We start from the raw sequence: 57,671 nt of genomic DNA, 5'->3' as shown, positions 1-57,671 counted from the left end.
TCATTGCGTAGTCCTTAAAGCTGTTGGCATGTTAAAACCAACAGAAGTATATGAAAACCTTAAAATATCATGTTCGAAGTGAACAATAAGTGAATAACCAAAACCGTAAGTCATCTTCTCCCTCATTTGCTGCGTTTCTTTGTGCGGCTTGCTTTATTGTGGGCTTTATTATGATTTTCTATATCGAGCCCGGTATTCACCTTAATCCCCATCAACGGTTGGCATTTATTTTATCGAACGGCCGTTTTTTCCAAGCCTGGTATTTAGTTATTTTTGTGGCATTTGGTACCAGCTTACTCGTATTGGTAAATGGCATTAATAAAATAATTGCTCGCTACCAAACCTTAACCTATTACCTAAGTATGATGTTCGGTTTTATATGGGCGTGCTACACCATTGCCTGTGGCTGCATTGCTATCTTCTCAATTGAATATTTGCTTTCGCTACCAAGCGAACAGCAAACGTCAATCTGGTTTGCTTTGTATAGTATACAAATGGGACTGGGTGACGGTGTGGAGTGGGTCGGCGGATTGTGGTTGCTCACATTAAGCTTGCACGGCATTAAGCACAACCTACCAACCCAATCACTACATCGATTTGGGGTATTTGTTGGTCTATTGGGCTGCCTAACACTGATACCCGCTCTATCTACTATTGGCGCTGCCTTTGGCATAGCAAGCATTATCTGGTTTGTATGGGCAGGCGCACTTTTTTACAGGGCTCGCCATAGCCTTAACACTTTGGGTACACCGTTACCGCGTACGTCGTAGCAGTGCTTTTGATGTCAACACGCCACGCCATTACCTGTGCAATGCGGTGCACTAAATACTGACCATGCCCTAAACCTTGATAATTGGACGACGGCGAGTTGTCGATAGCATTTTCAAACACGATTGCCTGAGAAAAGTGCTCAAGGGTATCATGCTCTGTTTCGTCAACGCGATCACTCATCGAAACTTTTGGCGTGATTGAGTATATGCGCATTGCGACGTTAGCTGCGCTTTTGCCGCCATGGTAAAAGCCGTTATTAATCAGGTTTTGAAACAATAATGTGATGAGGTGGCCATTTCCCACGCCACTAATTTTGGTACTGACTTCCACATCAACTTCAAACTGATTATCTGGGTTTGCGCCGTAAAGCGACAACAATGTTCGCTCAATAAACGGCAACAGAGGTTGTGATTCGAAAACAAGATTTTCTTTGCGCGCCAACGCTAACAATACTTCAACTGTGTTTTGCAGGGTATGCGCTGACATCACAAGTAATTGTTTGTCGTCGTCAGACATAGGGGTTTGATTGCCTTTTTCATCTTGGTTTAGCACCAATGTATTTTGAATAAGGGCTATTGGGGTTCTCAGTTCATGGCTTACGTCACTGGCAAAATCGTGCTCTCGTCGCCACGCTTGTTGCAAGGCGCGATAGGTCTGTTCAAACGTTCTAGCAAGCTCACCAATTTCATCTTGTCGTGAAGACTCATCAATATCGCAGGGGCTTTGTACTTCTTGTGACGCAACCTTCTCGGTTAACGAGATAATAGGGGCTGAGAGCTTACTTGCAACAAACCATGTGCTCAGTATTGTAAGCAAAATAACGCCGACCGCAGCACTAAATAAGAACACACCAAACACCGATGAAAAATTTGCCAGCGCGAGCGTGTTTTGCGTATTTAATGCTATGTACCTATCTGTTGAGATCACGTACGCGAAGCCCCTTACACCCTGAAACTCAAATTGAAATAAAGCGCTATCAAAAAGGCTTCGATTGAGCTCACCCATAGACGTAAGTGTCGCCTCACTTAATAAAACAATGTCATTACTCAGAAAGTCCGCTGGTGATGCAGGCGCAATAGATTGATCGTTAAAGCGATCTTTTTCTCGTTCAAGGATATAGTTCGACACCCAACTTTCCGTTACTTCAACAAACAAGCTTGTCATTCTGAAATAGAATAAGTTAATGACAACCACCAGTGCACCAAAGCCAAAAAATAGCTGGGCGCGAATGCCTTTAAGCATTGCCAAGCCCCTCTAGCTTATAACCAATATTGCCTATAGTAGCGAGAGTCAACGCTGAGCTTGATTGCGCAAGTACCTTGCGCAAATTGTAAATGTGGGACTTCAGTGGATTACTCTCCGGTAATTCGTCATTGTATAACGTGCTTATCAAATCACTGCGTGCCACAGGATTGGGATAAGCTTTTGTCAATTCGTAAAGCAGTTGAAAGCCAACTTTAGTAAGTTTGATTACTTTGTCGTTGAAGGTGGCTGTGTACGCTTTGGTATCAAGTCGTAAGGGGCCTTTTTCAAGTACCGTATTGGTGTGTAATGCAGGTCGGCGAGCCAGCGCTTGGCAACGGAAAGCCAACTCACGAAGGTCGCAGGGTTTTGTCAAATAATCATCTGTCCCAGACATAAACCCCTTGGCTTTATCTTCAAAAGCATCCCGTGCAGTAAGCATTAAAATGGGGGTGATACGCCGCTGTGCAGCCTTTATTTGCTGGCAAACCGTAAGTCCATCGCAGTCGGGTAAATTAAGATCTAGCACAATCACGTCGTAGCTGTTTTCGGTTGCAAGGGATACGCCCAACTTGCCTTTGTCTGCAAAGTCGATATGCCAGTTAAGTCCTTCAAGAAAACGGCAAACTTGTTTTGCTAACGCCAAATTATCTTCAATGAGCAATATTGATAATGACTTCTCAGACATCCCTTCCTCCCATTACGTTATCGCGATTAATCAAACTGGTTTGATTATGTACCAAGCAGAGTGAACAAACAGTGAATTATCGACACTTAGCGCTACACGTTACGAAAATGCACGCACGCTATTTCGACCATCCGCTTTGGCTTGATACAGCGCAATATCGGCTTGCTTGTAAAGCTCGTCATAACAGGCGCTTTGCGTATTACCTACCGCAACGCCGATGCTCACCGTAACACGAGCCTTCGCTTTGAACACACTTTCTTCTGCTTTGTGTCTAATCCTCTCAGCAATTGTCATTGCCGCGCTTTGGGCGGTATTAGGTAGCAAGATAACAAACTCTTCGCCTCCAATGCGTGCTAGAACATCGTCTTTGCGGCACAACGCTTTTAGCATAATCGCCAGCCGCACTAATACGTCGTCGCCCACATCGTGACCGTAGTTATCGTTCAGGGTTTTGAAGTGGTCAATATCCAATAATAAAAACGCCATTTCCATTGAGGTTTGACGCAGTACGGCTAACTTTCTATCGAGAAAACGTCGGTTGCCCACTTGAGTAAGAGGATCAGTTTCAGAAGCCACCAGCAAGGTCTCATTGGTTTGCTCAAGTCTAAGTAACTTCTGCTGCCTTAGTCTGAGCGCTAAGAAAAGCACCAAGCAGAAGAGTGATATGACAATGGACGTAAACAAGAAGAAGGTTGAGTGCTTGGCTTCTCGCTCGCGTTGCAGCAAGTCTTCTTGCAGTTGTATTAGTTCTCGCTCGGTCTTTAACTGGGTTTCTAGCTTTTTAATAATGCCGGCTTGCGTTACTGGCTGAATGGCATTTCTGCGCGCTATGTACTCGGCCTGCGTGTTCGCTGCATCTTCATAGTTTCCCAGTTTAAGCTCAAGCAGCGCTAAGCTTTCATAAAGTGCAATTTCACTTTCTACCGAGGTTTTGTTTTTCACCTTAACGATGCCGCTACGATATAAATCCAATGCTTCGTCGAATCGTTCAAGCGAGGTGTAGAGCTTGGCTAAACCAAGGTACGCCGACGCCAACGCCTGTGGATAAGAGCCACCGCGTTCATCTTCTATCACATGGCGATACATCTTTACTGCAAGTTCGTGTTTACCCAACGCTTGGTATACATGCGCTAAATTCACGCTGGCTTCGCTGTAAGTAAAATCGTAAATAAATTCGTCATTTTCTAGCACAGCTTTAAAGATATTGAGCGCCTGCTCGTATTGCTGTGAGTTTAAGAAGGTTGTGCCTAGTCCGACCGTGGCATTCATTGCCATATCAGTATTGCCAAGGCCTTGGTGAATACTTGCTGCTTGCTTAAAATAATCCGCCGCATCATCGTAGTCTCCTTGGGAATTCAGCACGTTCCCCAAGTTGTTATACACCATGGCAAGGTCGGCAGCATTGTCACTTGTGCGCGCGTGTTTAATGGCTTCAATGTAGTATTTAACGGCATTATCAAAATCGACCACAAGCTCGTAGTACACGCCTATAGAACGATGACAAATAGACAGCAAGTGCGCGTCATCCGTTACTTCTGCGGCACTAAGCGCCTGCGTTAAATACGTAAAGGCTTCGTTGTTTTTGCCTTGATACATACTCGACATACCTAAAAGGCGAAACGCTCTCGCCCGACTGTAGTCGTCTTCTTCTTGAACGCTAAAAGGCAACGCCTGCTTAGCATATTGCTCTGACAACGCTGGGTCTTGATACAAGTAGGAGTCTGCGAGTTCTAGCAATAGTGGTAACTGCGCCTTATCGCTTGGAGCTAAGGCGGTTAATTGTGCCTTTAACGTGGTAATACGCGCTTCGTTTGCAACTGCCTTAACCGATGCCAAGAGCAACAGCATTAGCATCACAAGACGTATAATCGTTAAATTGTTCGCTACCATATCACCAGAAAAAATTATTGTTATTATCAAAGCACTGACGGAACTGAAGCTATCTCGCTTTTATAAACGCCCCCATTGTTGGGTATATGCTTTTGCTATTTCTAAGTCAAGCAAAAGCCCGTCTTAGCGGGCTATTTTTAGTACTACTTTTGAACACTTCTGAATGTAAAAAACCCGATGAACAATTTCATCGGGCTTTTGAACGTAATCACACTATAAGAAGCTGGTATAGTTATTCGTGTCTCAGTGCACTAATAGGGGCACATCGCGCAACACGAGCGGCGTTTCCACCTACCGTCAGCCAAGCAATCAGTACCGACATTAAACCCGCCCCAATACAGATAGGTATGAGCAAGAAGATATCGATACGATATGGAAATTGCTGAAGCCAACTTAGCATCAACCATACTGCAACTGGCCAAGCAATTACGTTGGCAAGTGCAACTGGCTGAGTGAACTGCCATACTAACAACTTCACAATATCACTCACTTCAGCCCCCATTACTTTGCGAATACCAATTTCTTTAGTTCGTCGCTCTGCGCTAAATGCGGCTAATCCGTATAGACCTAAACATGCAACAACAATCGCTAACACAGCAAAGGCACTAAACAGTTTCATTTGCGCATTTTCTTGCTGGTATTGGCGCTCTAACATGTCATTTAAGTAGCGAATATTCACTGGCTCTAGCGGTACAACACTACGCCACACTTTCTCTACGGCTTCACGTACTGCTTTGTCGTTGTTTGATGCATAGGTAATAGTCGCGACTCTAAAGCGGTTGGGATCTAGCAAATAGATTGACGGGCGAATATCAAACTTTACAGAGCGGAAATAAATATCGGGGATTACGCCCACCACCGTTAATTCAGACATACTGCCGGCATACGAGCTATGAATTGCAGCGCCAATGGCACTTTCTGGCGAATCAAAACCTAATTTTGTTACCGCAGAGCGATTAAGCACAATACTGCCTTTGCCCATAGTATCGCCCTCTTCCCCTATGAAAACATCGCCACTGTTGGCCTCGTTAAACAATCGGCCAGCGATAGGGGTAACGTTATAGTCGTCAAAGAAGCCATAACCCATTGAATAGTAGTTGAGCAATGCAGTTACAGGTTCGTTGTCATCATAACCAGGGCGCGTAAAGTTTGTATTGTTTTCATTGTCTTGAGACGGCGCTTCAGATGAAAAACTCACGCCTTTCACTTCAGGAATTGCCTCTAGCTGACTTTTAAGGGCGTCTCTGTTGTCGCGCGCAGCGCTTATATTCAGCACCAGTTTGTTATCTGATGTATAGCCCAAGTCCATGTTGTTGGCATGCTGTGTTTGCAGGTACACCACTGACGTACTAATCAGCAAGGCAATCGAAATTGCAAACTGCCCTACCACTAAGGCCGAACGTAATTTAGATGAACCACCTGCATCACTGCTTTTGCTCGCCTTTAACACACGACCTGGCATATACCGACTTAGCACTAATGCTGGGTAGCTACCTGCTCCTAGGCCTACTACAAGCACAATACCCGCTAATAAAAGCAATAAATCTGGTGACGAAAACAAATCGAACGTAATACTTTTATCAAGCACTTGGTTATAGAACGGCAGAGCAACTTCCACACCCACAAGTGCCAGCAATAGCGAAATAAACACTAGGCACACGGCTTCTACTAAAAATTGCACCGCAACTTGACCACGGCTTGCCCCAAGGACTTTGCGCATCGCGACTTCGCGGGCACGCAGACCTGCTCGAGCGGTAGACAGGTTCATAAAGTTAATACAGGCAATTAGCAGTATTAACATTGCCACCAGCGAGAATGTAAAGACCATACGATCGTTACCTAACTCAGTAAAATCGCCCATGTTACCCGCATGCTTATAGGCATGAAGATGTAGGTCTTCTAGCGGCATAAAGCGCAGCTGCACAGAATCCGTGACTTTTCTATCGCCCATCACGCCGCCCATGTCTTTGGCGTTTTGCGCGTAGGGGCTTTCATTGTTTAACCAGTAATTTAAACGCGCTTGTACTTGTTCAAGCTGCACGCCTTCGCGTAGTTTGAAGTAAGAATACACATTTACACTATTCCATGTATTAAGGAGTCCATCAAAGGTACTAAACAGTTGCACGTCCATGTAAACCAGCATGCTGATATCAAGGTGCGTGTTCTCAGGTAAGTCTTTCAGAACACCTGAAATCGCCAGCTCAATAGGTCTGCCTGCTACGCAGCATAATGTAAGGGTTTCGCCAATAACGTCTGTGCGTCCGAAGTAACGAATGGCAGTTTCTTCAGTAACTAACAGATCGTTCGGCTTGGCGAAGCTCTGCTCAATTGAGCCATGAACAAGGGGTAAATCGAAGATGTCGAAGAAGTATTCTTCACCCACCATCACACTGTCTTCAAAACCTTCACCGTCTTTTCTGATAGTAGTATTCATCGAGAAGATGCGTGCGCCCACTTCAATTTCATTTGGCATAAAATCGCGTACAGCAGGCATTACCATGCCGGCACTACGCACGGTTAGAAACGAAGGTCTACCGGGGTTTATGTACGCTGTATGCATGCGCACAACACGGCTACTGTCAGTCATCCATGCATCATAACCCGACTCTGAACGCACAAATAACATGATCAGAATGCAGCTCATTAAACCAATCGCAAGGCCTATGATATTAATCGCAGAAAACAGTGGCTTTTTGATGATATTGCGCCAGGCAATAAGAATATAATTACTAAACATAGTGCTACCCTACCGTTATGCCGCTTTCACATTTTCGGTAACCACGTGGCCATCGAATAAGTGGATTGTGCGTCGTGCGTAGTCAGCGTGTGACGGACTGTGTGTCACCATGACAATAGTGGTGCCTTCGTCGTTGAGTGCCTGCAGCATTTCCATTACTTCTTGACCATGGGCACTGTCTAGGTTCCCCGTTGGTTCATCGGCAAGGATCATCGACTGCCCACCAACCACGGCGCGTGCAACTGCAACTCGCTGTTGCTGACCGCCTGAAAGTTGCCCTGGCATGTGCTTGGCACGATGGGCAATGCCAACCTTGTCCATAACCTCAGCAACGCGCTTCTTGCGCTCACTTGCACTGATGTTGTGATAGAGCAGCGCAAGCTCGATATTCTCTTGCACGGTAAGCTCATCAATCAGGTTAAAGTTTTGAAAAATAAAGCCAATGTGGTGCTTTCTGATTTTCGAAAGCTGAGATTCGTTATAGTCAGCAATGTTTTCATCATTGAACCAGTACTCACCTGTACTTGGGTTATCAAGCATACCAATTATGTTTAACAGCGTTGATTTTCCACAGCCTGAGGGACCCATAATGGCTACAAACTCGCCTTTTTCTATTTCGATATTGACCCCGTTGAGGGCAAGTGTTTCAACTTCGTCAGTTTGGTAAATTCGCTTAAGATCGTTCATTTTCAACATTGTTCGTCCCTCATTTCTGGTCAATATATAAAACTTGCATGTCTAGATAGTCGGCGTATGAGCTCGTTATCACTTGTTCGCCAACCGATAAGCCTTCAATAACTTCAATAGCGTTGTTGTTGCGTCTGCCCAGTCGTACACTGCGACGAGTGGCCTGTGTTCCATCGCTACTCACAACAAATACCCAGTTCCCCCCCGTGTCTTGATAAAACGCACTGTTGGGAATAAGTACGGCTTCACTGGCATCCCCCAAAGTGAGCTTCATTTGTAAGGTTTGGCCACGGCGAATATCTGATGGCTGTTGTTGGTTAAAGGTAAGGTCAACTTCAAACTGGCCGTTTTGCACCTGCGGATAAATTTTGCTGATAGTGAGCCGATAATCGTCAAACACCGCTTGCTGCCCTAAATCGATGCGCGGAAGATAAAACTCGTCCACCAGCACACTCACTTTAAAGTCGTCTGGTGTATCAATTTGACCTAGGCGTTCACCGCGCCCAATGCTTTGGCCCACTTCAACACTAAAACCAGACAATTTGCCGCCCACTGGCGCGCGTACATTCATGTTCTCAAGGTTTTTGCGTGATATTTCTAAATTGTGCTCTAGGCGTTCGCCTGTACTTTTTAAGAAGGCGAGTTGTGACTCTTGCATTCGCGCATCAGATGCCTGGCTTTCTTTGGTAAGTGCTAAGCGCTGTTTATACCAATACAACTCGTCTGCGGTATCGTCGTATTGAGATTGACTAATAGAGTTAGTCGCTAACAGCGACGCTTCGCGTTCTAGCTTGCGAGTAAGTAGCTTAATTTGGTATTCGATATCGACCAAATCACGCTTATGCTGCAAGCGATTTTGTTCAAGGTTCAATTCAATACTGCGAATATTGTTAAGCTGCTCGGCAACCCGCGCCTCATTGCCTAGTACATTCAGTTGTAGGCTGGCATTTGACAGTTCTACAATGAGATCGCCCGCCGCTAGCTGCGCACCGTCTTCAACTAAAATGCGCTCAACTCTACCGCCTTCAATGGCATCTAAATACAGTGTACGACTTGGCACCACGCGCCCTCTAACGGGAATAAAGTCTTCAAATGTGCCGCGCGTCACGCTAGCCACAGATAAACGCTGCCCGTCGACTGACAAGCTTTTACTTTCGAAAGTGAACGCCTTATAAAAACCAAACAATACAAACAAGGCTACGGCAATTAGTGCGTATGGGGTGGTGTACCACGGCTTTGCTTTCTTCACCTTTCTGTCCATAGTTGCACCTGAATGTGCTGACTTGGCTTTCGCGTCTATGCTGCTAAGTTGAGTCATGGCTACTCTTTTTCATTGGTTAACGGTTATATGTGTTCGTCACAACTCGTTCAGCTAGGTACAGCCTTTGCTATATCAACCTACAGTCATGGACGTTATCTTGCGATGACTAACACAAGAAGCATTCCATAATCACAAAGCACTGATTTTTAATAGATTTAATGATTAATCACGAAAATTTGAACCACATTAAGTGTACGTTTATGAACAGTTGGTGTACGTTAATGAACACTAGAACAGCCATGGGGATGACATGAAGCAACAAGGAAGCGTGTTACTGGTAGATGACGATGAAGATATCTTGGTGGCAGGAAAACTGCTGCTTAAGCGCTTTTTTTCAGACGTTAGAATTTGTAACCAACCCGAACACATCCCTGTATTACTGAGCGAGCATCAATTTGATGCCATATTGCTTGATATGAATTTTGGGCCCGGTGAGAGTACTGGCGAGCAAGGGTATAATTGGTTAGATAAAATCATTGCTATCGATCCACAAGCGGTAGTGATTATGATTACGGCACATGGCGGTATTGATACCGCTGTTGAAGTTATGAAACGCGGCGCAACCGATTTTATTGCCAAACCATGGCAGAACGAAAAGGTAATAGCGACAGTTTCTTCTGCGGTAAAATTAGGACAGTCACGCGGTGAAGCAAGCGCGCTGCGCCAAACGAACCAAACGCTCACCAAGCTAACAAGCAAAAACAGTCAGCCTTTCATTGCCAGCGCAAGTGCAATGCAACCCGTAATGAATATTGTAGAGCGTTGCGCCCCTACCGATGCCAATGTGTTGATACTGGGTGAAAACGGCACGGGTAAAGAGGTTATAGCACGGGCTATTCACGATAGAAGCACGCGTAGCGACAACGTTTTTATTACGGTGGACTTAGGTGCGGTGCCAGAGTCGTTATTTGAAAGTGAATTATTCGGCCACAAAAAAGGGGCATTCACAGGCGCAATGGACGATCGCGTAGGGCGAATTTTAGCTGCCAATGGCGGTACGTTGTTTTTAGATGAAATTGGTAATTTACCAATGCATTTGCAAGCCAAACTGCTTGCAGTACTTGCCCAGCGCGAAGTTACGCCCGTTGGCGCAAATAAAGCAACGCCCTTTAACGTACGAATATTGGCTGCCACCAATATGCCCATAGACCAATTACGCGACGAACGCCGTTTTCGCCAAGACTTATTATTTAGACTCAACACCGTTGAACTTACGTTACCCGCTTTGCGTCAACGACAAGAGGACATTATTCCCATTGCCACTATGTACCTGGCAGATTACGCACGAAAATATGCCAAAGACGGTATTCGTTTAAGCGCTGCGTTACAAGATGCGTTTCTTGCTTACTCGTGGCCCGGCAATATACGCGAGCTTAAACACGCCATAGAGCGCGCTGTCATTTTATGTAATGGCGATGAATTGCGTGTAGAGGACTTCCAGCTTAGCCATGCTGTAACATCAGTAACATCACAAATACCTGCCTTGCAAAGCGAGCATGCAGTACAAGACATAGCATCTGCTCATTCAACGGCACCACCAGAATTAACACAGCCCACCAGCGCGGCGGGCGAACAATTTAACTTAGAAGAAATTGAAAAGCAGACTATTGCCAAGGCACTCAAAGCCTACCGCTATAACATTAGTCATGCCGCAAAAGCACTTGGGCTTACACGGGCTGCCCTTTATCGACGGATGGAAAAACATGGGCTTTAATCGATTTTCGCTATTACTAAGCATACGCGTGTGCTGCTTAATGGCATCGGTAGCCTTATCAGCATTTTTGTGGTTCACCCCAGGCTACACAGCAACATTTGTACTTACCGTAATGGTGGCTGTAGGCCTTGGTTTTGAAACCAGAAAGTTTGTTAGCAAAACCAATGCTGAACTGACCCGCTTTTTGGAATCGGTACGCCATGGCGAGCTAACTCAACGCTTTGCGTACCCTGAGTTTGGAAGCGGCTTTGAAAAACTGGGCGAGACCTTTACTGGTATTTTAAGCGACCTTCAGCAAAAACGTACCGAACAAGAGCAAACACTTCGGCATTTAAAAGCACTCGTCGAACAAGTGCCTGTACCGCTGTTAAGCCTATATGAAAATGGCGAAATAGTGCTGTGGAATCACAACGCTCGTAAGTTATTTGGCACCGTTCTGGTAAAAGACAAGCATGACTTAGCACAATTTTCTCCACACTTAGCCACCACGTTGGTCAATATTAGGCCCGGCGAAAAAGAGCTCGTTGAATTTGAAGCCGATGGCAGCACTCATAAACTGGCCGTGTCGGTATCGCACATAATTATTGCCGGTAAACAAGAAAAGCTTATCAGCTTACAAGATATTAATAGCGAGTTGGGCTTGGCGCAGTTACAGGCATGGCAAGCACTGGTTCGCGTGCTTACCCACGAAATCATGAATAGTATTACGCCCGTGGCGTCGCTAGCTGATACCACATCGCACTTAGTAAAAGATATTAAGCAAAACTACCAGCACAGCGACATGCTGTTGGCCGACTTGGATGATGTAGAACATGCTGCTGATACCCTATCTCGCCGCAGTAACGGGTTAATGCAGTTTGTAGGTAGTTATAAAAAACTCACGCGTTTACCCGCCCCCAATTTGCAACCTGTGAAGGTTAACGAGTTGCTTGAGCAAACTATTGCTGTGTTTGCTCAATCTTGGCAGCAAAAAGGCATAACTATTGATATGCAGCTGGGCTCAGCGCCTATTGTGATAGACGCCGACAGAAGCATGATTGAGCAAATCATCGTGAACATTATGCATAACGCAGAGCATGCGCTTAGTCAAAGTAACACCCCCAAGGTAACCATTAGTGTTCACTTAACCAAGCGCAGTAGATGTGTGATTGAAATAGCCGATAACGGGCCTGGTGTAGCCGATGACATTATCAGTAAAGTGTTTGTACCGTTTTTCACTACCAAGCGTGAAGGCACAGGCGTTGGGCTTGCGCTAACTCAGCAAATAATGGTGGCGCATGGCGGTCAAGTTAACGTAAGAAACCTTGAAAGTGGCGGCGCGTGTTTTAGTTTGGTGTTTTAATTCATCGCTTTGCTTTGATATTGGGTAGAACGTGACTTGTTACGATATTGCTTACGCCATGTAGACACATTCATACCGAATGTTCGCTTGAACAACCGGTTAAAGTGACCAGGGTCTTGATACCCCACAGCCCACGCTATTTCTTCAGCACTTTTGTCACTATGCTTTAGGTATTCTTTGCCTTGTTCAATTCGCAGTTGCTGCAAGTAACCAAGTGGCGTTTCGCCCGTTGCGTCTTTAAAACGACGCTTGAAAGTTCGCTCTGTCATATTCACTTTCGCAGCCATATCCGCAACACTGATCTGCTCAGTGAAATGAATTTCTAACCATTGCTGCACAGTTAGAATATCGTCATCTTGGTGATAGGTTTGGTGATTGATTGATGCCATATCGCTGGTAACGCCTCGACGGAAGTCCACCAAGAATGTTTGTTCTATCGCTTCGCCTACTTTTTTGCTCGACATTCGAGACACCAAGTAGACAATAATTTCTATGGCTGCATTTAAGCCAGCTGAACAATAAAGCTCACCCGTTGCAGTTATAAAGCGATCGGTTCTTACGTCAACTTTGGGGAACGATTTTGCAAAATGCGCTTGCTTGTGCCAGTGCGTTGTACTCATCCTGTCATCGAGTAAGCCAGCTTTTGCGAGAAAGTATGCGCCCGTGGCAGCAGCCATAATAGGTATACCCTGTTCATGCCACAATCGAAGCTTTGGATACAGTTCTTCTTGCTGATCCAATAAAGTATCAACGTCTCCCCATACGCTGTGCAGCAGCACCAAGTCAGTTTCTGTAATATCAGCAAGTGCGCAATCGGGAATGATTGCTAGGCCGCTAAAGGTTTTCGTGGGCTTTCCGTCAATGGTTACTAGCTTAATCGCGATAGGCATTCCAAATAGTTTTTCTTGTAAATCTGAAGCGAACTTTAGTACATCGTGAGTCAGACCCATACTAAGGCCCATGGTGTTCTCGCTGGCAAATAGCGTGACGTGATTTAGCATGCTTGTCCTTTTTTGCATAACCCTTTTATGAATGGCCGTAATAGTAACTGCGCATCTAAGTGGTGTTAGCCTGCGCGATATCACACTATTGCCAAAATCACATTAGTGGCCCGAATGGCCAATTAATTGTCCCAAGTCACACTGTTAACATTATTTTCACAAAATTACTATGAATACAGGCTCAATTTTGTGGAGACAAGGAATGCAATTTACTGAAGAGCACGATGCCTTAAGAAAAACCGTTCATGAGTTTGTTAACCAAGAAATGGATCCCTTCATCGACGAGTGGGAGCACGAAGGAATAGCACCACTTCATGCCCTCTTTAAGAAAATGGGTAACTTGGGGCTATTGGGTATTCAAAAGCCTGAAGCATACGGTGGGTCAGGTTTAGATTACAGCTACAACCTTGTATTTGCTGAAGAAATTGGCCGAGCTTATGGTGGCTCTGTACCCATGGCGATTGGCGTACAAACCGATATGGCAACACCCGCGCTGGCGCGTTTTGGTAGCGATGAACTCAAGCGAGATTTTTTAGCGCCGGCGATTGCAGGCGATATGGTGGCCTGTATAGGTGTCAGTGAGCCCGGAGCAGGCTCTGATGTTGCAGGACTTAAAACCACCGCCAGAACCGAGGGCGACGACTATGTCATCAACGGTACAAAAATGTGGATAACGAATGCTACACAAGCCGATTGGATTTGTCTTCTCGCCAACACCAGTGATGGACAAGTTCACGCCAATAAATCGCTAATTGTAGTACCGCTCAACACCCCTGGCATCACTATCAGTAAACCACTCAATAAACTTGGAATGCGCGCCAGTGACACTGGGCAAATTTTCTTTGACGACGTGAGAGTGCCAAAACGTTTTCTAATTGGTGAAGAGAACAAAGGTTTCACCATGCAAATGATGCAATTTCAGGAAGAGCGAATGTACGCGGCGGCGAGTGCGCTTAAAGGTATGGAACGCATCATTACCGACACCATTGAATGGACTAAAGAGCGTCATACCTTTGGGCAGCCGGTAATTAACAATCAAACTGTTCACTTCATGCTAGCCGAATTACAAAGCGAAGTAGAAGCACTTCGCGCGTTAACGTGGCAAGCCTGCCAAGAGCACATAGATGGTAAAGACGCCACATATTTAGCGTCTATCGCGAAATTGAAAAGCGGCCGATTGTGGCGACAAGTTACCGATGGATGCCTGCAGTATTGGGGGGGTATGGGCTTTATGTGGGATAACCCCGTAGCACGCGCGTATCGCGATACTCGCATACTATCGATAGCGGGCGGCAGTGACGAAATGATGCTTGGCATTATTGCTAAGTACATGGACATATTCCCTAAACGTAGATAACGCTCTGGTGCACTATGAATGCGGTAAACACGCTTTTAAACAATAAACTTAAACTCCCCGTTATTTGTGCGCCTATGTTTTTGGTGTCTACACCAAAGCTGGTGATTAGTGCCTGCAAAAATGGCGTGGTCGGGAGCTTTCCGGCATTTAACACGCGTACGCAAGCGGCACTGGATGAATGGTTAACGACTATTGCGACAGCCCTTGAAGCTGAGCAAGTTGCAAATCCCAGCGCACGTATCGCCCCCTATGCCGTTAATATGGTGGTTCATCCCTCTAATAAGCGGTTGGATGCTGATTTCGACGTAGTAAGAAAACACAAGGTTCCTTTCGTGATCACAAGTCAGGGCAACCCAAGTGCCATTACCCAAGCCGTACATGAGTGGGGCGGTATTGTATTTCACGATGTCATTAATGTTGCCCATGCCAAAAAAGCGATAAAGGCAGGCGTAGATGGTCTTATTTTGGTGGCTTCTGGCGCAGGGGGGCACGCAGGAGAAGTGAACCCATTTGCTTTGGTGCGTGAAGTGCGCGAGTTTTGGCACGGTCCCATCGTGTTAGCGGGTTCAATAAATGATGGGTTTGGCATACGAGCGGCTGAAGTATTAGGCGCAAATTACAGCTATATGGGTACCCGCTTTATCGCAACTGAAGAAGCGGAAGTGGACCCTGACTACAAGGCAATGTTAGTTACATCGAGCGTAGATGACTTGGTATTCACTGACACGTTCACTGGCGTAAAGTGCCACTTTCTAAAGCCTTCTATTGCTCGCGCCGGCGTTGATTTAGGGGATATTGAAGGCAAAGACAGTGTTGATTTAGACCTTGGTGGCAGTAATGCATGGAAAGACATGTGGAGCGCAGGCCACGGTGTGAGCGGCATTCACAGTGTGATTTCAGTAAAGCAGCTTGTCACTCAGTTGCACGAAGAGTACCAGCGCGCGGTGGGAACTGAACCGTTTCCTCACACTCATTCAAACCATCATGTTAAGAGCGCATAAATTATGGCTGTTATCTCTTCAACAATCGATACACAAAGTAATGAGTTTCAAGCCAACTTCGCGGTAATGCTAGATGCAGTAAATGAATTTAAAGAGATAGAAAGGCGCGTTGTTGTAAAAGCTCAAGAAAAAGCACCGCGGTATGAACAAAAAGGGCTCTTGTCGCCAAGAGACAGGTTGTCGCTGCTACTGGATGCAGATAAGCCGTTCATGCCATTGGCAAGTCTGTGCGGCTATATGCAAGAGGGCGATAAGGATGGCAGCGCCGCGGGCGGTGGTGTAATAGCGGGTATTGGCTATGTTGCGAACACGCGCTGCATCGTTATGGTGGATGACTATCTCACTAGGGGTGGCAGTATTACTGAACTTGGTAGTAAAAAGCGTCTTCGCATGTACCACATAGCGCTTCAGCAAAAGCTACCGGTTATTGCACTTTCACAAAGCGGTGGCGGTGATTTGACATCTCTTGGTGACTGGTTTGGTTTTTCCGCTGCCGGCTTTGCTATGCAGGCGCGTTTGTCTGCGGCAGGTATTCCACAAATTACGGTTGTCCATGGAAGCGCTACTGCAGGCGGTGCTTACCAACCTGGTCTATCAGACTACGTGGTAATGATTAAAGAGCAGTCTACCGTTTATCTTGCGGGTCCGCCTTTGCTCAAAGCAGCCACTGGCGAAATTGCTACCGACGAAGAAATTGGTGGGGCACAAATGCACGGTGAAGTGTCTGGCGTAGCCGATTTTATTGCTCAAGATGATGCCGACAGTATCCGTATTGCACGCGAGATAGCAGCATCACTTCAGTGGGATCACAGCGCAAGCCAATCGCAAAACCTACATAACAACCCACCTATCTACGCCTCGTCAGAGTTACTTGGCGTGGTGCCTAAAGACGCTAAAACCCCTTACGATGTGCGCGAAGTCATTGCTCGCGTGGCAGACAGCTCAGATTTTGTCGATTTTAAACCCGAATTTGATATGGGCACAGTTTGTGGCTTCATCACCATCGAGGGACAACGCTGTGGTGTGGTTGGCAACAACGCCCCCATTACCGCCAATGGTGCTGCCAAAGCGGCTCAGTTTATTCAACTATGTGAGCAAGCGGGCACCCCCATCACATTTTTGCATAACACCACTGGCTTTTTAGTTGGTACAGAGTCGGAGCGCGCGGGCATCATCAAACATGGCGCAAAGCTTATTCAAGCCGTAACTAATTGCACAGTACCCAAGGTTAGTATTGTGCTTGGTGGTTCGTTTGGTGCTGGCAACTATGCTATGGCGGGGCGAGGTATAGAGCCTGACTTCATGTTTGCTTGGCCAAGAACAGTGGTGGCGGTAATGGGGCCCGCACAAGCTGGTAGTGTGCTGCGCACAGTTGCCCACGCCAAAATGGCGCGCAGTGGCGAGGTTGACGACGCAAAGCTAACAGCGCTTGAGCAACATACTGTCAGCGTAATGGAAGCCAAATCCCGAGCACTGGCAAATTCAGCCAGATTGTGGGACGACGGTATTATCGACCCTCAAGACACACGCGCAGTACTCGCGTTTGTGCTGTCGATTTGCCGAGCAGCGAAAAACAAACACCTTAATCCAACAAGTTTTGGTATTGGTCGGCTTTAAACACTAAGCCTGATAACGGAATACGCTATATGACACAGTTTGACACGCAATCGTTTGACGAAATCACCACCGCAGTCACCAACAACGTACTGCATATTCATTTCAACCGGCCTCACAAGAAAAATGCAATGAACTTAGCGCTAGTCAACGATGTGGTTACGTGCTTTGACATGCTTGAATCTAGTGGAATACGCGCCGTAGTGATTGAGGGTAGCGATGGCAATTTTTGTGCTGGTGGCGACATCTCTGACATGCACTTATCCTCCCTCAGCGAGCAGGAGCGCGACCATACAATATGGCAATTTAATCGCAGTTTTGGCCACATGATAACGAAAGTAAAACATGCTCCCACTGTGGTGGTGGCGGTGGTAGAAGGTGCTGTTCTAGGGGGCGGATTCGGTCTTGCCTGTGTTGCGGATATTACGCTTGCCAGTGACACCGCTTTTTTCGCATTACCTGAAACAGGATTAGGTGTAATTCCCGCCCAAATTGCGCCATTTGTCGCGATGCGCCTTGGCGTAGATCAGGCTAAGCGCTTAGCACTAACCGGAGAAAAGCTAAATGCTCAGCAAGCTCTGCAATTAGGTTTAGTGCATCAAGTAAGTTCAACGACAACATTAGGCGCAACCCTTGATGACTTGCTCAGCAAAATAAAGCGTTGCGCGCCTAAAGCGAATGCCATCACCAAAAAGCTCTTGCTGGAAGTGAATGATCAACCATTAGAACCTTTGCTTGATCAGGCTGCCTCGCAATTTGTTCAGTCGCTTTCTTCTTCAGAGGGCGTGGAAGGAACCCAAGCGTTTATGCACAAACGCGCCCCCTCATGGTACGAGTAAATCAATTATGACAACGTTAATTAGAAAGATTGTAGTGGCTAACCGCGGAGAAATAGCCTGCCGCATTATTCGTACCGCCCATGAGCAAGGTTTTTTTACCGTTGCTCTTTACAGCGACGCTGATGCTAACGCACTCCACGTAAGGCAGGCAGATGAGGCCGTGCGCATAGGTGCCGCTGATGCCGCCTCTTCGTATTTGAACATTGACAGTATTATTCGTGCAGCGAAATTGACTAATGCAGATGCTGTTCATCCGGGCTATGGCTTTTTGTCGGAAAATGCCGATTTCGCAAACGCATGCGAAGCGGCGAACCTAATATTTATAGGTCCAAGTGCTAATGCTATTGAGTTGATGGGCAGCAAGCGACTTTCGAAATTAGCAATGATTAAGGCGGGTGTACCCTGCGTTCCGGGGTATCAAGGCGCTGAGCAAAGTAATGCCACACTACTTCAAAAAGCCAACGAAATAGGCTTCCCCATTATGATAAAGGCCAGTGCTGGGGGCGGCGGAAAAGGAATGCGCTTAGTAAACGATGCCACAGACCTAGCATCGCAAATTACTATGGCACGCTCGGAGGCTCTGAATGCTTTTGGCAGTGATGAGCTTATTTTAGAGCGAGCGTTGATATCGCCACGGCATATTGAAATTCAAGTGTTTGCCGACAACAAGGGGAACACAATATACCTAGGTGAGCGTGACTGCTCTATACAACGCAGGCATCAAAAAGTTATTGAAGAGGCGCCCTCCCCCTTCATTGATGCTGAACTTCGCAAGCGCATGGGCGACGCCGCTGTTAACGCAGCGAAAGCGTGCGGCTATCGGGGAGCGGGTACAGTTGAATTTTTAGTAGATGAAGACAGACAGTTCTACTTTTTAGAAATGAACACACGCCTGCAAGTCGAACATCCGGTTACTGAAATGGTCATTGGCATTGACCTAGTAGCGTGGCAACTCAGCGTGGCCTGTGGTGAACCACTACCGCTATCACAAAACGACATAACTATAACAGGTCATGCCATCGAGGCACGCTTGTATGCTGAAGATCCTAGGCAAGATTTTATGCCTCAAACTGGAAACGTTTATTGCTGGCGCGAGGCAGACAACACCAGAACTGACCACGGCATCTACACAAATCAAAAAGTAAGCACTCACTATGATCCAATGCTCGCCAAAGTTATAGTGTGGGCGGAAAACAGAAACACAGCTGCGCGCAAACTCAGCCGCGCCCTGTATCAAACGCAACTGCTTGGGGTAAACACCAACAAACACTTCTTGCAGAATATACTTACCAGTACGGCATTTCTTAGTAACGACGTGACCACTCATTTTATCAGTAAATATGCTGATACCGATGAAATGCGTGGTGCCTCCTCGCCCTCTTTTGCACTGTTAGCCATCGCAACAGTACTCTTTAGTACGCAACATGAAATTCGCGCTGAAAAATGGGAGAACACCACTCCACTAGATTACCCAATAAAGCTGCTGTGCAACGGCGAAACCACGTTACTTACTGTTACACATCAATTAGGGCAGTTTGTTGTGCGCTGTAAGCAAACTAAACAACAAGCGACCATTTATTTGGTTAGCCAAACCCCAAACACCGCTGTTATAGAGTTTGATAACCGACGACACTTGATTAGCTACGCAATAAAACAAAACAGCCTGTTTATTGATGATGGAAGTGGACATTTTCATATTGAGCAAGTAACTCACCAGCCCACACAGCCTTTATTAGGCAATGATCCACAGCAGTGCACCGATATTTGCGCTGTGATGGATGGCGTCATTGTTGCGCTTTTGCTGGAAAATGGCGCCGACGTTAAGGCAGGCGATACGGTTGCCATTATGGAAGCGATGAAAATGGAACATCCGCTAAAAGCCAAGACTAGTGGGTTAGTAAGCCTAAGTACTTTACGCGCTGGCGACCAGGTTAAATCTAAGCAGGTAATAGCCACCATTTTGCCAAATAAGGAGCCATCTGATGCGTAGTAGTACTGTGCGTATTGGCGGGGCATCCGCCTTCTACGGAGATAGCCAGTTATCTGCACGACAACTGGTGGACAAGGGAAACATTGATTACCTCGTTTTTGATTACTTGGCTGAAGTAACGATGGCTATTTTGTCTCAAGCTCACAAAAAAGATCCTCGTCTAGGTTACGCCATTGATTTTGTCACCGTGGCGATGAACGACGTACTAAGAGATTGCGCAGAAAAAGGTATTAAAATTATTGCGAATGCGGGTGGCGTGAATGTACCAGGTTGCATCGCCGCACTTAAAGCACTGTGCGCTGAAAAAAACGTAAACCTAAACATTGTTGGCATATATGGCGACAACTTACTGCCACTGCATCACGACATAGATGGCAAACAACAACGTCTTAATGCCGTTAGCACAGATACTAGTGATCTGGATTCAGGTCGCGCGCTTCCTGAACACCTTTCGTCGATGAATGCCTATCTTGGTGCCACTCCCATCGCCGATGCTTTAGCGGCGGGCGCCGACATTGTTATCACAGGGCGTGTAGTTGATAGCGCCTTAGTACTAGGGCCCCTAATTCACGAGTTTAACTGGCAAACAGATGATTATGACCTATTGGCGCAAGGTGCACTTGCAGGGCACATTATTGAATGTGGTGCGCAATGCACTGGGGGAAATTTTACTGATTGGGAAACTGTACCCAACTTTGCCAACATGAGTTACCCCATTGCAGAAGTGAATGCCTCTGGAGAATTTACCCTTTCCATTGCCCCTAATACTGGTGGCATTGCAACTACGGCGAGCGTTGCTGAGCAACTTGTTTATGAAATTGGTGATCCTGCCAACTATTTGCTGCCCGACGTGGCCTGCGACTTCACAGACGTACAGCTTACTCAAATTAGCCAAGACAACGTTATGGTATCAGGCGCTAAGGGGCGAGCGCCGGGGAATAACTACAAGGTGTGCGCGACCTACGTTGATGGCTTCAAACTTACGGGCACTTTTTTTATTGCCGGGTTAAACGTTAAAAATAAAGCGCTCGCTAATATCAATGCGTTAGTCTCGCGCACGGAGCATGCCTTACAACAAAAAGGAATGCCCCCCTACATCGATACTTGCATTGAGATATTAGGCACCGAAGCGACTTTTGGCCCTCATTCCACGGCGCAACATGCCAGAGAAGTAGTGGCCAGATTTACACTTCACCACAGCAACATTAAAGCGCTTTTTTTTGCTGCTAGCGAGATGGCGTATTTGGCGACGTCGGCAGCGCCAGGAATGGCAGCATTTGGCACTGGCCGGCCCAAACCTCAGCCACTTATTCGTATTCATTCATTTCTTATCGATAAAAGTACAGTGGATGTGCAAATTCAAAAAAACGACACCGTAATCAGTAGCAAAATATACGACGCTGCACAGTTCAGTGAGCCTGCCGAGGGTACCACTTATGCTTTATCTGACAGCCGCTACGGGCCTATTGATAAGAGCACTGACACTACTTCGGTGCCACTTATTGAACTGGCTTATGCGAGAAGCGGTGACAAGGGAGACAACTTGAATATTGGTGTTATTGCGCGCCACCCTTACCTAGTGCGTTTTTTATATCACGCATTAAGTGAATCGGTTGTTCAGGCGTTTTTTGCTTATGCCGTAAAGGGAGACGTTAAACGCTACAGCCTTCCTGGAATAAACGGGTTCAATTTTTTCATAACCCAAGCGCTTGGTGGTGGCGGCACAGCCTCGCTTCGAACGGATAGTCAAGGAAAGTCAGCGGCTCAAACTCTGCTAACTATGATGCTAGAGGTTCCCACATCGCTTATGCCTTACACCAAAAGCGGAGGTCGTTAAATGCCTTATCAATCAAGTTTAGCCGCTGACAGCTTTATCAATACAACCATTGTCATTACAGGCGGCGGTAGTGGTATTGGTCGATGCACAGCACACGAATTGGCGTCGTTGGGCGCTACTGTTGTACTTATAGGAAGAAGCGAAGACAAACTCATTTCAACTGTTGAAGAAATAAAGGAAGACGGTGGCTCTGCAAGCTACTACTGCTTAGATATTCGTGACGAAGAGGCTGTAAGCGCAACCTTAGACGCGATGTTAATAGAGCACCCTAGAGTGCATGGACTCGTGAATATGGCCGGCGGCCAATTTAGAGCACCACTTAGCGCCATATCGCAGAAGGGCTTTGAGCGAGTAGTGCAAACCAACTTATTAGGTGGTTTTTTAATGGCAAAGAACCTATTCAATAAACACTTTGAGGCGCACGGCGGCAACATAGTGAATATTACGGCAGACAACAAGAACGGTATGCCTGGTATGGGCCATTCCGGCGCTGCACGCGCAGGAGTAGAAAATCTTACCAAAACTGCCGCATGGGAATGGGGACCGCACGGCGTTCGCGTCAATACCGTTGCGCCAGGTTGGGTGGCCTCATCAGGTTTAGATACCTACCCAGACGACATGAAGCAGGCATTGCGTAACCTAAAACACGCCGTTCCGCTTGGCAGGATTGCCAGTGAAGCAGAAATTTCAGCCACGGTGTGTTTTTTACTTAGTCGAGGCGCAAACTTTATAACCGGACAAACACTTTTTGTGGATGGTGGTGCGAGTATGGGCTCAGCCCCTGCACTGTATCCGTTAAAGCACTCTGACAAGCCCACCAGTGAAACATGGAATGGCTTTCATCGCAGCGCAATCCCACGCGTATTGCAATAACCGCAAGGACATCAGCATGAACCAACAAGAACTCGAAAAAAATTTAGTGGAACGCGTGGCAATGGGCGATCTTCTGCGACGACGAGCTAGAGACAGTGCCACCCTACCCGCGTTGGTCGACTACTATGGCGACGCACGCCGTGAAGTAAGCTATGGCGAGTTAAACAATAGAGTAAATCAATTGGCACACGCGCTTATACAAGAGGGAGTAAAACAAGGCGATAAACTGGCCATATTAGCCATTAATCAGATAGATGTAGTGGTTACTTATTTTGCCTGTTACAAACTTGCCGTTATTGCAGTTCCTATCAACTTTATGCAAAGCGTTGACGATGTGCGCTTTAATTTGGAACACAGCGAAACTCGCGTTATTGTTTATGACCCTATGCTTGCTGATCTGGTGCACGCGAGCACACAGAACAATAACAACCTTGCTTTTACCATCGCGTTAGGCGAAGACAAAGGCCGCGCAACCTTCGCGTTTAAATCCTTTATTGCACAGCGTGACACTGCTGAAGTTGAAGACAGAATCATCGCCGACAGAGATACCGCCCATATGATTTACACATCGGGCACCACTTCAAAGCCAAAAGCGGTGGAAACCTCTCACCTATCGCTGACTATCGCGGCGTTAACTGGCGCACTTGAGCTATCACTAAATGTGCAGTGCAAAATGTTGCTGGTATTACCCATGTTTCATTGCACAGCGCTTTCTATTCTATACCCCACAATAATGCGCAGCGGTTGCTGTGTATTGCACGCCGCTTTCGATCCAATGTTGATAGTAGATAGCCTTGAAAAAGAAAAGGTTGAGACATCAGTGTTGCTACCTATGATGTGGAACGCGCTGATGGCAACACCAGACTTCGATAAACGTGACTTTAGCCATTTTGAGCTGGCCATATACGGCATGGCTCCAATGAGCCAACAGAATAGACAGCAAATTCGTGATGCGTTTGGCTGTAAAATCCACTTAGGCAGCGGTCAAACAGAATTTAGCCCAGTGTCGTGCCTGTTCAAAGACGGCAGCAGCACTGAATTTGAAGAAGGGAACTATTGGGGTGTGCCACTTTGCTTCACCGAGCAAGCCGTTATAGATGAGAACGGAAATGAAGTGGCGCAAGGTGAAGTGGGTGAAATTGTATGGCGCGGCCCGCAAGTGATGAACGGTTATTTCAAAAACCCGACAGCAAGCGAGTCGGCGTACAAGTATGGTTGGCATCATACAGGCGATCTGGGCTTTATTGATGCCGAAGGCCAACTTATGTTTATCGACAGAGTAAAAGACACCATAAAATCGGGCGGTGAGAATGTATCATCACAAAAAGTAGAGCAGACACTGTGCTTGCTACCTGAAGTAGATGCTGCTGCAGCCATTGGCGTGCCCCACCCGCACTGGGGAGAAGCAGTATGCGTTTGTGTTGTTGGAGCCAACTTAGACGAAGAAGCGTTGCCTGCTATAGTCGCATTTTGCAAAACCAAGCTAGGCAAATTTGAAGTACCAAAACAGATTTTTATTTGCGAATCGTTGCCGATGACTAGCACAGGGAAAGTACGCAAAGTCGAACTACGTGAACAGTACAGAGAATTTTTCCAAAAAGAAGCGCTACATTCGTAGCGCTTAATTTAAAAAAACTGCGAACCCAACCTCCCCTTGCTCCGTCTTTATGTAAAAAGATAAGGGCATTCAATGTTAATACCTCTACTATTACTGATACTGACCTTTCTAATTGGTGTACTTGAGATTGTTATAAACCAATGACAAATGCAGACATAGAGCTACTGGTTATCGAGCTTCAATTTGGCAATCGAATAGCCCTTGGCACGCTCTATCAACACTTTCACATCGCCATGCGCAAGTACGCAGTATTGCGGGTAAAAGATGCCATGGTTGCTGACGACCTTGTGCAAAATGTGTGGTGTAAAGTAGCCAAGCGCGTAACCAAGCTAAACGATGTATCGCTTTTTAAAAGCTGGCTTTACAAAGCGCTGCGTTGGGAAATTATCGACTGGTACAGGATATCGAGCAAAGAAGTGGTAATGGACAGTGATATACCAGAAAAAGCCATTGAACTGGTATACAACGAACCTTTATCACCGTTAAAGCAACTGTTTACGCTGCCAGCTAACGAACGTGACGTGGCAGAACTGTATTACCTAAACGATTTAAACACAAAAGAAATAAGCCTAGTGGCGGGCATTCCATTAGGCACAGTAAAGTCGCGCTTACACCGCGCTCGGGCTTTACTAAAGCAACGCATTTCAAATACGGAGTACGGTTATGACGACTAAATCAGACGATGATATTAAGCACTACCTAAAACAACAGTCGCAAGAGTTAGACAACATGTTAGGCGATGGCTTAACCGATTACTTAAAGCTGGGATTTGCCAGTAACTTCTCTGGCATTATGAAACTAGGCTATGCCATTGTAATAGCACTTACTGTGGCGCTGTTTTATTGTGGGTATCAGTTCTTCACTGCACCAGAAGTAAATCAAGTATTTTGGGGGGTACTGCTGATACTGAGCTTTAACGCACAGGTAGCCACTAAGCTTTGGATATTCATGCAAACTAATCGCAACATGCTTTCAAAAGAAATGCGCATGATAGAAGTACGACAGCGCGCATGGTTTGCGGCCCAAAACGCAAAAATGCATGAATAGCGGCATGGTTAGCCTGCATTGTTCTTGGTAATTGAAGGTGATAGTCTGAGCTTACTAAAAGGACTTGGTAAGTAATCTTATATGAAAAACCTTATTTGGATTGTGTGTGTCTTACTTGCGTTTACTGCAGGCTATTTTGTTAATCATTTTTCTTCTGAAACGCTTTCTTTGGATGCTCAGCCTCAAGCACCTATTTCAGCCCCAAAAGATGCTACTGACAACAATAGCTTTGTTACTTCCAATACAACCGCACTTACGCCATCGACAAATACTGTAGAAAGCGAAAACGACGTTCGAGCACCTACTACCGACGAAATTGCCCAACAGCTTAAGGCACTCATCGGTAGCAACCCTATGGCGCTTACCTTTTCTGAAATGGCTAACTTTTACAGTTTTGTAGGGGAATTATCTGAAGTGCAATTGTTGGCGGTTATTCAAGAGTTATCAAATACAGGTGTTAAAGAGAACCAATCAGCACTTATGATGTTGTTTAGTCGGTATACCGAAATTAACGCAGCCGCGGCCATCGACTTTGCCAAAACGGAAATAGGCGATGAACGGCTTCAAAGTGCCATGCTGAACATAAGCTTAATCAGTCTAGCCCAGCAGGACCCCTTAGCTTCTTATGAACACTTTATCAGGCTAACAGACGCACAACAGAACATAGCGAGGGCTAGCAACATGCACCTCACTGGTAGTTTGATGCCAATTTTCTCGAGCTTGGCAAAGCAAGATTTGTCGCTCGCGATTGATAAGTTGTACGAGCTAAACAAACTCGGACACAAACTTATGTTGCCAATGTGGGGACTAACTCAGAACCTTGAGTCGAAACAAGAGTTCGTTGATTTACTGACACTGACTAAATCTTTAGATAACCATGAAATTGAAGAAGGCATTATTAGTAATTGGACTAGGCATAACCCCGAGGAAGTGGGCGCCTGGCTTCTTGAAGATTATGATGGTGAACGCCTTGAGCAGCTAAAAGATAATTTTATTTTGACCTGGGCTTCGAACGACAGAGAGAAAAGTGGAAACTGGCTTATAGACAATACAGCGCCCGACAAGGTGCAAAGAAAAGTTGTCAACTTCCTGCGCTCTTGGGCTTGGGACGAACCTAAAGCCGCTATGCAATGGTTCTCTAAACAACCGAACGCGATTTACAACCAAAAAACGTTTGCGGAATTCATTAATGATGCAGCCTCTTCAAACCCTCAATTTGCCATGAACTACATGAGCTATCTTGATAGTAAAAAAGACCAACAGCGACTTTCAGAAACTATATATCAGGGTTTAAAACGTAGAAGTACTCAGCAGGCCAAGGACTTTTTGGAGCAATCGCCGTTTAAAGATGAAATTCTTGAATTTGATGAATACTTGAAAAAATCGCTATAAGATCGAACCGAACAAAGCTGCGAATTAGTAAACATTTTGACGAAGAATATTACCTACTATTCTGCCAATGCTTCTGAACTGGCAAGGCAATATAACAGCCTTCCGTTTGAAGCTGTCCATAAGGATTGGCTTAACGAAATTCCTAAAGACGGAATGGTGCTTGATGTAGGTGCGGGGTCAGGCCGTGATGCTCGCTACTTAGCAGCCAAAGGCCTTGGTGTGGTAGCCGTTGAACCGTCAAATGGCATTCGCGAACTTGCCCAGCAGTATACAGTTTCTAACCCCATTCATTGGATTGCTGACTCGCTACCAGAACTTACTGAAGTATTTAGGCTACAAACCAAGTTCGACCTTATTTTACTCAGTGCTGTGTGGATGCACATTGCACCATCGTCACGAGAACGCGCCTTTAGAAAGCTATCTTCACTATTAAAACCCAACGGCAAATTGATTATTTCTCTGCGCCACGGTATTTGTGACGATGAGCGCACCATGTACGACGTTTCGGCAGATGAGTTAGCGAAGTTTGCTAGCCAATTCGGCCTTACTTACCGACTGCTTACTAACGAACAAAGCGCAGATGTATTAGGGCGTGATGGTGTGACATGGCAAACGGTTATGCTTACTTTGCCAGATAATGGCACGGGCGCATTTCCACTTATTAGAAACATTGTAGTAAACGACAGTAAATCATCTACCTACAAGGTTGGCTTGCTTAGAGCGTTACTGAGGATAGCTGAAGGTCACCCAGGGGCCGTTATTGAACAAACCAGTGAACATGTTGTACTGCCTGTTGGGCTTGTTGCCCTTTACTGGTTAAAGCTTTACAAGCCCCTTGTTGATCAGTTTGGTATGCAGCAAAACAGCAACTCGAGTAAAGGGCTTGGATTCATAACAGAAAACGGCTGGGAGCGCTTTACTGGTTATTCAAGTAACGACTTTTATATCGGCGCACATTACACAGACAACGAAAGCGTGCAGGCACTGTATCAGGCGCTTAAGGATATAGCCTCAACCATCAAAACCATGCCAGCCAAATACACTACACTACCTGGCACGAAAGAAAGTGTATTTCACGTAGAGCTTAACAAAACTAAACGCCCCACAACTGACCTACGTTTAGACTTCAACTTCTTATCTTCACTGGGTAAGTTTTGTGTTCCGGTACATATTTGGGATTCGTTAACGCAATTTAGCGTATGGATAGAGCCTGCGTTAATCAATGAATGGTCTTCGTTGATGGCGGGTTACGGGCGCAACAAAGAACAGAAATTTACCAAGTTAGACTACTTAAATGCACTGAAATGGGAAGACCCTGAACGTACTACCGCAAAAATTCGCAAGCGAGTAAGTGAGCTAATGGCCAATGAACACGTTGCATGTTGTTGGTCTGGCAAAAAGCTGATAGCAAAAAATTACGCTATTGACCATGCCTTCCCCTTCGCGCGATGGCCCAACAACGACCTATGGAACCTGTTGCCTACCAAGGCCCAAATAAATGCCAAAAAGTCAGACAAGCTACCTACAGGCCTAAAGCTTTCAAGTTCTAGAGAACTGATAGTGCACTGGTGGAAACAAGGCTGGCAGCACGATAAAAATGAGTTTTTCAGCCAAGCAAATTTAGCACTGCCAAACCTTCGCCCAGATAACACAAACTTTGAAGATGTTTTTGAGGCATTTACGCTTCAACGCGATCGAATAAAAGCGTTGCAGCAGCTGGAGGACTGGTAGCAGTGATAGCGCGTCTTTTGCCTTACCAACTTAAGTATTCAGGTCGATCAACTCATGAAAAGCCTCAATCGCCTTTTCAAAAGATTCATCATGTTCAAAATAGAGTTTGCTTAAGCGGCTCTTTTTTATCTGATAGGCGTTGCTTGCGAACGCTAGCGCCTCTCGAAAACTCTCGAACTCTTGTTCAAATACCGTAAACGCTTGGTGTTGCGGTGCAGCAACGCGTGTAAAGCTGCCATTCACTTCATAGTCGAAGCCTGCAAAACGAACTCTTGAAAGGGTTTCTTTACCTAAACGCATACCGCCTTTAAGGCTTATTTGAAATGCGGCATCCATTTCTTCAATCTCATCTATGCTCCAATGGTTAAAAACCCTAATTGCTTTTGAGTATTTTTCTGACAAGAGCCTTTTTAAAACACTTACTCTGTGTTCCAAAGTACCGTTGTTTTGGTTTTTCAGAAGGTCACAACATTCATTACACGCTGGAACTGAAATAAAGTCCGCCACTTTGCTACCTTCGCGCCAGTCGTGAATAAATTTAATCGGTGGAATAAAGTCGTTTTGAGCCGACTCGCAGCCACAATAGAAGCAGAGGTGGAAATCTGCCGAATGCACCGCGCGCAGCGGTGAGTAGTACTTTTCATAATTCATATGTGTTGCCTTTAAAGTGGCACAAAAGATAGGTGCCACTTAATGCGCCCACTATTCTTCAATTTGAATACTGAACTCTGGCATTGCTTGAATTACTTTTTTCACTGTGCAGCTATTTGCGGCAGCTAAAAGAGGCTTTTTATATTTTTCGGGAAAGCCTTCAGGCAAGGTAACTTTAATAGAAAACGCTTTATGGTATTTATCTTCACCAATCGTACTGTGCTCTTGGGTTAAACTTATACCGTCTGTGCTTATGTCTCTAGCCTCACAGAATTTGCGAATATAAAACGCCGCACATAACGGCATGCTAGCTAAGAAGTAATCGAACGGTTCAGGATAAGCCTCTTCGCCCCCAGCAGATACACTTTGATCGCTTATAATTTGATGCTTACCAAAACTCGCCTGCAACTTTTGACCTTCTAGAAGTGCGATATCAATTTTCATCTCTGCGTCCTTATATTCAATTAACGTTATAAACAATACATTCATCCTAAGTGAAGTACCATCTGGCGTTAATATTATTTATGAAAGTCTATTGTCTTGGTTAGGTGGAAAGCCACATGCTATTTATAGTTTACTTTTCTTTTAGCGCTGACATCTCAACAACTTTTATAATTGCTTGCGCTACTGCCTCCGGTGCTTCTATGTGCACCGAGTGCCCCCACTTGTTTGAGCGAATATGCTGTCCAGTTTCCACCTGCTGAAATAGTGCATTGTGTAATTGTAGCCAAAGCGCTTTGCCTTTTTGAGTTTCCTCAATAAACATCGGCTTTTCATATATTTTTGTTGAAGTGAAAAGAATAGTCGGAAGCGCGGCGGGTAATGGAATTAAAGCTTCTTGAACCTGATCTAGTGTGTCAGTTAACCGCTGATACTGCGCCTGAAGATGAGGTGGCATATACTTCGCGATAACAAGGTCATCAGCAACAACGCGCTCCTCGTCTAATGCTTTGAAACGCAATCGATGTACTAACGTCGTCGGCTCAATAAGCACCATACCATCAATTTCTGACACGCTGTTTTTTAATGTTTGCGTTGCAACCAAGCCACCATAGGAATGCCCTACCACAATCACATTTCCGTTTTGGCTAGCTTGTTTTATTCTTTTTTGCATTGCAGCTACATCCTGAGCCAATGTTGTTGGTTCAGCATCGGGCGTCATCAAGCTACTTCGGGTCTCGTTTATGACTTTTACGTTATTGGGTAGCAGCGCTATCACAGGGTCCCACACTTGACCTTTGGTTCCAAAGCCTGCCTCAAAAATAACGGTGGTATCAGCAGCCATTGATACTGCTACTTGAAAGAAACAGAGAATAATTGTGACTAGTTTCATTAAACGCATTGCTAGTTCCTTATGATATAGAAGCGAATTTGCAATAACGTTAACAGTGGCAGGGTGAATTTAGCGTCAATATTTCTTCATAAGGCTTGCGGGGAAAACGGCTACACATTCTCACAGCTTGCTATCAATTCGCTTCCATTCTTCTCGGAGTAATGAGTACATCTCTAAGTCTACAAGATTACCTTTAAACCATCTTCCCTGCCTAAGCGTGCCTTCATAAACGAAGCCTTGTTTTTTGAGTATGGCTGACGACACTACGTTTTCGCATACTGTAACCGCTTGAAGCCGGTTGAAGTGTGTAGACTCAAAGAAAAATTGCGTAAACAAGCAAAGTGCCTTTTTTGCATAGCCTTTTTGTCTGTGGCCAGCGAAAATGCGGTAGTAAACTTCTCTTCCGTTCATGTAATGCGCGGTTTTAAAGCTTCCAATTTCACCCACGATATTGTGCTGATTATCTTCAATAACCAGCCTGCCACAACTGTCTTGCCAAAATCCATTTTGGTCAAATGTGTCATAAAATTCACTTTCAGAAACAAGCGACACTGGCATAAATTCACCTGCATTACTGAAGTCTTGGCTTAAGGCGTAAAGCAAGGGTAAATCCTGTCTACGTACTGTTCTTATGGCTATATTTTCTGACGCTATCATAATTTATTGTTTACTTGGTGCAGCAGCACTGCCCGCTAAAATGCCACCGTCTACGTTAAGCTCGATACCCGTAACATATTGAGACTCGTCGCTGGCTAAATAGAGTGCAGCATAGGCCACATCTTCGGGCTCACCCATTCTGCCGATGGGGATATCTGCAGCAATACTTTCAATTGCCTTGGCGCGATCATCTCCCTGTGGAAGCATTGCCTCCCACATAGGCGTTAGTATTGCTCCTGGATGTATTGAATTACAACGAATTGGATAAGATTGCTGCGCGCAATAAAGTGCTACTGATTTGGTATGATTGCGAACCGCCGCTTTGCTAGACGCGTAAGCGGCCGCACCAGGAATACCGACCAATCCAGAACGAGATGATATGTTAACTATGCTTGCTCTGACTGCTGATTTCATAAGGCTTATAGCGTGCTTACACCCCAGCATAACGCCATCCAGATTAGTGCTATGTACTTTACGCCAAGTATCCATACTGACGTGTTCAGGATCAAAAGGCCCAGATGCCTCCATAAACCCTGTAATGCCAGCGTTGTTAATAAGAATATCAAGGTGGCCATGCGCTTTTGCGATAGCCTGCATAGCGTCTATCCAATCTTGCTCGGAAGTAACATCTAAATACACGAACGAGGCATTAGCACCGATGGCCGCTGCCGCTAGCTGCCCTTTTTCACGTTCAATGTCGGATAGAATGACAAAGGCACCTTCCTTAGCGAAAACCTCTGCAATCGCTTTACCAATACCTTGTGCGGCCCCCGTTACTAGGGCGACTTTATTGTTTAACCTTGCCATTGTCTCTCCGAGGTAAGCTATCTTTTGTTTTCAACAATACTTCATTTAACACACGGTCATAGTTGGCTCTGGTATCCACAAGCGAGGTACAAGTGTTGTTTATGGAAAGCCAAACTCCTAGCGTATAGCGAGTTTTAAGTGTAGAGCATGGGAAGTGAAATTAGGGTGAAGCATTTAAAAATGGCACACCCGGCGCGATTCGAACGCGCGACCTTTGCCTCCGGAGGGCAACGCTCTATCCAGCTGAGCTACGGGTGCGTAGTTGATGTTTACAAAGATGAAAATACGCTAATAAACGTATCCTGCAAACGGGGCGTAATAATACTTAGGCCATGGGCTGTCATCAACTGATTTATTCAAAAGTCTTTTCGCGGCGCTTATCAGTTTGTTAAAAATCCTTACTTTTTATGGGTAATTAAGCGCAAATAGTTGTTCAGCTCTAATTTACCGTTATAATCTGGCCAGTTATATTTTAAACAAATTCATCATTGCCTGGAGACAGATGTGAAATTAAAGACTTGGTTAACTGTTGCTGCTACTGCGCTAACCGTTTTTGCAGCACAAGCACAAGAAATGAGTAACGATGAAATTGCTGAGCGCATTAAGCCAGCAGGTCAGGTTCACGTAGCAGGCGCAGCGGCAGCGGGTAACGCTGGTGCAGCAGGCGGTGCTAAGTCAGGTGAAGAAGTGTACAACTCTGCCTGTGTTGCATGTCACTCTGCTGGTGTACTAGGTGCGCCTAAACTACACGCTGCAGCTGATTGGCAGCCTCGCCTTGACGAGCGTGGCCTTGACGGCGTGTGGCAAAACGCGTTGAACGGTATTAACGCAATGCCTCCTCGTGGTACATGCGGCAACTGTTCAGACGACGAAATTAAAGCTGCAATTGAATATATGATCGAAGGTATCTAAACCTTTAATAATTCTTCAAATTGCTTGAAAAAGTAGCGTTTTCTCGACTAATCGGTTAATTTAACCGCTCGGGGAAACGTTCTTTTTATATTGGCGATAGGAATGTCATCAGATTCAACGCAATATGAGTTGACAGAAGAAGAACTGCGAGAGTTAATTCCGCAGCTTCAACAACTTACAGAAAAGTATAAGCGCGCTGAACGTGTTCAGAAAGCGCTTTTTGACATTTCTGAATTAGCCAGTTCTGTAAGTCACCTAAATCGCCTTTACACCGCTATTCATGAAATTATTGCTGATTTCATGAATGCAGATAACTTCTTTGTTGCCTTTTACGAACCCGAAAGTAATGTTGTCGACTTTGCCTACTTTGTAGACGAGTTTGACGAACAGGTCGTTAAGCAAATGCCCGCCGAGTCGTTAATGAACGGCATGACCGGTTACATTTTAAAAACCGGTGATCATCTATTTTATAAACGCGACGACGAACAAACCTTTGCCGAACAGCACGAAATTGAGCTTGTTGGTTCACAACCTTTTGAATTATTGGGCGTACCGCTTAAGCGTGGTAGTCAGGTAATTGGGGCCATGGTTGTGCAAACTTATGATGAAGGCGTGCACTACACCCAAGAAGACTTAGAAGTTCTGTTGTTCGTGTCACAGCACATTGTGACCACGGTTGACCGCGTGAAAAACCGCGAGCTTACCGAGCGTACTATCCGCGAACGTACGCGTCAGCTTCGTAAAATTAACGACGAGCTTCAAGAAGAAATTCTTGAGCGCCAAAAGGTTGAGTCGTTACAACAAGCACTGTTTGAAATATCAGAACTTGCCGCCAACCTAGAAGGCGACATGAACGCCTTTTACTCTAGCTTACATCAAATTCTAGAACGCCTTATCAGTGCGCCTAACTGCTACATTGCTATTTTAGATAAGGAACAAGAGCTGCTGTCGTTCCCGTATTTCAGCGATGTAATGCAAGAAAAGGTAGAAACCCGCCCATTGGGTTTAGGTCTTACTGAACTGGTACTGCGCTCAGGCCAAGCTGAGCTTATAAACCCGCCGCGCGTGTTGCAATTAGCCGAAGCGGGCGAGATTGATGTATCGGTTGCGCAAACTATGCTTAATAGCGCTAACTCGTGGTTGGGTTCGCCGCTTATTGTAGAGGGTGAGATTGCTGGCGTAATCGCAGTACAAACCTACGGTAAGCACGCTAAATATACGTCGCGCGACCAAGAGCTATTGCGCTTTGTATCGCATCATATTGCGGTGGCCATGGAGCGTAAGCGCAACACCGAGTCGATGCAACGCTACAACATAGAACTGGAAGAGCGCGTTAAAGAGCGCACTGGCGAACTAAACCGTGCCAATAAATTTCTTAAGCAGCAAATTGAAGAGCGTAAAGAGATTGAGCTTAAGCTTATTCACGACGCTCACCACGACGCCCTAACCGACTTACCTAACCGCGCCATGTTTACCAGCCGCTTAGAATTGGCTATTGCCAGCAAGCAGCGCTATAACGAGAACATGTTTGCGGTACTGTTTATCGACCTAGACCGCTTTAAAGTGATTAACGACACGTTAGGGCACCACGCAGGCGATGAATTTTTAATTGAAGTTGCGCGCCGTATTGCCTTGTGTGTGCGCGGGCACGACTTATTGGCTCGCCTGGGTGGCGACGAATTTGTGGTGTTGCTCGATAACTTTGAAGATGCATCAGACGTTGAGGAAGTGGCAAGCCGTATTATTGCTTCTATCTCTGAGCCGTTTTTATTAGATGGCCGCGAAATGTATTCAGGGGCCAGCGTTGGCATTGCACATTTAGAAAGCTACTACCGCAGTGCCGATGAAGTCTTGCGCGACGCTGATGCTGCTATGTATCAAGCAAAAACCTTGGGGCGCGGCAGATTTGTGATGTTTGATAAGAGCATGCGCGATCGCCTGATTGAAGAGCTTGAACTTGAAAACGAGTTTAGGCGTGCGCTACGTGAAGAAGAGTTCGACTACTTTTTACAGCCTGTAATTGATTTGAAAGACAATTCGACACTGTATAAAGAAATGTATATTCGCTGGTCGCATCCTGCCTACGGCAAGATTGCACGTGAACAGTTTAGACAAGTCGCTGAACACAGCGGGCTGACCTTAGACTTAGATTTATTCCAGCTAACTAAAGCGTGCGAACTTTTAAATTACTACAAAGACACCGACGAAAGCATAAATAGAATTGCGGTGAATGTGTCGATTAATCACTTGCTGCAAGCGTCGATGGTTAACAAGATGATTGACGTTATTTCAGAATCTGGGGTTGTGCCTAGCCAGTTGGTGTTTGAGTTTGACGAGAACGACTTAAACCGTCGCTCACAGTTTATTCTACCTGCTATTAAAAAGCTTAAACGTGCAGGCGTTACTTTGGTGCTAGATAATTTTGGTAGCGGCTTGGCCTCGTTGAGCTATTTGTTCGCCTACCCGTTCGATTTCATTAAAATTGATCATCGCTTTGTGAAATCACTTCCCCGCTCGCAACGTAACCTTAAATTGATTCAGTCGGTTATGCTAATTTCAGAGCATCTGAAATTTCAGGTTATTGCCGAGGGCATCGACGCACAGGCTCAACTTGACGCGCTCAATGAGATTGAGTGCCGCTATGGTCAGGGCAAGGTGATCAAGCACGCCAAGGTGCTTGATATGGCGCTACTCGCAAGCTAATTAGATTTGCCAACCAGAAGTAAGTGAACACTTACACCAACCTGTAAATCGACTTATTTTTTGCCCAAAATATCACGCAAGTTCGCAATGCCTACCTGCGCTTTTTGCTGGCGCTCTTCTTTGGTGGCCTTTGGTTTTTGATTTTCCCACTGCACGTCATCAGGCGGTAGTTCGAACAAGAAACGGCTTGGCTCTGGCTGTATAACCTCACCAAACTGGCGGCGCTCTTTGGCAAGGCTAAAGATAAGTTCTCGCTGGGCACGCGTGATCCCCACATAGGCCAAGCGACGCTCTTCTTCTACGTTGTCTTCGTCTATGCTGCTTTGGTGTGGTAATAGGCCTTCTTCCATACCCACAAGAAATACAATAGGGAACTCCAAGCCTTTAGACGCGTGAAGGGTCATTAACTGTACTTGGTCCCCTTCCCCATCGTCTTCACCGCGCTCCATCATATCGCGCAGAATAAGGCGGTTAACCACTTCGGTAAGAGTCATTGGCTGGTCAAGGTCGTTACCCTCTAGCATGTCGTTTACCCAACCAAATAGGGTACTAACATTAGCCATAGCCATTTCAGCTGCTTTAGGGCTGGCGCTGGTTTCGTAAAGCCATTCTTCGTAGCCCATGGTGCGGATCATGGCGCGTACTGCATCTACCGTATTACCGCGCTCGGCGTTATCAGAAAGCTCAACTACCCAACGTGCAAAGCCTGACACCGAATGAAAGGCTTTATCTGGCAATACGCTATTTAAATTAGGGTGGGTAGCCGCTTCAAACATCGACACGCCTAAGCTATTGGCAAAATTACCCAGCTTTTCTAGTGTGGCTCGCCCTATTCCGCGCCCCGGCGTGTTAATAATGCGAAGCAATGCGTTGTCGTCGTCTTGGTTCACCAACAAGCGTAAGTACGCCATGATGTCTTTAACTTCAGCTCGGCCAAAGAACGACATACCGCCACTTATTTTGTAAGGAATGCGGTTACTCATTAGCAGTTTTTCGAAAATACGACTTTGGTGATTACCGCGGTACAAAATGGCGTAGTCTTTAAACTGCGTGCGGTTCATAAACTTATGTGCCAACAATTCAGCGACAACACGTTCGCCCTCGTGCTCTTCGTTTTTTGCCTCAATAACTTTTAGTGGCTCACCGTATTGCAGTTCAGAAAACAGGGTTTTGTCGAACAAGTGCGGGTTGTTCTGAATAAGAATGTTAGCGCAATGCAGAATACGCCCTGAGGAACGATAGTTTTGCTGAAGCTTTATTACGTTTAAGCGGGGAAAGTCTTGTTGCAGCAAATGCAGGTTCTGAGGTTTTGCGCCACGCCACGAATAAATTGACTGGTCGTCATCTCCTACCACAGTAAAACGCGCGCGCTCGCCTACCAGCAGCTTTACTAGCTCATACTGGCTGGTGTTTGTGTCTTGATATTCGTCCACCAGCAAGTAACGTATTTTGCTTTGCCATTTCGCCCGTACCTCTTCGTTGTGCTTAAGCAGCAACGTAGGCAATAAAATCAGGTCGTCAAAGTCTAGCGCGTTGTAAGCCTTTAAGTTGTCTTGATAGCGCTTGTAAGCCTCAGCAAACTCCCGCTCACCGGTGCTAGTTGCAGTCTTTAATAGTGCATCGGGCAAGATAAGGTCATTTTTCCAGTTTGAAATACAGCTTTGCAATAGCTGAAGCTGGTCTTTATCGCCGTCGATGGTGTCGGTTGTAAGGTCATTCAAAAGTGCTGTCGAGTCTTTATCATCAAATAAAGAAAAGCCGGGTTTTAAACCCAAGTCTTTCACATGGGCTTTAATGATGTTCAAGCCCAAGGTGTGAAAGGTAGAAACTTTTAGGCCTCGCGCTTCAGGCTTGCCTAAAGTTTGCGCTACACGCTCTTTCATTTCACGCGCGGCTTTATTGGTAAAAGTTACCGCAGCAATATAACGTGCTGGCATGTCGCAGTTTCGTACTAAATGGGCAATTTTGTTGGTAATTACACGGGTTTTACCACTACCTGCACCCGCAAGCACCAAGCATGGGCCTGACACAAAGGTTACTGCAGATTCTTGGGCTTCATTTAGTTTCATTCGAGTCCTACAACAACGTACAAAATGGTATGAGCACACTTTTCATTGCATGTCGTGCCGATACCGATAGAATAGCTTTCATAATTTGAGCTGCGCATTATAAGGGAATTCCATGTTGGATCCGAAGAAACTCGAAGATTTAGCGAAACAAATTGCTGATGCCATTCCACCTGGCGTTAAAAACATGGCTGAAGAAGCCGAAGGCAGAGTAAAGACAGTATTGCAGTCTCAGCTGTCGAAGCTAGACCTAGTCACTCGCGAAGAGTTTGATATTCAAAGCCAAGTACTTATTCGCACCCGCGAAAAGTTAGATGCCATGGAAGCAAGAATGGCAGAACTTGAAGCAAAACTAGCCGAAAAGTAATAACACATTTTGGATGATAAAAGCGCCTAAAAGGCGCTTTTTTGCGGAAAAATTTATCTGAAATGATCTGTTTTAACGCTCTCGTCTTTCAATTAGTGTACTTCACACCCTCACTAGACAAGAATTTCTAAGCCTTTTTGAGCAACTAAGTTAAGCAGTTTCAGAGAGGTTCCCCTAGGTCTTTTAGCGCCTTGCTCCCATTGCCTCACCGTAGATGGCGTAGTATTTAAATAAGCTGCAAAAACAGCTTGGCTCACACGCTCTTTCTCTCTAATTGCTTTTATTTTACTACCATCATACTGTTCTATTTTAGGCAAACATAATGCGTCAAACTGTTGCATAGTTTGGATATCCATTACGCCTGCATCACTCAAGTCTTTCGCCGTGTTGTGCACCACATCTAAAATACTGTCTTTCATGTCACTTCACCTCTTCAATACCGCCAGCTTCAATTGCTTGGCTTAGCTGCACATCGTTGTAACTCAGCAATTCTTTCGCTAAATGTTTTAATGCCTTAAGCTCGGTAGCATTGACGTTCGAGCGTACACGTTTGGCAAAACCGTATATGAAAAATACCTTATCTCCCGTTTTGAAAACCAGGATAGTTCTAAAGCCACCACGTTTACCTTGGTGTTGTGCAATGCGTTTTTTGAAAATATTGCCACCTAGGTCTGCGTCAACCAGCCCCGCGTTAATCTCTTCTATCGCGACTTTTAACGCTTCGTCCTTTAACCCGTATTTATTCGCCCACCTTGAGAACCACTTTGATTTGAATATGCGCATAGGATCCATCCCATGGAAAGTATAACACTTAGTGATACACCTTTCACTTGGTGAAGCACTCTGTTTTTGAAACATCAGAAATATGATCAGAAGGCTTGTGCTAGTTCACAAGCCTTTAATTATGCTAAAGCAGCTCGCTTTTGCTACCAAGGGGACATGAGTACAGTTTTAGAAGACTACGTACATTCAATAAACAACTCTTTAGCGTTAAACCGCTACGCCAAATAAAAATGCAGTGCCGTACCAAGGGTGATGGCTAAGCCAATATAGTGATTTTCGAGGAAGGCTTTGAAGCAGCCTTCTCGTTGCCTGCGTTTTATTAGCTGGTACTGACGTACACATAGCAACGCAGAAAATAGAATAGCGCCGTAATAGGGCCAAGTGGCGTCGATGGCGCAACCAATACACCACAGAATAATTAAGGCAATTGCTTGTAGTAGCATAACGATGCGCACATCGTTTTTGCCAAACAGTATCGCCGTTGACTTAACACCTATTTGAAGGTCGTCGTCACGGTCTACCATGGCGTACATAGTATCGTAGGCGACTGTCCATAAAAGGTTCGCAACAAATAACCACCACGCGTAAGCAGGCACCGTTTCTAGCACAGCCATAAAGGCCATGGGGATGGCCCAACCAAACGCTGCGCCAAGCACCACTTGAGGCAAATGAGTGTAGCGCTTCATAAAAGGGTAAGACGAGGCAAGCAACAACGCCACAACAGAAAGCGCAATGGTTTGCCAATTAAGAAACAGCACCAACACAAACGCCAACGCAATAAGACCTCCAAACAAGGTAAGTGCCTGTTTAGGCGTAACTTCACCTGTAGCCAAAGGGCGCGCTGCTGTACGCTTTACGCTACCGTCGACTTTTCTATCGGCGTAGTCATTTATTACGCAACCTGCCGAACGCATTACAACAACACCCGCAACAAAAATGACTAAAATGCTTAATGGCGGTAGCCCTTGCGCCGCCATAAGTAGCGCCCACATCGTAGGCCATAGCAAAAGGTAAATACCTACTGGTTTATCTAGTCGCATTAAGCGTGCGTATGCACCAAGGGTTGCTTTGCTCATAGTGATAACTCGTTACTGAAAGCATGTGTATAAGCCGGTGATTCCGGCAAGAAAACTTCCGCCACTATCATGCTTTGCCCCTCTAAGGTGAACATTGAACGGCGCCCCCATAGTGCTTGCGTTTTTCTATAACCAAGCGCGGTTGCATCAAGCGTACACACTTCAAACGCAGAGCGAATGAAACGTGCATCGTTAAACAACCGCTTGCCAAGAGGTTCACGACCTAGGTTTGATAGTTCTGCATCAATAATGGCCTGAGGAATAATAGAGCGAGCAAATACCCAAGGCTGTTCGTCACCACACAACAAAATTTCGCGCACTTGATACGACGTATTGCCATTACTGACCAGCATCGATAGCTCGTTTGGGTGTGGTATACGAGAGTCTTGCCCTAATAATTCAAGTGAAAAATGCTGGCACGACGACTGCACTCGCTCGGTTAACGAGCCAGTATCAAGTAACCAGTTTTTTAAGTTGGCATCAGATAGACTGATCCCCTCTGGGCGCTGCCAGTTAACCGCTAAGCCTACGGGATAAGAGGCGTTAAAACTCACGTGAAAAGCTCGTATTATTAATCTGTTAGTATGATACCACGTATAATGTATGTGTCAGCGACAATGACGCTAAAGCATAATTATGTAACCTATTCTCGTTAACGCTCACATTTTTTGTAGTGCTACTACTTTTGCAGTAGTGCGTTTAAGTGCAGTTTTGCTACACTACCAGTGATTTTATTTTTTTCTTTGGTCTTTTGGCTTTTACCATGCTTAAGTCTTTATTCGTACGTTGTTTTTTATTGAGTTGTTTTGTTTTAGGCGCTAGTGCACCTGCATTAGCACAGGATAAAGCAAGCTACGCTTATTTGGGTCTAGAGCCTGAAATTGTGACTAACTATATCAGTGATAGTTCGGCCAAGCTCGGTTATGTACGCGTGTCGGTAGAGCTTATGATCCACGATGTAAGCCAGCTTGAAATTGCTGAGCACCATTTGCCATTGCTGCGCGCCACCGCAATAGAAATTTTTGGTCAACAGCCCTCTGAGAAAGTTAAGTCGCTCACGGGCCGCGAAGATATTCGCCGCGCTATTTTGAAGGCGCTGCAAGATCATATGAAACAAGAAACTGGCGGCGAAGTGATTAAAAACGTAATTTTTACGAAATACTTGTATCAAGGCGCTTAAGCTAAAGTCGCTATAACGCTATTTTGAAGTACGCAGAAAAGCGAGCATTAGCTCGCTTTTTTTGACCCTAGGCTCAGTAACGCTGCAAGTAAACAGCCTGAGATAAGCCCCGCAGTATGAGCAGCGTTTGCCATGCTCACCCACAAGATATCGGCATAGCCTAATACCAGCCATACCAACATAAAGCCCACTATCGAGTTAGGTAGCGACAAGCCCCAATTCGGGCGTAGCCAACCAAGCCACCACACAAAACCCATAACGGCATACACAACCCCAGACAGGCCACCAAACAGGAACATATTATTGCTCATTGGCTCGCTAAATAATGCTTGGGCACCATTTGACACAACCGCTGACACCACAAACACTATCAACAACATGCTTAGCCCAAAGGTGCGCTCTATTTTAGCCCCAAGCATCGCCCACCACAGCAAATTAAACACAATATGCAGTATGGAAAAATGAATAAAAGCCGGGCCTAGCAGTCGCCACCATTCATGATTTTCGGCCAGCACTGAAAATGGCTGCATAAGTAAATGCTTGGCTATAGGAGCAAACAATCCCAGCAGCGAGAGCCCATAAATGACCGCACACAGCAGGAAAACTACTGTTGTGAAGGGAGCACTTTTGGCATCACTGATAATAGTAGCTGCTGAAAATCCACTTGGAGTGCGTGCCAAGCGCACGTTTTTGCCGTTATCCCAGGCGGCCTGCTGATACTTGGGATCGGTGGGATTATTTACAAAGTCTTGCGCTATTGCCTGCGCTCTTTCAGTGTGCTCGTCGTTAGCGAGTACAACAACAAACTCGTTGTTGTCGGTTGCGTTAGTGTGCTGCACTACATTGGCGGGAATTTGCTGGCTTGTTAAATAATTTGCAAGAAGATGCGCCGGACTTTGTTGATTGAAGGCGATTAATGGCTGACCCATGAATACGTGAAATCCCTAGACGGTCGTTGATTGAAATGAATATACCTTAAGGATTGTGTTCAAAACAAAAAAATAAAGGTGCGTAATGCACCTTTATTTACTTTTTATTCCGTCACTACCGGGTTGGCTAAGCGCCACGCTTCAAAGCCACCATCCATGCTGTACACGGTTTCAAAGCCTTGCTGTGCGATAACCTGTGCAGCCTGCTGACTGCTCACTCCGTGATAGCACACCACAACCACAGGCGTATCTTTCGGGGTTTGATCGATAAACGCTGCGAAATTGTCATTGTTTAACGGTGCTGCATTTGGCATGTGCCCATTAGCAAATGATTGGGGATCGCGGATATCAACAATGGCTACATCGCCTTGGAAATTCGCCACGTCTTGTACGCTAATGTGTGAAAATGCTGTCATTATTGCCAGTCCAAAATAACTTTGCCTGATTGTCCTGAGCCCATGGTATCAAACCCTTTCTGAAAGTCATCAATAGAAAAGGTGTGAGTGATAATAGGCGACAAATCAAGACCACTTTGTAGCAAACTTGCCATTTTGTACCAGGTTTCAAACATTTCGCGACCGTAGATACCTTTAATTACCAGCCCTTTAAAAATAACCTGATTCCAATCTACCGCTACGTCCTGCGGGGGAATACCCAACATAGCAATCTTACCGCCGTGATTCATCTTGTTTAGCATGTCACGGAATGCCACTGGCACACCTGACATTTCTAAGCCGACATCGAAGCCTTCCGTCATGCCTAATTCGTTCATCACGTCTTTTAAGTCTTCTTTGCTAACATCTACGGCGCGAGTTGCCCCCATTTTCTTCGCCAATTCTAGACGATAGGGGTTAATATCGGTCACGACAACATGGCGAGCACCTACGTGTTTTGCTACCGCCGCAGCCATTATACCGATAGGGCCTGCACCAGTAATAAGAACGTCCTCGCCGACTAAGTCGAAGCTCAGCGCAGTATGAACAGCGTTGCCAAACGGGTCGAAGATAGAAGCAAGGTCGTCGCTAATATTGTCTGGAATTTTAAACGCGTTAAACGCGGGTATAACCAGGTATTCAGCAAAGGCGCCCGGACGGTTTACCCCGACGCCTTCAGTATTACGGCACAAATGACGGCGCCCAGCGCGACAGTTTCGGCAATGGCCACACGTAATGTGTCCTTCGCCCGACACACGGTCACCCACGTTGAAGCCTTTTACTTCTTCACCCATGCCAACCACTTCACCTACGTACTCATGCCCTACCACCATAGGCACTGGGATTGTGTTTTGTGACCACTCATCCCAGTTATAAATGTGCATGTCAGTACCGCAAATTGCCGTTTTGCGAATTTTAATGAGTAGGTCGTTGTGGCCCACTTCAGGCTTTGGCGTGTCTTGAAGCCAAATGCCTTTCTCTGCTTTCGCTTTAACTAACGACTTCATGAAATTACTCCCATTTCACGACCTACTTCAATAAACGCGTCGACTGCTTTATCAACGTGTTCTAGGCTGTGACCTGCTGACATTTGAGTACGAATACGCGCCTGACCTTTCGGTACAACTGGGTACGAGAAGCCAATAACGTAAATACCTTTCTCAAGCAGTTTGTCAGCCATGTCACTGGCTAAGCGAGCGTCACCTAACATAACAGGAATAATAGCGTGATCTTTACCTGCAAGTGTAAAGCCGGCTTCTTCCATACGCGTGCGGAAATGGTTTGCATTACGCCATAGTTGAGCACGAAGCGCGTCGCCCTCTTTCATCATTTCGAACACTTTAATTGATGCAGATACAATGGGTGGCGCAACAGAGTTTGAGAACAAGTAAGGGCGCGAACGCTGACGTAGCCATTCAACGACTTCTTTTTTGCCCGAAGTATAACCACCAGACGCACCGCCTAGGGCTTTACCTAATGTACCTGTAATGATGTCAACACGGCCCATTACACCGCAGTACTCATGGCTACCACGACCATTTTCACCCAAGAAACCCGTAGCGTGACAATCGTCTACCATTACCATGGCATCGTATTTGTCCGCTAAATCACAAATTGACGCTAGGTCGGCAATAACGCCGTCCATTGAGAAAACACCGTCTGTTGCGATAAGTTTAAAGCGAGCGCCATCGGCATCAGCTTGTTTAAGCTGCTCTTCTAATGCGGCCATGTCGTTATTGGCATAGCGATAACGTTTTGCTTTACACAAACGCACGCCATCGATAATGCTGGCGTGATTTAGCGCGTCAGAAATAATGGCATCTTCTGGGCCAAGTAACGTTTCAAACAAACCGCCGTTTGCGTCGAAGCACGATGGGTAAAGAATGGTATCTTCTGTGCCTAGAAAGTCACTAATAGCACTTTCTAGTTGCTTGTGAATGTCTTGAGTGCCGCAGATAAAGCGTACCGATGCTACACCAAAGCCATGGCTATCTAAGCCTTGTTTTGCGGCGTCGATTAAGCTGTCGTTGTTTGCTAATCCAAGGTAGTTGTTGGCACAAAAGTTAATTACGTGTTCGCCATTAGCTACGCCGATGTCAGCTTGTTGCTGAGACGTAATTACACGTTCTTTTTTGTACAAACCATCTTGTTTGGTGGCTTCAATTTGCGATTGCAAATGAGAAATAAATGCCGCAGACATGCCATTCTCCGAGTGTAGGTATATATAAAACCGCTAGTTTAATGAAAGCAGCCTTATGGGTACACACTCTTGCGCTGTATTTAACGCCTTAAACGACAAACTTTGTAAATTATTTAGCACACCATCACCTCTTTTAAGGCAATGGTGTGCTTTTTATTGAGTACCTAGGCTGACTCTTTCCAAAAACCCAGTGACACTTTGTCGTGAAGTACGTCCCAAATAGCAGATTCAGGAATAGGTTTACTGATTAAGTAGCCTTGCCCAATATGGCAATCGAAATGACACAAGAGCTCGTATTGCTCACCAGACTCGATCCCTTCAGCAACGACTTCCATCCCCATGTTACTCACCATCGCGATAGTGGAATGCACAATATTTCTGTCGTCGGCACTGTTGGCAATATTGGCAACAAAAGAGCGGTCAATTTTAATGAAATCCGCTGGTAGCGCTTTTAAGTAGCTCAGCGAAGAATAGCCCGTTCCGAAGTCATCAATAGCAATCATACAACCCATGTCGCGAATAGTGCGCATAATGCCTGTTGCTCTGTCTATGTCAGACACCAGTACGGTTTCTGTGAGCTCTAGGCACACTTGCTCTGGTGCAATTTCGTTCTGAATAATTTGCTGTTGTAGAAACTCAGGCAAACTAGGGTCAAGAAATTGCCCAGCCGACAAGTTAATGGCTAACTTAAGATCGCGGTATCCGTTGTTTTTAAGCTCTCGAATGATGTTGGTTGACCGTGTAACAACCCAATAATCGAGCTCTAACATAAAAGAAGTGTTTTCAAGCAGCGGAATGAAATCAGCAGGTGATATATCACCCTTGGTAGGATGAGCCCAGCGCAGCAATGCTTCAAAACCCACTAACTTACCGGTATGCATTTCGACTTGAGGCTGTAGCGCCAAAGAGAACTGATTGTCGCGTAAGGCTTCGCGCGCCTCCGATTCTAGTTCTACCTTTTGCATTACCTTTAAGTTCATGGTGGCATCGTACACCCGATACCCTGCACCTTTTTTCGCTTTTGCTTCATACATAGCAATGTCAGCGTGACGCAAAAGCTCTACTGGCGTAGCGCGAGCATGACTGGTGATTGCAATACCTATGCTAATAGAGACGTAAAAAGAGGTGCCGTCTACCTCGATGGGCTTATTGAACTCATCTATAAGTTTTTGCGCAACAATATCCACCTGCTTTTTGGTTTCAATGTTAGACAGCAATACCACAAATTCGTCACCACCAAAGCGCGACGCAATGTCTGTTTCGCGTATGGGTTTGGAAATACGCATAGCCGCGGCTTTTAGCAATTTATCTCCAACGTCGTGGCCGTGACTGTCGTTTACCTTCTTAAAGTCGTCCAAATCCATAAACATAAGTGCCACTATGCGGTCATCGCGCAGAGAACCAGCCAGTTGTTTCTCAATTTGAAACGTAAGCATATTGCGATTAGGCAACCCAGTGAGCACATCAAACATTGCCATTTTTTCTAATTTAGCAGTGTTAACCGCCATTTGGCCGTCGAAGCTTTCTAGTTGTCTAGCTAAGTTATTGGCGGCGTCTTCAACCACATCCAGTTCGTCAGTTAAGTTAAAAAACGGCTTTTTCCTGCGTTTTGCAGCAGAGGTGTAGAACTCGTTAAATTTGTGATCAGCCAGCATAGGCAAACGCTCACTTACGCCCAGAAGACGCGTGCGATACTGATTTAGAAATATATACAGCAATAATGAGAACACACAAAACAGCGCTATAGCACTTGAGATAACAATTACCTGATATTGCTTATTTTGCTGCACCATTGCTGTTATATCTTGCACAATGAGCAAGTAAGGATCATCGCCACTAGCATGGCTAAAGGGCAATAGGCTGACCAGCAATTGCTGACTACCCAATGGTACGTTCATACCTCGAATGATTAAATCATCCAATGACCAACCGGCGGGAAAAGCTAAGAGAAGATTGTTCAAATACTGCCTGTTTGCCGCAGACAATTGACTAGCAACCACTAATTGAGGATTGCCTAGAGGTGTATTTTTTTGTTGCACTATGGCCACTTTGTGTACATCTGTAGCGCGACTGAAAAGATACAGTAGCTCTCGCATAGAAGTAGACACCACAATAACAGGAATATTATCTGTACTGGCCATAACGGGAATAGAGATGTAGTGCGTGCACACTCTGGTACAAGAGAGTATTGAGCGGCTTTCGAATGACGCGCGAGTAGTACTCACAAGTTGAGACACTGCATCGCTAACCTTAATATTGTCTTTGTTAATTGCACCAGCTTGGTCAAACAGAAGCAGCTGCTCTACTTGAAAGTTAAGAATGAGATATTCACTTAAGCTGTTAAGCGTTGTGTGCAGTTCATCTAAATTGACATTGGTTGGATCGCTACGGTGGCTAATGATGTCAATCAGCGTAATCATACGGTTGTGTAGAATTTCCTCGAACAATTGCACCCGTCGTTGATGGCTAATTTGATTTTCACGTTGCTCCCGTAATACACGCGCATCTGACTCTTTGATAAGCACAGTAGAAATAACCACAGTAACGGTAAGTACCATGGCTAAAAGGATGACAATGGTCTTGGTGGTAAAAGAGACGCGAACGGTCATAGTCCTACCTTAGAACCAATACATCAATTGCACAGACCACATTTCCCACTCTTTTTGCGCATGAGATGCAACGTCTCGATTGAGTAAACTGACCACGCGCGTGGCGCCATCTACCCAGTGGTATTCTCCTTGAAGACGCCATTTAGGTGCGATGTCATAACGAAAACCCAATGTAATGGTATCTTGATAGCCAAAATAGGCGGGAATTGTGCCGCCAGACAGTGCCTCTAGTCTTTCGCCGTTCGGGTCTGATTCATCATTCACATAAGTGTCGTAACCCAAAAGACCGCTGAACTGACTGTTGAATAAGTAGCGAACCTGTATAAAGCCACCTTCTCCACGTCTTCTGTCAACAAAGTCAGGTGCAAATAAGCCTTCGCTATCTTGTATTTCTCTTACAAGTTCAGACGACACCTCCCAGTTTTCCGCAAAATATTGGGCCGATATCATCATTCTACGAATATTTGCGCTACCCGCTAAACGATTGTCCATATCTGCTGGAGAATAGGTGAAGTCAGAGTCTAATAAACTCGCGCCCACTTTCCACGCCATGGTTGCAGGCTGCCAGAACACACTTGCTTGGTGCACAAAATCTTGCTTGATAGTGCCTTTTGCTTCATCACCTAATAAAAAGTCACGCTGAGAGTCATTGATAGAAGAGCGGCCGTAACTCCAGTTAATTTCCCAAATATTATGCTTACCATAATGGGCAAAGCTAGCAAGCAGCCCATTGCTGCCAAGTGCAACATCGCGAAAACCATCGAAATAGACTGACTGCGGCAATACAGATGTATACCGGGTCTGCGGTACATCGCGCGTTACTGAGTAAAGCCAGTGGCGATTTTTAAAGCGACCCGCATGAATATTTGCTTGCCACCCGCCAATGAGGTTGGGCAACTTCCAGTCCACAAATAAGTAATCTAAACGCGTGCCCTGCTCGAAACGATTGCCACCATCGAGGTAATTTACTTGGCCAGCTATGGAAATGTTCTCTGCCAGTTGATAATAACCATTAAAACCTATTTCGGTGAGCTCACTGGTAATATCATTATCATCAGTAATGAAAGTACTGTCTTTCGACTGAGTAATACCTTGTGACAAGTAACCATGCCAAGAAAAGTTTGTATGATTTGCTTTTGCTGTCGCACTGACAAAACACAACGCGAATAACCATTTTAGTTTCATGATTCTTCCACCTCAACGCGTCGTAGATTGACTACCTCAGAAGTCTCTAAGTAGCCTATTGCGCCTTTTGTACTCTCAAGCGCTTCAATGAGTGCTTGATAAGAAGATACACGTACAGGGGTCACGCCTTGGCCTGAGTACGTAATTTGGTCCCAAAGGCGGGACAACTGATAAGGGAACATTTGTAGAACGTCTCGACAGAATTGTTTATGTAGTTCGTTATTGTCGTGCAGTACGAATACTGTGATTTTAGTGCCGTCGCTCCAGTATTGTCGATGGCCGGTGAATATCTGACGAAGATCAGTGCGATTTAGCTCAGTCACCGAAACACTCTCATTCACCATGACATAAAGCTCTGCGGCATCAGCCCGTGACACGCATGCAAAAAAGACAATACTGACAAGTATTGCTTTTGGTATGCGTTTATAGTCAAAAACCACAGACAGCCATCGCAAAGCGGGCTTTTTCATTTGGTAACGACTCCCTGTTATTTCAAAGGAACACTTCGCAATGCTAAGTGTAGATAGTAGTTGATACTTTTACCTTACAATTAAGTAAATTAACCTACAAATGGCACGATTTTTTGTTTCACCATCTCAACGGAAATTTTTTCCATTAAATCACTACCCTTGGCTCGGGTTCCCCACGCTAACTCTGTCCAAGGTTTACCCTTTTGATTTTCTACACACTCGTCATACACCGATACCACATTGTCTAAATTGTTGTATGGTCCAGTTCGACGGGGATTCGAATGTGCGTATAGCCCAATTACCGGTGTACCCACTGTAGTTGCCATATGTGCTGGGCCAGTGTCAGGCGCAATTACTAGCATAGCGTGCTGTAATAACATGAGTAATTGGTGCAAAGAGGTTTGCCCAGTGTAATCGAGAAGCTCGGTGCTAGCATGCGCTTTTATGGCATCTGCTGTTTCTCTATCTAGCTTTCCGGGGCCGCCGCACAGTATCACAGTCACGTCTTTTGATTGGATATAATCGGCTATACTTGCGTATCGTTCTGGTAACCAATTTCTTTCTGCTTTACTGGCCGCTGGTGAAATAACGACATATTTTCCTAGTGAGTTCGCTTGTTTTTCTCCCCATAGGTGATCGTCTTCAGATACAGGAATGGCCCAAGATGGCGTTAAAACTTTAGGTACACCCAAGGCATCAGCAAAGTCCATAAAGCCATCAAGCACATGGGCATGACGATTAGCTGCTATACGTTTGTTAGCGAATAACCAATGCAGCTCTTTACTGCGCGCCCAATCAAAGCCAATTCGTTGTTTCGCTTTTATTACCCGCGACGCCAAATTGGCGCGCAGTGCAACTTGCATCATGAGTAGCGCATCAAATGTTTCGCCCGCCACGGCCTGTTTTAGTGCTTCAACAGCGACTTTGCCCTGTGACTTATCAAACACAATAAAGCGGATATTTGGCATGAGCTTAAGCAGTTGATACTCAATCTTGCCAATAACCCACGTAATTTCAGCATCGGGCCACTGAGTTTGAATTCGAGTTACCATGGCAGCTGCGTGACAAACATCACCTATTGCCGATAAACGCATTAAACAAATCTTTTTTCCCACAGAAGCTCTCTCGTTGCTGAAAAACCAAAATAAATCATTAGAATGTGAAATTTACCATAAGTTGTGGGCAACATGGCGACAATACGACGAGACATAGGTGCAGGACACCACTTTATTTTCGACGATAGCTTGGTCAGTCAACCAAACGAAGATATGTTCACGCCACACTTTTGGCACCTAGAAAACAAAGTAACAGGGCAAGCAAAGGGCCGTGGTACGACCATTTTTATTGAACACGAGCACCAGCATTGGGTGCTGCGTCACTACATACGCGGCGGCCTTGTAGGTAAGTTGCTCAGTGACCAATATGTCTTTTTGGGTGTTGAACGTTCTCGTCCGTTTGAAGAGTTCAGGCTACTTGCGCATATGCGCGACAAAGGGCTTCGCGTACCAGCACCTGTTGCCGCCCGTATTCATCGTCGAGGGGTTATTTACCGCGGCGACTTGATTACGCAAACCATTCCAAACAGTCACGATTTGCATAGAATGCTATGTGAAAAGCCGCTTAACGAAAGTGACTGGCAAAATGTTGGAAAAGCCTTAGCTGAAATGCATAACTGTCAGGTTTATCATCACGACGCTAATATTCGCAATATTATGATGGATGATAAGCGTGATATTTGGCTTATCGACTTTGATCGCTGCCATTTTCGGTCCGGTGACAAGTGGAAGAAAGAAAACTTGGCTCGCCTACTTCGCTCATTGCATAAAGAGAAAGCCAAAAACCCTGTGTTTCACTGGCAAATTGAGCAATGGCAAAGCTGTATTGATGGTTACAACGCGGTAAGCAACACCGCAGTGTAATTGGTATATTCTGTCAATGTGTTACAGTAAAAACTCGTTGGCCTTCACTGTATTGTACTAACAAAAAGACTCAACCCTATGCATACCAGAGCACTTTATCCCGGCACTTTTGACCCTATTACTAACGGTCATGCAGATTTAATTGAACGTGCGTCTCAGCTATTTTCACATGTTATCGTGGCAATCGCCTCTAACCCCAGTAAAAAACCACTGTTCACGCTAGAAGAGCGTGTCGAGATGATAAAAAAGGTTACCGCTGACCTACCGAATGTTGAAGTCGTTGGCTTCACGGGCTTATTAGCGGATTTTGCTGATCAGCAAAATGCGACCATTCTTATTCGCGGGTTACGCGCGGTCTCAGACTTTGAATACGAGTTTCAACTTGCCAATATGAACCGTAGGCTAAACCCCAAACTCGAAAGCGTATTTCTTACTCCGGCTGAAGAAAATTCCTTTATCTCGTCGACATTAGTAAAAGAAGTCGCCCTTCACCGCGGTGCAGTTGACGGTTTTTGCCACCCAGTAGTAGAGCAAGCCCTTAAAGATAGATTGCACAAAAAAACGTAGATATGTGATTGGAAAGTAGCATCTTAAGCAATAACGACTTGCCAGATGCTACTTATCAGCGCTGGCACTGGGTGCAGAAAAAGGTATTACGCTGTCCAATTACCTTACTCTCTATGGCTTTTCCGCACACTTCACACGCTTCACCTTTGCGGCCATAAACATTTAAGTGCTGTGCAAAATAGCCAGGTTTACCATCGGTTTGGGCAAAATCTTTTAGCGTAGTACCACCTTGCTCAATAGCTTTTGCCAATACTTGCTTAATAGTTTGCGTAAGGCGCTTATAACGCTCTGCACTGATTTTGCCTGCAGGACGCCTAGGGTCGATACCTGCCAAAAATAAGGCTTCATTTGCGTAGATGTTGCCAACTCCAACCACAATAGCGTTGTCCATAATGAAGTTTTTCACTGGTCCCTTTCGATTTCTAGAAAGGGTAAATAAGCGTTTATCATCAAACTCATCAGTAAGAGGCTCTGGACCCAGATTTTCAAGCATACTGAGCGATGTATTGGGCGCTTGCCAAAGTAGTGCGCCGAAGCGCCTTGGATCGTTAAAACGCAAGCACTTGCCAGTCTCAAGTACAATATCTACATGGTCGTGTTTAATTACGGGAGTTTGCGCATCAATAACACGTAATTTTCCTGACATGCCCAGATGAAGGATCAAGGTGCCGACATCGGTTTCAATAAGCAGGTACTTCGCTCTACGTTTAACGGCATTGACAATATGGCCTTCAACACATGAAACTTCTTCTGGAATTGGCCAGCGCATCCTGCGCTCTCGCACAATAACGCGGCTAATTTTATTGCCAAGCAAATGAGGAGAAACGCCTAATCGGCTTACTTCGACTTCTGGTAATTCAGGCATTTATTGTATCCATGGAAGAAGTGTATTTAATTGCGCATTGGTAAGGGTGTACCAATTGTTATCAAATTTGACAACAGTGGGGCTTGTTTGAGGATAAAAGCCGTACACAAGCCCGTTAGTTTGGCCTGCAACCCAAACCACCACAACCAATGGCTGTGACGAAGATATTTGAGTAGGTACGCCCGAAATAGGCTCTAAGGCCGCTTGCTGCCACGCAGAGAATTGTTTATCTGGCGCGATGACTACGGTTTCAGCTCGTGTTCGCTGGCGCCACAGTTGCCCGCTGCGCTCAAGCGTATTTTCATCGTGCTCTATTTTTAACACGTAAGCGTCTTGGGGCAGCAAGCTTTGATATTGCGGTACATCTTGCTTTGGTAAAAAGCTATCTATATTGAACAACGCGATCATTAAAAGCATAGCTATGATCACAACATTGTTCATTGCGCGTTGAGATATTCTTGCCACCGATGCTCCTTAAGCAATTGTCATATCACGCTATAGTAAAGCCATAGTCGCACAGATGCCATGATGAGTTGATTACCTTTTTAGCGCCACCAAACGCTAAGATCGGATCAACAGGATCTTGGCGTAGGTAGTGCGATCCCATAACGCAAAAAACCCGGCAAAGGCCGGGTTTTCGTGGAGACAAAAGCAAGTGCTCTTTCTAAAAGGGCTTTACTTGATTTTTGCCTCTTTGAACATAACGTGCTTACGCACAACAGGATCAAACTTTTTGATCTCCATTTTGCCAGGCATGTTACGCTTGTTCTTATCAGTAGTGTAGAAGAAACCTGTACCTGCTGAAGAAACTAGTTTAATTTTATCACGCATTGTCGGCTTCCTTAGATTTTCTCACCACGGGCACGGATGTCAGTTAGTACTGAATCAATACCTTTCTTATCGATGATACGCATGCCTTTCGCAGACAAACGTAGTTTAACAAAACGGCTTTCGCTCTCAACCCAAAAACGGTGTGTTTGAAGGTTTGGTAAAAAGCGACGACGAGTCGCATTTCGTGCGTGTGAACGGTTATTACCAACCGTTGGACGCTTACCTGTTACTTGACATACTCTTGACATTGTATTTGTCTCCAGAACAACGATAACTGTCGCGTCAGTCAATCCCACCACTCAAACAGTCGTTGGGTCAAATGACGTATTACTATAAATTAGAGGGCGCATTTTATACAGCAAAGGCAGGATCATTTCAATAAGAAACTACAAAAAGGTTACTTTTTAGCTGTTTTATGCTTAAAAAACTGCCACCCTCGTCGCGATGGCGACATTATATACGTAACTGCGTTTTTATTTTAGCGACATTTTAAAAAATATTAGGTGCCGCTACACAAGGTCAGTACATGCGCAAAAAAAGGCTATACGTTTTAGCATAGCCTTTTTGCATAGTGCTTGTTAATCGAAGAACGGCGACCTAACTTCCGTTGCATCTATAAGTCGAATTGGTCGACGTAACATCTGACCACCGTCACGTGAAATCGGTACCCAAGGGAACAGTCCACGCCCTTTGGTAGGCTTTAGCAAGAACAGGTCTGTGGGTATCGAAATATAGAAACCTTTGGTAAAGCTTCCTTCACCATACTCTTCTGACGAGACATCGGTAAACGCGGCAAATGCCCCTACAATGATCCCGCTGTCGAAGCGTTTGGCGAAATCAATATTTACGCCCTTGTCTTTAGCAAGAAATTGCCCTGCACTCACACTAATTTGCGTATCGTGCAGGAATTCGGGCTTCCAGTATACGCTTGCATGCCCTGTAAAGGCTTCGTACTCTTCAGTACCAAGTTGGCTGTAAGGATCGCGCTGTTTTACATAGTTAAGATCTAAACCGTAAGCTACGCGACTGTCTACTGGGCGATACAGTATTTCACCACCAGCACCCGCAAACATAGTTTCTAAATAACCAGCGTATACTTGTCCAAAAACGTTCTCGCTTATATTGTCTTTGTACTGTAAAAATGCAGTGTCTAACCACACGTCGTTTTCAGATACATATTCACGAACACGTGTTCTTACACGGGGCAACGCGACCTCTTCGTTGTCTACCAGATAATTGAATTTATCGAAGTTATCAAGCAACGTAACACGCGCACTGCTTATAAATGCTAAGTTTTCATCAACTGCATATCCACCTGTTAGCAACAAACCCGTTTGATACAGGTAAAAATCTTCCGGATTACCGAAAGATTGCGTAAAGAAAAAGTCCGCACTATAAAACGCGCCTGTCGTATTCCTCGGATTGTACTCTTCAAGTTGCTCTTTATTAGGTGCTACGCGAAAGTAGGTGTCAGTAATATCTGCATCAACAGATTCATAGCGCGCAGCCGCAATAAAAGCCTCGGCATCAACCTGCGTATCCACCATTGGTATGCCGCCACTGTTATCAACAATATGGTATGTCTCAACGCTGTCTGGCAGTTCTGACGCAATTATACGACCAGTTCGTTCGATAGCCTCGTCCTGATCGCGATAAGAAAGCTGCGTACCGTAAAATGTTGCGCTGTCTTCTTCTATTTTGGCGTCAGATAATACAAAGCCACTTTCTCTAAGTAAGTCGCTGTAGAGGCGCGCTTTGTTAACATCATCAATACTTTTTGGCGTGTTACGCACGCGCAAGTTTCTAGGCTTCTCATCAAACTTAATTTGCGACGCCGTATTCATATTGAAACGATATGTAACACCAAATCCAACTGTATTACCACGCTGATAATTCAGGCTGAAATCAAGATCTTTATAGCGATATACCGCACCAATATTCCAACGCGAATCTTGCTCCAGACGCCCCGCTCTGTCGCGCGAATAGTCATTACCTTCAAGCTCGAGTTTAAGCGTAAGTGGCTCCCAAGGGGTTTGATACTCAATACCCCCAAAAAACGCCATCGTGCCCTTAAAAAACTGATCGTAGTCGACTTTTCCACCGCGACCAGAAAAACCTTCTGGGCGCTCACAGAAGCTATCTTTTAGCTTACAAAATGGGTTAGTAATGTCATCTGCAGTACCCATATAACCCCAACCTACACCAAGGTGGAAATCAAATGGACCTACTGATTTACTGGCATTCACATACTCGCTTTCAAAAAAGCCCGTTCCGCCAAAGTCACGAAAGCCCACGCTGATGTCAGGCAAGTAATAACTTTCTTTCCACAGTCTGAACTTAACGTCTAAACCTTTGTCCTTAAGAGTTTGATCACCACTGAATGAATCAACTTGACTGTATAACTGCGTACGCACGTCAGTATAGCGGGCAGTGGCTTCCATCCAGTCGTAAAGCTGAATATTTACGGACCAAAAGCGATATTCACCATTGTCAGTATAGTTAATAGCCATACCGCCTTCGTCACGCATTCGTGCCGTTGGAGTTTGGATAAGCCCATTGCCGCCTTGTACCATTTGAGAAGGCTTAACGCGGATTTGCGTATCGGCATGAGCAGCAGAGGACAACACGCTGCCTACCACTATAGCCAGCGCTGTTTTCTTTGAAATTAATGACACATTCATTGAGGAAGAACCCTGTGTACGGCTAACGCGGCAACGCGTTTGTTCAGTACTTTAAGCTTATTACTGAAAAGTTCTGGAGAAATCGGCACGTAAACCTGACTGCCAGGCATAAGCTGAGAAAAATCGAGATTCCAGTAGGCGATACCTCGCTCTTCTACATCGCCTTGCGGCGTGATGATATAGACATAACTTCTATCAGCATCTACCGCTTTTTTAACTGTATCGACCGCGGTATACACTGACGTATCACTTTGATGCTGATAAGCACCCGGCTTAATAACAGCCCCTGAAAAATGCACTACATTGGGTCGGCCATTTAAACGAATCCAATATTTACCTGGTTGAAACATTGGATTTTCTTCGAAAAACAAACGAGCTCGATTGTACGAAACCGGCATGTCGATACGCGTTGACACTGTCCATGTCGCCACCTGCTCGTATAAATTTTCAAGCGCGATAAAGGTGTCTGAATCACTGTCAAAACGCGTCATTAAGTCGCGAATTTCAATCAAGATGGCCGCTTTTTCGTCTTCTGCATGCGTATCAGTTAAATTGAATACGGCCGCAGTTGGCCAATACCAGTCGCCATTTTCTGCAATCAATGACAACACACTCGATAATCTAAGTGGGCGCTCAAACTGATACGTTTGTTTATTTAACATTACGCTAAGTGTGCTTTCTTGAGCAAAACTGCTAGTGGATAGTAAGGTTGTTAATACAGTACATGCAAAAACAAGTCGTCTAATCACTTCACTGCTCCTTGCTCTGTCATTTCACGCACAATACGGCTCAGATACACCATGTCGTAAGTGTCTCCTTCAGGGCTAAATTGTTGCGTAGATGCCAACAACTGCTTGGTCGATTTATGAAGATAGTAGGTGTTTTCCCATTCAAGGCCAGTGTCGATAAAAGGCGTATATTCAGGAAAAGAGACAGTCTCTACAATTTTTAACAATGGAATAGAGAAACCTAAATATTCTCGGGTGACTTCACCTTCAATACGCCATGATGAATTCACAGGCAAGCCGTAACCTACACCAGAAACATCGACTTTGCGCTGCCAGCTATACGATAAAACATCACTGGTACCAAGCGGATTATGTTGAAGGTTTCCTGTATAAAAAAGGTCGCTATCAAGGCCTTCCGTTTTCACTATAATACCGTGGTGCATAGTGAAAATAACGTTATCTCCGGATACCCAGCGATATTTATCGCCATCAATGTACGCAAGTGCCAACGATGCAGTATCTCTCTCACCTGCTTTTATTTGCATAAGATCCGCTTTGCTCGCAGCGATCTCTTCTATGGTGTAGGTTACTGATCTGTCTTTAAGCGCTAATTTAAGAGTGTTGTAGTATGCAGATGTCGTCGTGGAACAGCCAGAAAGAAGAATCAAAACTGACCCAGCCATAGCCAGTAAAAAATGTGATTTCATTGAAATGTGCCGACTAAAAGATAAATTTTCTACGAAAATAAAAAAGCCGCTAATAAAAGCGGCTTTTTCGAATACGCTATTTTTTACTGTACGGTCGGAGCGTAAGTAAATGTAACAGGCACAGTGATTGTGCTTGTCATAGTACCAGTACCAGTAACCGTTACTGTGTTAGTTGTGCCAACACATACGTCACCAGCTAGTTGGTCATCACCTTCACACACTAGTGTGTCTTCATCATCAACAACACGTGCATTTGCAGAGTTGTTGTTAGCGATACCAGCAACGATACCCGCTGCCACTACTGCTGTAGCAATTGTGC

The 57,671-nt window shown here is 45.3% G+C and carries 55 protein-coding genes and 1 tRNA gene (2 of these 56 cut by a window edge); 21 read left to right on the top strand and 35 right to left on the bottom strand.

Annotated elements, in window-relative coordinates; translation table 11 throughout:
* Positions 1 to 4 carry the beginning of a S41 family peptidase gene (locus OZ660_RS00530; RefSeq protein WP_274742199.1) on the bottom strand. It extends 1,025 nt beyond the left edge of the window, so the window shows 4 of its 1,029 coding nt (coding positions 1-4); it begins with the start codon at positions 2 to 4; its stop codon lies off the left edge, out of view.
* A gap of 85 nt (positions 5 to 89) precedes the next feature.
* Here OZ660_RS00530 and OZ660_RS00525 point away from each other — a divergent pair, with 85 nt between their 5' ends.
* A complete protein-coding gene (locus OZ660_RS00525; protein ID WP_226432501.1) occupies positions 90 to 770 on the top strand; it encodes a hypothetical protein in 681 nt (226 codons plus the stop codon).
* Here the strand turns inward: OZ660_RS00525 and OZ660_RS00520 are convergent.
* The 6 genes from OZ660_RS00520 to OZ660_RS00495 form a co-directional block, all read right to left on the bottom strand.
* Positions 733 to 2,013 (bottom strand): sensor histidine kinase, encoded by a 1,281-nt coding sequence (locus tag OZ660_RS00520; RefSeq protein WP_274742198.1) that lies wholly within the window; start codon positions 2,011 to 2,013, stop codon positions 733 to 735. The genes OZ660_RS00525 and OZ660_RS00520 overlap by 38 nt on opposite strands.
* Entirely contained in the window at positions 2,006 to 2,701 is a 696-nt protein-coding gene (locus OZ660_RS00515; protein ID WP_274742197.1) for a response regulator transcription factor, read from the bottom strand. Before OZ660_RS00515 ends, OZ660_RS00520 begins: the two co-directional genes overlap by 8 nt.
* Before the next feature lie 99 nt (positions 2,702 to 2,800).
* Entirely contained in the window at positions 2,801 to 4,549 is a 1,749-nt protein-coding gene (locus OZ660_RS00510) for a diguanylate cyclase (RefSeq protein ID WP_274742196.1), read from the bottom strand.
* A 274-nt stretch (positions 4,550 to 4,823) separates the two neighbouring features.
* Positions 4,824 to 7,328, bottom strand: a complete 2,505-nt coding sequence (locus OZ660_RS00505; protein WP_274742195.1) for an ABC transporter permease — start codon at positions 7,326 to 7,328, stop codon at positions 4,824 to 4,826.
* Positions 7,329 to 7,343: 15 nt separating this feature from the next.
* Positions 7,344 to 8,024 carry an ABC transporter ATP-binding protein gene (locus OZ660_RS00500; protein WP_202263109.1) on the bottom strand — a complete coding sequence of 227 codons (681 nt, stop codon included), beginning with the start codon at positions 8,022 to 8,024 and terminating at the stop codon, positions 7,344 to 7,346.
* A gap of 10 nt (positions 8,025 to 8,034) precedes the next feature.
* Positions 8,035 to 9,333, bottom strand: a complete 1,299-nt coding sequence (locus OZ660_RS00495; RefSeq protein WP_274742194.1) for an efflux RND transporter periplasmic adaptor subunit — start codon at positions 9,331 to 9,333, stop codon at positions 8,035 to 8,037.
* Positions 9,334 to 9,586: 253 nt separating this feature from the next.
* Between OZ660_RS00495 and OZ660_RS00490 the strand changes: the two genes are divergently transcribed.
* Positions 9,587 to 11,050, top strand: a complete 1,464-nt coding sequence (locus tag OZ660_RS00490) for a sigma-54-dependent transcriptional regulator (protein WP_274742193.1) — start codon at positions 9,587 to 9,589, stop codon at positions 11,048 to 11,050.
* Positions 11,040 to 12,392, top strand: coding sequence for a sensor histidine kinase (locus OZ660_RS00485; RefSeq protein WP_274742192.1), 1,353 nt, complete (start codon positions 11,040 to 11,042; stop codon positions 12,390 to 12,392). The genes OZ660_RS00490 and OZ660_RS00485 overlap by 11 nt, the downstream gene beginning before the upstream one ends.
* Here OZ660_RS00485 and OZ660_RS00480 read toward each other — a convergent pair.
* Positions 12,389 to 13,393: a GlxA family transcriptional regulator gene (locus OZ660_RS00480; protein ID WP_274742191.1), complete on the bottom strand. Its 1,005-nt coding sequence runs from the start codon at positions 13,391 to 13,393 to the stop codon at positions 12,389 to 12,391. The genes OZ660_RS00485 and OZ660_RS00480 overlap by 4 nt on opposite strands.
* Positions 13,394 to 13,595: 202 nt before the next feature.
* Between OZ660_RS00480 and OZ660_RS00475 the strand changes: the two genes are divergently transcribed.
* The 12 genes from OZ660_RS00475 to OZ660_RS00420 all read left to right on the top strand — a co-directional run bounded on the left by OZ660_RS00475 (position 13,596) and on the right by OZ660_RS00420 (position 28,692).
* Positions 13,596 to 14,750: an acyl-CoA dehydrogenase family protein gene (locus OZ660_RS00475; protein ID WP_274742190.1), complete on the top strand. Its 1,155-nt coding sequence runs from the start codon at positions 13,596 to 13,598 to the stop codon at positions 14,748 to 14,750.
* Positions 14,751 to 14,764: 14 nt separating this feature from the next.
* Entirely contained in the window at positions 14,765 to 15,751 is a 987-nt protein-coding gene (locus OZ660_RS00470) for an NAD(P)H-dependent flavin oxidoreductase (RefSeq protein ID WP_274742189.1), read from the top strand.
* A gap of 3 nt (positions 15,752 to 15,754) precedes the next feature.
* Complete coding sequence (locus OZ660_RS00465; RefSeq protein ID WP_274742188.1) at positions 15,755 to 17,368, top strand: acyl-CoA carboxylase subunit beta; 1,614 nt, start codon at positions 15,755 to 15,757, stop codon at positions 17,366 to 17,368.
* A 29-nt stretch (positions 17,369 to 17,397) separates the two neighbouring features.
* Positions 17,398 to 18,204, top strand: a complete 807-nt coding sequence (locus OZ660_RS00460) for an enoyl-CoA hydratase/isomerase family protein (RefSeq protein ID WP_274742187.1) — start codon at positions 17,398 to 17,400, stop codon at positions 18,202 to 18,204.
* Positions 18,205 to 18,211: 7 nt separating this feature from the next.
* Positions 18,212 to 20,194 carry an acetyl/propionyl/methylcrotonyl-CoA carboxylase subunit alpha gene (locus OZ660_RS00455; protein WP_274742186.1) on the top strand — a complete coding sequence of 661 codons (1,983 nt, stop codon included), beginning with the start codon at positions 18,212 to 18,214 and terminating at the stop codon, positions 20,192 to 20,194.
* Entirely contained in the window at positions 20,187 to 22,031 is a 1,845-nt protein-coding gene (locus OZ660_RS00450; protein ID WP_274742185.1) for an acyclic terpene utilization AtuA family protein, read from the top strand. The genes OZ660_RS00455 and OZ660_RS00450 overlap by 8 nt, the downstream gene beginning before the upstream one ends.
* Positions 22,032 to 22,904 (top strand): SDR family oxidoreductase, encoded by an 873-nt coding sequence (locus OZ660_RS00445; RefSeq protein WP_274742184.1) that lies wholly within the window; start codon positions 22,032 to 22,034, stop codon positions 22,902 to 22,904.
* A gap of 16 nt (positions 22,905 to 22,920) precedes the next feature.
* The gene (locus tag OZ660_RS00440; protein ID WP_274742183.1) at positions 22,921 to 24,522 is read left to right on the top strand and encodes a class I adenylate-forming enzyme family protein; all 1,602 of its coding nucleotides are present in this window, start codon (positions 22,921 to 22,923) and stop codon (positions 24,520 to 24,522) included.
* A gap of 140 nt (positions 24,523 to 24,662) precedes the next feature.
* Complete coding sequence (locus tag OZ660_RS00435; protein WP_274742182.1) at positions 24,663 to 25,196, top strand: RNA polymerase sigma factor; 534 nt, start codon at positions 24,663 to 24,665, stop codon at positions 25,194 to 25,196.
* Positions 25,186 to 25,569, top strand: coding sequence for a DUF6768 family protein (locus OZ660_RS00430; RefSeq protein ID WP_274742181.1), 384 nt, complete (start codon positions 25,186 to 25,188; stop codon positions 25,567 to 25,569). The genes OZ660_RS00435 and OZ660_RS00430 overlap by 11 nt, the downstream gene beginning before the upstream one ends.
* Positions 25,570 to 25,650: 81 nt before the next feature.
* Positions 25,651 to 26,961, top strand: coding sequence for a hypothetical protein (locus OZ660_RS00425; RefSeq protein WP_274742180.1), 1,311 nt, complete (start codon positions 25,651 to 25,653; stop codon positions 26,959 to 26,961).
* A 36-nt stretch (positions 26,962 to 26,997) separates the two neighbouring features.
* Positions 26,998 to 28,692, top strand: a complete 1,695-nt coding sequence (locus OZ660_RS00420; RefSeq protein WP_274742179.1) for a class I SAM-dependent methyltransferase — start codon at positions 26,998 to 27,000, stop codon at positions 28,690 to 28,692.
* 30 nt (positions 28,693 to 28,722) lie between these two features.
* Here OZ660_RS00420 and OZ660_RS00415 read toward each other — a convergent pair whose 3' ends face one another.
* The 6 genes from OZ660_RS00415 to OZ660_RS00390 form a co-directional block, all read right to left on the bottom strand.
* Positions 28,723 to 29,343, bottom strand: coding sequence for a hypothetical protein (locus OZ660_RS00415; RefSeq protein WP_274742178.1), 621 nt, complete (start codon positions 29,341 to 29,343; stop codon positions 28,723 to 28,725).
* 51 nt (positions 29,344 to 29,394) lie between these two features.
* Entirely contained in the window at positions 29,395 to 29,787 is a 393-nt protein-coding gene (locus tag OZ660_RS00410; RefSeq protein ID WP_202263091.1) for an OsmC family protein, read from the bottom strand.
* Positions 29,788 to 29,917: 130 nt separating this feature from the next.
* Entirely contained in the window at positions 29,918 to 30,685 is a 768-nt protein-coding gene (locus tag OZ660_RS00405; RefSeq protein ID WP_274742177.1) for an alpha/beta fold hydrolase, read from the bottom strand.
* Between the two features lie 111 nt (positions 30,686 to 30,796).
* Positions 30,797 to 31,333: a GNAT family N-acetyltransferase gene (locus OZ660_RS00400; protein WP_274742176.1), complete on the bottom strand. Its 537-nt coding sequence runs from the start codon at positions 31,331 to 31,333 to the stop codon at positions 30,797 to 30,799.
* Between the two features lie 3 nt (positions 31,334 to 31,336).
* The gene (locus OZ660_RS00395) at positions 31,337 to 32,140 is read right to left on the bottom strand and encodes a glucose 1-dehydrogenase (RefSeq protein ID WP_274742175.1); all 804 of its coding nucleotides are present in this window, start codon (positions 32,138 to 32,140) and stop codon (positions 31,337 to 31,339) included.
* 181 nt (positions 32,141 to 32,321) lie between these two features.
* A tRNA-Arg gene (locus tag OZ660_RS00390) sits at positions 32,322 to 32,398 on the bottom strand.
* Between the two features lie 246 nt (positions 32,399 to 32,644).
* Here OZ660_RS00390 and OZ660_RS00385 point away from each other — a divergent pair.
* Positions 32,645 to 33,052, top strand: coding sequence for a c-type cytochrome (locus OZ660_RS00385; RefSeq protein ID WP_202263087.1), 408 nt, complete (start codon positions 32,645 to 32,647; stop codon positions 33,050 to 33,052).
* Positions 33,053 to 33,154: 102 nt separating this feature from the next.
* Positions 33,155 to 35,755, top strand: a complete 2,601-nt coding sequence (locus OZ660_RS00380; RefSeq protein WP_274742174.1) for a sensor domain-containing phosphodiesterase — start codon at positions 33,155 to 33,157, stop codon at positions 35,753 to 35,755.
* A gap of 53 nt (positions 35,756 to 35,808) precedes the next feature.
* Here the strand turns inward: OZ660_RS00380 and rep are convergent, their stop codons facing one another.
* Complete coding sequence (gene rep, locus OZ660_RS00375; RefSeq protein ID WP_274742173.1) at positions 35,809 to 37,824, bottom strand: DNA helicase Rep; 2,016 nt, start codon at positions 37,822 to 37,824, stop codon at positions 35,809 to 35,811.
* Between the two features lie 112 nt (positions 37,825 to 37,936).
* Here rep and ubiK point away from each other — a divergent pair, with 112 nt between their 5' ends.
* The gene (gene ubiK / locus OZ660_RS00370; RefSeq protein WP_202263084.1) at positions 37,937 to 38,188 is read left to right on the top strand and encodes a ubiquinone biosynthesis accessory factor UbiK; all 252 of its coding nucleotides are present in this window, start codon (positions 37,937 to 37,939) and stop codon (positions 38,186 to 38,188) included.
* A gap of 113 nt (positions 38,189 to 38,301) precedes the next feature.
* Here ubiK and OZ660_RS00365 read toward each other — a convergent pair whose 3' ends face one another.
* From OZ660_RS00365 to OZ660_RS00350, 4 genes are all read right to left on the bottom strand, one after another.
* Entirely contained in the window at positions 38,302 to 38,607 is a 306-nt protein-coding gene (locus OZ660_RS00365) for a helix-turn-helix domain-containing protein (protein ID WP_202266665.1), read from the bottom strand.
* A 1-nt stretch (position 38,608) separates the two neighbouring features.
* Positions 38,609 to 38,971: a type II toxin-antitoxin system RelE/ParE family toxin gene (locus OZ660_RS00360; protein WP_274742172.1), complete on the bottom strand. Its 363-nt coding sequence runs from the start codon at positions 38,969 to 38,971 to the stop codon at positions 38,609 to 38,611.
* Positions 38,972 to 39,186: 215 nt separating this feature from the next.
* Entirely contained in the window at positions 39,187 to 40,047 is an 861-nt protein-coding gene (gene ubiA, locus OZ660_RS00355; protein ID WP_274742171.1) for a 4-hydroxybenzoate octaprenyltransferase, read from the bottom strand.
* Complete coding sequence (locus OZ660_RS00350) at positions 40,044 to 40,601, bottom strand: chorismate--pyruvate lyase family protein (RefSeq protein ID WP_226432436.1); 558 nt, start codon at positions 40,599 to 40,601, stop codon at positions 40,044 to 40,046. The genes ubiA and OZ660_RS00350 overlap by 4 nt, the downstream gene beginning before the upstream one ends.
* 209 nt (positions 40,602 to 40,810) lie before the next feature.
* Here OZ660_RS00350 and OZ660_RS00345 point away from each other — a divergent pair, with 209 nt between their 5' ends.
* Complete coding sequence (locus OZ660_RS00345; RefSeq protein WP_202263080.1) at positions 40,811 to 41,227, top strand: flagellar basal body-associated protein FliL; 417 nt, start codon at positions 40,811 to 40,813, stop codon at positions 41,225 to 41,227.
* 47 nt (positions 41,228 to 41,274) lie between these two features.
* On the opposite strand, the gene glpG is transcribed toward OZ660_RS00345, so the two are convergent.
* The 8 genes from glpG to OZ660_RS00305 form a co-directional block, all read right to left on the bottom strand.
* Positions 41,275 to 42,156: a rhomboid family intramembrane serine protease GlpG gene (gene glpG, locus OZ660_RS00340; RefSeq protein ID WP_226432435.1), complete on the bottom strand. Its 882-nt coding sequence runs from the start codon at positions 42,154 to 42,156 to the stop codon at positions 41,275 to 41,277.
* A gap of 104 nt (positions 42,157 to 42,260) precedes the next feature.
* On the bottom strand, positions 42,261 to 42,572 hold the full coding sequence (gene glpE, locus OZ660_RS00335) for a thiosulfate sulfurtransferase GlpE (protein ID WP_274742170.1): 312 nt from the start codon (positions 42,570 to 42,572) through the stop codon (positions 42,261 to 42,263).
* Positions 42,572 to 43,597, bottom strand: coding sequence for an L-threonine 3-dehydrogenase (tdh, locus tag OZ660_RS00330; protein WP_202263077.1), 1,026 nt, complete (start codon positions 43,595 to 43,597; stop codon positions 42,572 to 42,574). The genes glpE and tdh overlap by 1 nt, the downstream gene beginning before the upstream one ends.
* The gene (gene kbl, locus OZ660_RS00325; RefSeq protein ID WP_202263076.1) at positions 43,594 to 44,790 is read right to left on the bottom strand and encodes a glycine C-acetyltransferase; all 1,197 of its coding nucleotides are present in this window, start codon (positions 44,788 to 44,790) and stop codon (positions 43,594 to 43,596) included. Before kbl ends, tdh begins: the two co-directional genes overlap by 4 nt.
* 164 nt (positions 44,791 to 44,954) lie before the next feature.
* Complete coding sequence (locus OZ660_RS00320; RefSeq protein ID WP_274742169.1) at positions 44,955 to 47,399, bottom strand: putative bifunctional diguanylate cyclase/phosphodiesterase; 2,445 nt, start codon at positions 47,397 to 47,399, stop codon at positions 44,955 to 44,957.
* 9 nt (positions 47,400 to 47,408) lie between these two features.
* Positions 47,409 to 48,584: a hypothetical protein gene (locus tag OZ660_RS00315; protein ID WP_202263074.1), complete on the bottom strand. Its 1,176-nt coding sequence runs from the start codon at positions 48,582 to 48,584 to the stop codon at positions 47,409 to 47,411.
* Positions 48,581 to 49,054, bottom strand: a complete 474-nt coding sequence (locus tag OZ660_RS00310) for a substrate-binding domain-containing protein (protein ID WP_202263073.1) — start codon at positions 49,052 to 49,054, stop codon at positions 48,581 to 48,583. Before OZ660_RS00310 ends, OZ660_RS00315 begins: the two co-directional genes overlap by 4 nt.
* A gap of 89 nt (positions 49,055 to 49,143) precedes the next feature.
* Positions 49,144 to 50,169 carry a glycosyltransferase family 9 protein gene (locus OZ660_RS00305; RefSeq protein WP_332460851.1) on the bottom strand — a complete coding sequence of 342 codons (1,026 nt, stop codon included), beginning with the start codon at positions 50,167 to 50,169 and terminating at the stop codon, positions 49,144 to 49,146.
* Between the two features lie 72 nt (positions 50,170 to 50,241).
* On the opposite strand from OZ660_RS00305, the gene OZ660_RS00300 reads away from it, so the two are divergent.
* On the top strand, positions 50,242 to 50,973 hold the full coding sequence (locus tag OZ660_RS00300) for a 3-deoxy-D-manno-octulosonic acid kinase (RefSeq protein WP_274742168.1): 732 nt from the start codon (positions 50,242 to 50,244) through the stop codon (positions 50,971 to 50,973).
* 78 nt (positions 50,974 to 51,051) lie between these two features.
* Positions 51,052 to 51,540 (top strand): pantetheine-phosphate adenylyltransferase, encoded by a 489-nt coding sequence (gene coaD, locus OZ660_RS00295; protein WP_202263071.1) that lies wholly within the window; start codon positions 51,052 to 51,054, stop codon positions 51,538 to 51,540.
* Between the two features lie 55 nt (positions 51,541 to 51,595).
* On the opposite strand, the gene mutM is transcribed toward coaD, so the two are convergent.
* The 8 genes from mutM to OZ660_RS00255 form a co-directional block, all read right to left on the bottom strand.
* Complete coding sequence (gene mutM, locus OZ660_RS00290; protein WP_202263070.1) at positions 51,596 to 52,405, bottom strand: bifunctional DNA-formamidopyrimidine glycosylase/DNA-(apurinic or apyrimidinic site) lyase; 810 nt, start codon at positions 52,403 to 52,405, stop codon at positions 51,596 to 51,598.
* A complete protein-coding gene (locus OZ660_RS00285) occupies positions 52,406 to 52,870 on the bottom strand; it encodes a hypothetical protein (RefSeq protein WP_274742167.1) in 465 nt (154 codons plus the stop codon). It abuts the gene before it with no gap.
* A gap of 210 nt (positions 52,871 to 53,080) precedes the next feature.
* Complete coding sequence (rpmG, locus tag OZ660_RS00280) at positions 53,081 to 53,236, bottom strand: 50S ribosomal protein L33 (RefSeq protein ID WP_013786148.1); 156 nt, start codon at positions 53,234 to 53,236, stop codon at positions 53,081 to 53,083.
* 11 nt (positions 53,237 to 53,247) lie between these two features.
* Positions 53,248 to 53,484 carry a 50S ribosomal protein L28 gene (gene rpmB, locus OZ660_RS00275; RefSeq protein WP_012516576.1) on the bottom strand — a complete coding sequence of 79 codons (237 nt, stop codon included), beginning with the start codon at positions 53,482 to 53,484 and terminating at the stop codon, positions 53,248 to 53,250.
* Between the two features lie 330 nt (positions 53,485 to 53,814).
* Complete coding sequence (locus OZ660_RS00270) at positions 53,815 to 55,917, bottom strand: YjbH domain-containing protein (RefSeq protein ID WP_274742166.1); 2,103 nt, start codon at positions 55,915 to 55,917, stop codon at positions 53,815 to 53,817.
* Entirely contained in the window at positions 55,914 to 56,666 is a 753-nt protein-coding gene (locus tag OZ660_RS00265; protein WP_274742165.1) for a capsule biosynthesis GfcC family protein, read from the bottom strand. The genes OZ660_RS00270 and OZ660_RS00265 overlap by 4 nt, the downstream gene beginning before the upstream one ends.
* Complete coding sequence (locus OZ660_RS00260) at positions 56,663 to 57,352, bottom strand: YjbF family lipoprotein (protein ID WP_274742164.1); 690 nt, start codon at positions 57,350 to 57,352, stop codon at positions 56,663 to 56,665. The genes OZ660_RS00265 and OZ660_RS00260 overlap by 4 nt, the downstream gene beginning before the upstream one ends.
* Before the next feature lie 83 nt (positions 57,353 to 57,435).
* On the bottom strand, positions 57,436 to 57,671 hold the 3' portion of the coding sequence (locus tag OZ660_RS00255) for a hypothetical protein (RefSeq protein ID WP_274742163.1). 112 nt of this gene lie beyond the right edge of the window; only the last 236 of its 348 coding nucleotides appear in the window; its start codon lies off the right edge, out of view; the stop codon is at positions 57,436 to 57,438.

The organism is Alteromonas sp. 009811495, from assembly GCF_028865455.1.
Lineage (GTDB): Bacteria > Pseudomonadota > Gammaproteobacteria > Enterobacterales > Alteromonadaceae > Alteromonas.
This window is presented reverse-complemented; position numbering and strand designations above follow the sequence as displayed.

What these genes read in the sequence shown, in the direction of transcription:
- OZ660_RS00520 (WP_274742198.1), bottom strand. Translation starts at nt 2,013, where the DNA reads ATGCTTAAAGGCATTCGCGCCCAGCTATTTTTTGGCTTTGGTGCACTG.
- OZ660_RS00515 (WP_274742197.1), bottom strand. Translation starts at nt 2,701, where the DNA reads ATGTCTGAGAAGTCATTATCAATATTGCTCATTGAAGATAATTTGGCG.
- OZ660_RS00510 (WP_274742196.1), bottom strand. Translation starts at nt 4,549, where the DNA reads ATGCTGTTGCTCTTGGCATCGGTTAAGGCAGTTGCAAACGAAGCGCGT.
- OZ660_RS00505 (WP_274742195.1), bottom strand. Translation starts at nt 7,328, where the DNA reads ATGTTTAGTAATTATATTCTTATTGCCTGGCGCAATATCATCAAAAAG.
- OZ660_RS00500 (WP_202263109.1), bottom strand. Translation starts at nt 8,024, where the DNA reads ATGTTGAAAATGAACGATCTTAAGCGAATTTACCAAACTGACGAAGTT.
- OZ660_RS00495 (WP_274742194.1), bottom strand. Translation starts at nt 9,333, where the DNA reads ATGACTCAACTTAGCAGCATAGACGCGAAAGCCAAGTCAGCACATTCA.
- OZ660_RS00490 (WP_274742193.1), top strand. Translation starts at nt 9,587, where the DNA reads ATGAAGCAACAAGGAAGCGTGTTACTGGTAGATGACGATGAAGATATC.
- OZ660_RS00485 (WP_274742192.1), top strand. Translation starts at nt 11,040, where the DNA reads ATGGGCTTTAATCGATTTTCGCTATTACTAAGCATACGCGTGTGCTGC.
- OZ660_RS00480 (WP_274742191.1), bottom strand. Translation starts at nt 13,393, where the DNA reads ATGCTAAATCACGTCACGCTATTTGCCAGCGAGAACACCATGGGCCTT.
- OZ660_RS00475 (WP_274742190.1), top strand. Translation starts at nt 13,596, where the DNA reads ATGCAATTTACTGAAGAGCACGATGCCTTAAGAAAAACCGTTCATGAG.
- OZ660_RS00470 (WP_274742189.1), top strand. Translation starts at nt 14,765, where the DNA reads ATGAATGCGGTAAACACGCTTTTAAACAATAAACTTAAACTCCCCGTT.
- OZ660_RS00465 (WP_274742188.1), top strand. Translation starts at nt 15,755, where the DNA reads ATGGCTGTTATCTCTTCAACAATCGATACACAAAGTAATGAGTTTCAA.
- OZ660_RS00460 (WP_274742187.1), top strand. Translation starts at nt 17,398, where the DNA reads ATGACACAGTTTGACACGCAATCGTTTGACGAAATCACCACCGCAGTC.
- OZ660_RS00455 (WP_274742186.1), top strand. Translation starts at nt 18,212, where the DNA reads ATGACAACGTTAATTAGAAAGATTGTAGTGGCTAACCGCGGAGAAATA.
- OZ660_RS00450 (WP_274742185.1), top strand. Translation starts at nt 20,187, where the DNA reads ATGCGTAGTAGTACTGTGCGTATTGGCGGGGCATCCGCCTTCTACGGA.
- OZ660_RS00445 (WP_274742184.1), top strand. Translation starts at nt 22,032, where the DNA reads ATGCCTTATCAATCAAGTTTAGCCGCTGACAGCTTTATCAATACAACC.
- OZ660_RS00440 (WP_274742183.1), top strand. Translation starts at nt 22,921, where the DNA reads ATGAACCAACAAGAACTCGAAAAAAATTTAGTGGAACGCGTGGCAATG.
- OZ660_RS00435 (WP_274742182.1), top strand. Translation starts at nt 24,663, where the DNA reads ATGACAAATGCAGACATAGAGCTACTGGTTATCGAGCTTCAATTTGGC.
- OZ660_RS00430 (WP_274742181.1), top strand. Translation starts at nt 25,186, where the DNA reads ATGACGACTAAATCAGACGATGATATTAAGCACTACCTAAAACAACAG.
- OZ660_RS00425 (WP_274742180.1), top strand. Translation starts at nt 25,651, where the DNA reads ATGAAAAACCTTATTTGGATTGTGTGTGTCTTACTTGCGTTTACTGCA.
- OZ660_RS00415 (WP_274742178.1), bottom strand. Translation starts at nt 29,343, where the DNA reads ATGAATTATGAAAAGTACTACTCACCGCTGCGCGCGGTGCATTCGGCA.
- OZ660_RS00410 (WP_202263091.1), bottom strand. Translation starts at nt 29,787, where the DNA reads ATGAAAATTGATATCGCACTTCTAGAAGGTCAAAAGTTGCAGGCGAGT.
- OZ660_RS00405 (WP_274742177.1), bottom strand. Translation starts at nt 30,685, where the DNA reads ATGCGTTTAATGAAACTAGTCACAATTATTCTCTGTTTCTTTCAAGTA.
- OZ660_RS00400 (WP_274742176.1), bottom strand. Translation starts at nt 31,333, where the DNA reads ATGATAGCGTCAGAAAATATAGCCATAAGAACAGTACGTAGACAGGAT.
- OZ660_RS00395 (WP_274742175.1), bottom strand. Translation starts at nt 32,140, where the DNA reads ATGGCAAGGTTAAACAATAAAGTCGCCCTAGTAACGGGGGCCGCACAA.
- OZ660_RS00380 (WP_274742174.1), top strand. Translation starts at nt 33,155, where the DNA reads ATGTCATCAGATTCAACGCAATATGAGTTGACAGAAGAAGAACTGCGA.
- rep (WP_274742173.1), bottom strand. Translation starts at nt 37,824, where the DNA reads ATGAAACTAAATGAAGCCCAAGAATCTGCAGTAACCTTTGTGTCAGGC.
- ubiK (WP_202263084.1), top strand. Translation starts at nt 37,937, where the DNA reads ATGTTGGATCCGAAGAAACTCGAAGATTTAGCGAAACAAATTGCTGAT.
- OZ660_RS00365 (WP_202266665.1), bottom strand. Translation starts at nt 38,607, where the DNA reads ATGAAAGACAGTATTTTAGATGTGGTGCACAACACGGCGAAAGACTTG.
- OZ660_RS00360 (WP_274742172.1), bottom strand. Translation starts at nt 38,971, where the DNA reads ATGCGCATATTCAAATCAAAGTGGTTCTCAAGGTGGGCGAATAAATAC.
- ubiA (WP_274742171.1), bottom strand. Translation starts at nt 40,047, where the DNA reads ATGAGCAAAGCAACCCTTGGTGCATACGCACGCTTAATGCGACTAGAT.
- OZ660_RS00345 (WP_202263080.1), top strand. Translation starts at nt 40,811, where the DNA reads ATGCTTAAGTCTTTATTCGTACGTTGTTTTTTATTGAGTTGTTTTGTT.
- glpG (WP_226432435.1), bottom strand. Translation starts at nt 42,156, where the DNA reads ATGGGTCAGCCATTAATCGCCTTCAATCAACAAAGTCCGGCGCATCTT.
- glpE (WP_274742170.1), bottom strand. Translation starts at nt 42,572, where the DNA reads ATGACAGCATTTTCACACATTAGCGTACAAGACGTGGCGAATTTCCAA.
- tdh (WP_202263077.1), bottom strand. Translation starts at nt 43,597, where the DNA reads ATGAAGTCGTTAGTTAAAGCGAAAGCAGAGAAAGGCATTTGGCTTCAA.
- kbl (WP_202263076.1), bottom strand. Translation starts at nt 44,790, where the DNA reads ATGTCTGCGGCATTTATTTCTCATTTGCAATCGCAAATTGAAGCCACC.
- OZ660_RS00320 (WP_274742169.1), bottom strand. Translation starts at nt 47,399, where the DNA reads ATGACCGTTCGCGTCTCTTTTACCACCAAGACCATTGTCATCCTTTTA.
- OZ660_RS00315 (WP_202263074.1), bottom strand. Translation starts at nt 48,584, where the DNA reads ATGAAACTAAAATGGTTATTCGCGTTGTGTTTTGTCAGTGCGACAGCA.
- OZ660_RS00310 (WP_202263073.1), bottom strand. Translation starts at nt 49,054, where the DNA reads ATGAAAAAGCCCGCTTTGCGATGGCTGTCTGTGGTTTTTGACTATAAA.
- OZ660_RS00300 (WP_274742168.1), top strand. Translation starts at nt 50,242, where the DNA reads ATGGCGACAATACGACGAGACATAGGTGCAGGACACCACTTTATTTTC.
- coaD (WP_202263071.1), top strand. Translation starts at nt 51,052, where the DNA reads ATGCATACCAGAGCACTTTATCCCGGCACTTTTGACCCTATTACTAAC.
- mutM (WP_202263070.1), bottom strand. Translation starts at nt 52,405, where the DNA reads ATGCCTGAATTACCAGAAGTCGAAGTAAGCCGATTAGGCGTTTCTCCT.
- rpmG (WP_013786148.1), bottom strand. Translation starts at nt 53,236, where the DNA reads ATGCGTGATAAAATTAAACTAGTTTCTTCAGCAGGTACAGGTTTCTTC.
- rpmB (WP_012516576.1), bottom strand. Translation starts at nt 53,484, where the DNA reads ATGTCAAGAGTATGTCAAGTAACAGGTAAGCGTCCAACGGTTGGTAAT.
- OZ660_RS00270 (WP_274742166.1), bottom strand. Translation starts at nt 55,917, where the DNA reads ATGAATGTGTCATTAATTTCAAAGAAAACAGCGCTGGCTATAGTGGTA.
- OZ660_RS00260 (WP_274742164.1), bottom strand. Translation starts at nt 57,352, where the DNA reads ATGAAATCACATTTTTTACTGGCTATGGCTGGGTCAGTTTTGATTCTT.